Genomic DNA, 45333 nt, shown 5'->3' on the forward strand with positions numbered 1-45333 from the left:
TAGGGCTAAAGCCCTATTAAAATATATTTTGGACTTTAGTCCAACTACGAACCTGGGAAATTGGCGATCGCGAAAATATCCTCACTCGTAGTTTAATTTAATTTGGTGCGTTACGCGCAAAGCGAAGTTCGCACCCTACTTGTCTAATAAAAATCCGTTAAGAAAAAACAAGGGAAAAATAATAGCTAATCGTCACCACGGTGGTAACTCTTTAAATTCTCTATACATTCGTTAGTAGTAGGGCTTTAGCCCTATTAAAGTATATTTTGGACTTTAGTCCAACTACGAACCTGAAAAATTGGCGATCGCAGTTGGCAGTGAGAAAAAATATTTAGTTATTAATTTAATTTGGTGCGTTACGCGCAAAGCGCACTTCACACCCTACTGGTCTGCTTTTGAAAGTTTAATCGCTATACAAAAATTCAATTATAATCGTGGGTCAACAGGCTCACTTTCTAAGGCTAAAACCCCAAAAACACACTCATGTACTCTTCTTAGGGGTAAACCGGAGACAAAACGCTCTAAAGCTTCAATTCCTAGGGCAAATTCTCGTAAAGCGAGGGAGCGCTTTTTCGATATACCTCTATGCTTTAACCGTTCTAAATATTCTGGTAGAGAATATTCTAACCCATAAATAATTCTCAAATATTCTTTTCCACGACATTTAACGGCAGGTTGCACCAGTCTATTACTATGATAACTAATAAAGTTCATGGGTTTAACCACCATCCCTTCGCCTCCTGCTTCAGTCATTTCTAACCACCAATTAGTTGCCGCTTCTATTTCATCCCTATGATTAACATTGACGATTTTATAGTTAGTAGCTTGTAATAATTGAGAATCCTGCTGGGCAAAATTAGCAATTTGTTCTATGTGCCAACTATGGGGTTTATCTGTGTGAACTTGTCCTTCTGTCGCTAATACATGAAAAGGTGCTAATTTCAAATCATTGATACTATTTACAGACCAGCAATACTGACGATAGGCTTGAATATATTTATCTACTAATTCTTTTCTCTGTTGATAGGATAAGAGCAAATCATTAACCTCTATACCGCGATTAGCTGCTTGTTGTAAAACTTGTACCGCATTACTAACTCCTTTTTTCGCCGCAACACCCACGGGAGCATATTGCCTTCTGAGTAATTCTTGTGCCTTTGCTGACCAAGGCATCAATTCACAGTCAAGACATACCCAATCTGTATTGAGATTATCCCAAAAGCCACTACTATCTAAAGCTTTATTGAGACGTATTAGTAACTGAGTTTCTAATTCTTGGTTGTTAAAAAACTTTCTGCCTGTACGAGTATAACAAACGCCGATACCTTCATTTTTAATACCAAATCGCTTTGTAACTATATTTTCATCTCGACAGAGAATTACAATTAAACGAGAACCCATGTGCTTCTCTTCACAGATAACTTGACTAACTTCCTGTTGCTGATAGTATTCAAAAGCTTGTTGAGGATGTTCTAAAAACTCGGGCAAGTTTGATGTATAGACTGGAGACATAGTGGGAGGAAGATAAATAAGCCATTTAGGATTTACTGCAAAACGACTCATAATCTCTAATGCCGCAATACTTTGTTCTTCCCGCAGCATAATCGAAGGGTGTATTCTTGTAGATATTAACCGTTTGCCTGAGACATCAGCTATATCTAAGACATCATCTTGTTCTTGTTGAATGGTTAAACTTCTAGTTTCTGTCTCTAAGGGTTTAACTGGTTCACAATAGACTTTAGCTGCCTTGATACTGACTAATTCTTTTTCTGGATAGCGTAAGGCTGTGAGTTCACCGCCAAATACACAGCCTGTATCAATATCAATAGTGTTATTTAACCATTCTGCTTCGAGTACAGGTGTATGGCCATAAACTACCATGGCTTGACCCCGATACTCTGTAGCCCATTGATAGCGCACAGGTAGGCCAAATTCATCTATTTCTCCCGTAGTTTCTCCATAGAGGGCAAAACTACGAACATATCCAGAACCTCTACCCTGTAATTCTTCTCTTAACCCAGCGTGAGCAACTACTAGTTTACCATCGTCCAAAACATAGTGACTAATTAGAGATTCTAGAAAGTTTTGAATCTCTTTAGTAGCAGTTTCTCGTTTTTCTGTTTCAATCCCCTCAATCTCTGCTACGGTTTGTTCTAAACCGTGATTAATTTTTACCTTTTTACCCTTAAGCTGTTTCAATAATTTATGTTCATGATTGCCGAGAATACACATAGCAGAATTCACCTCTAGCATATTGTGTACTAGTTTCAGGGTATCTAAAATTCGTTCACCCCTATCTACTAAGTCTCCTAAAAATACTGCTTTACGTCCTTGGGGATGGGTATATGTGGGAAAATGCCAAAAAGAATCTGAACTAGTATTAGTTTCTGTGGCTACATAACCTAGTTCTTTGAGTAATTGTTCTAATTCATCGCAACAACCATGAATATCTCCAATAATATCAAAAGGTCCATGTTCTTGTTTACGATTATTCCATAGGGGTTGTCTGACTACTTCTACAGCTTCTATTTCTTCTATAGAGGAGAGTTTATATATGTAGCGAAACCCCTCTTGTTTTAAATTACCGAGGGAACGTTTTAAACTACGAGTATGGTTTCTAACTACGTGACTGCCAAACTGGCGATTAGGTCTATGTTGATTTCTTTGGTGACATATAGATTCAGGCAAGTTAAAAACAATGGCTACTGCAAAACAATGAAAATTTTTAGCTAAGTTTAGTAGAGGTTTGCGGCTTTCTGGTTGTACATTGGTAGCGTCAATAACTGTTAACTTTCCTGCTGCTAATCTTTTAGTTAGAATATAATGTAGGGCATCAAAAGCATCTTCAGTGGCTGCTTGGTCATTTTCATCATCGGATACTAAGCCACGAAAGTAATCAGAAGAGAGAATTTCTGTAGATTTAAAATGCTTAGCTGCAAAGCTTGATTTTCCTGAACCTGATGCACCGATTAACACGACTAAAGATAGTTCTGGAATAGTTAGTTTCATAGTTATCTAATTACTTTTAGTGATATTATTTTATAGGACTTAAAATAGTGAGAATGGTTTGCTGGTGTTGGGCGATCGCTCTTTAATGAATGTATTTTATCATAATGTTGGACAGAATACCTCATATATAATCATAATCTCCGGTTATATATTTATCATTTATAAAATAGTAATATTACGTAAACATACTGATTGTTACAAAAAAAATATGGGGCGCAAGCCTTGAATTATATTGAATGGAAGCAATAAAGTCCCCCCTAGATAATGGTTATTTTGATGAAAAATGATAATCTAAACTAAAGACAAACTACGATTAAAAATACTCAAATTGACTCGATTTATCTATGACCAATTCAGTAAAGACTATTTAGAAACACTCTTATTACCTTACGGAGAAGTAGTTGTGGCTAAACAAGTATCAGGAGAAATCAGAGAAATAGATCTTTATTTTGTACCAAATTCTCCTAATTTACCTAGTAATTTAGGAACATTTTGCAAAATAGCAAGTAATACTTGTTTATTAGAACCATATCGTAATCCAGTAACCAAAGAGGAAATTACTGACTGTTTATTAAAATTATTAATAGTCAGTAAACAAATCAATAGAGAAGCAAAAAGAAATCAGCAACAATCATTAAACTCACCTAACCTATGGATTCTTACTCCTACAGCATCTCCCCGAATTTTAGGAGAATTTCAGGCAGAAGAAAAAACTGATTGGGAAAAAGGGATTTATTTTTTGCCCTCAGGATTAAAAACCGCAATAGTGGTAATTCATCAACTGCCAGTAACGCCATCAACTTTGTGGATAAGACTATTGGGAAGAGGAAAAACTCAACAACAAGCCATAGAAGAATTAGCCAAGCTATCTGATAGTAATCCTTTAAAATCAGGTATATTAGAAGTACTGTTTACACTGCAAAAAAACCTAGAAATAAATACAGATAGTAAACAAACAGAGGAGAGAGAGTTAATCATGAGACTAGCGCCATTATATCAACAAGATAGAGCTAAAGCTAAAGAAGAAGGCAAAGCTGAAGGCAAAGCTGAAGGCAAAGCTGAAGGCATAATTGAAGGGGAAAGAAATCTTATTTTACGTCAGTTACAGCGTAAACTGGATAATCTTACCCCAGAGATAACAGATGCAATTCGCCAATTAACTCCAGAATCTCTAGAAAAACTAGCAGAAGAGTTGTTAGTTTTTAATACCTATGAAGAGTTAGAGAGTTGGTTAAGAAACCATTAATAATCGAACATAAGCACTCATTAGTACAAGAAATATTGAGCGATCGCCAAAAGAATAGTAAGATAATGTAAACGCACTCATTGGGACAAGAAAGATGGGGCGATCGCACATAAAATGGTAACATTATGTAGGGGCGCAAGGCTTGCGCCCTTATTGTTACTATTGTTTAACATATTTATACTACAAAGAATCTGGCGATCGCCAAAAGAATAGTAAGATTAGGTAAACTTACTGATTGGGAGAAAAAACATGGGGCGCAAGCCGATGAAATAGGCAAGCCTTCATGTGTGGGCGCAAGCCTTGCGCCCCTACACAATATCATTATTATCAATAAGAAAAAATACATTGAGTTTTTTCGTAATTGTTTTAATAATCCTGTTTATCTTTTAACAATTCATAGTACCGTAGGGTGCGTTAACCTGCGTGTAACGCACCATAACATTATTAAATCACATTGTTTAACTATAAACTTAAAATATGCCATCTAGATTTTTACGAATAGTTTGAGTAGTAGGATGATTTATTCCTAAAGTTCGTTCAGCTATCTCTAAAGCTTCGGTGTAGAGAGGTTCGGCTTCGCTGTATCTTCCTTGGCTTTTGTAGAGATTAGCTAAATTGTTCAAGCTTGTAGCCACATCGGGATGGTCCCCTTTAAATATTCGCCTATACATCTCTAAAGCTTCCGTATAGAGAGGTTCTGCTTTGGTGTATTTCCCTTGGCTATCGTAGAGATTAGCTAAATTGTTCAAGCTAACTGCCACATCAGGATGGTCTCCTTTAAACATTCGCCTATACATCTCTAAAGCTTCGGTGTAGAAAGGTTCTGCTTCGCTGTATCTCTCTTGGCTATCATAGAGTGCGACTAAATTGTTCAAGCTTTGTGCCATATCGGGATGGTCTCCTTTAAACATTCGTCTTCTCATCTCTAAAGCTTCGGTGAAGAGAGGTTCTGCTTCGCTGTATCTCCCTTGGCTATAGTAGAGATAAGCTAAATTGTTCAAGCTTTGTGCCATATCGGGATGGTCCCCTTTAAACATTCGCTTTCTCATCTCTAAAGCTTCCGTCAACAGAGGTTCTGCTTCTGTGTATCTACCTTGGTTACAGTATAGATAAGCTAAATTATTCAAGCTAGTAGCCACAGAGGGATGGTCTCCCTCAAACATTCGCCCATACATCTCTAAAGCTTCCATGAAAAGAGGTTCGGCTTCGGTGTATCTACCTTGAATATTGTAGAGTACGGCTAACTCGTTCAAGCTTGTAGCCACATCGGCATGATTATATCCTAATCTTTGTTGAGTGAGTTGAAGACATTTATAGTAATAGGGTTCTGCTGCTGAATACAATGCTTGACCTTGATAAAATCTCCCTAAACCAATAAATGGCCAAATCAAATCTTCATTCTCTAAATATAAATATAATTCATCGGTAACAACTTTGATATGCTCAGTTGATGGAGCAAACTTTTCAATATCTTTTTGTATGGGAACTTGAGGTATATCTTTACAAATTTCTACTATTAAAGCACAGTAAGCTTTTTTAGCCTCTTCTCTATATTCAGAAACTTCTAATTTATCCCGAAGATAACGATGAATAAGGGTATGCAATTCGTACCAATCATTACCCAAATCTTGCACTAAACCAAAGTTAACTAACTCCTCTATTAACCCTTTCTCAACTTCATCCTCATCAGGAAATAAACTGTTAACCCAAGACTTAGAAAAAGGAACAAGGGCAAATAAACTCAAATACATGGCTAATTTTTGAGCTAATGGTTCACTATTTAATTCATCCCAAGTAACCCCAAATGCTGCTTTAATTTTTCTTTCGACTTTTACTTCTCCATGAAAGTTATCATCTTGAGTTAAATTTGCTGCTAACTCTTCTCTAATTTTCTTAAAGGTCCAATTATACCGACGTACTAATAAACGAGCAACTAATTCTAACCCTAATGGTAAATACCCCAGATTTTGACAGAGTAATCTTACTTCTTCAATTTGTTTCTCGATTCTCTCATCATCTACATAGACCTTTAATAATGTAATAGCTTCTGCCTCGGTTAATACATCTAAGTTGATAGTAGTTGTATTTACACCTATATAATTAAAACGAATAGTAACAATTACTTTAAAGCGCTTTTCCCCTGCTGGTGGTAGATAAGGTTCAATTTTCCCATAATCTCTAACATCATCAAATATAATTAACACATCACCTGGTGGCCAATGATGCCAACAATAGCGCACTCTTTCACTTAGAGTTCCATCTTCTGGTATTTTAATTTGGAGATATTTTCCAGCAAAACTGAGAATTTGCAGACCAAGTTCTTGATTGAGGGCATTTAACCAGCAAATTCCACCTATATAAGTTTTTTTCTCCAATTGTTGCCAAGCATATTCTAAAGCTAATTTGGTTTTACCAACACCACCCATTCCTGTTAAGCAACAAATAGCAACTTCTTCGCTTTGGTGTAAATGTTTATGCAACTCTCTCAAAGTTGCTTCACGTCCGACAAATCTTGTCGATTCATGACTAGGTAAATTATGAGGTAAATTATTATCTTGAGATATTGGGGAGAAAGTATCATCACTAATATATCTTAGCGTGTTGGTAATATTTTCTCGTTCAGTATTTACCAAGGTTTCTGTTAAATACAACCGGAGAGAAAACCAAGAGTTTAAATCTGGCATCATGCCTATAACTTGACTATTAAAAGACCAAGACATCCACCAAATTTGTCGCAGGTTGAATTGAGCTAAATTCTCCCGATTATAGTTGAGAATTCGCAAAGCTTCAAGAGTCCTATCTTTATCACTAAAAGCTGTTTCAAAGCCACTAATAGAAACAACTCCAAATTCTAACTTATTTAATTCTTCTAAAAGAAAATTAAAAATAAAAGAAGGGTTTTTATCTAATGGTAAGTTAATTTCATAAAAAGCAATTTTATTTACTTGAAGTTGATAACGGAGTTCTTTAACTACTTTTTGACGAGAAAACTCAGAAGCAAACTCAACTTTAGCTAACCCCCTTGATGGTCTTTTACTCCACAATGATAAAAGGGCGATTGTATGAGCAATACTTCCTGAAACTAATTCCTGTTTATCTGCTGGATGTACCACCAGGGACACCTCCTTCTGGTGAAGAATTAACATAACCTTGATTATTTAAAATATCCACAACCAAGGGATGAACCATAAAGTATCTTTCACCTTTTTTAGCATCAAAAACTTCCTGAATCGCCCTATCTTTTAATAAAGAATATAAGACTTTATCAGGAACTTGTGCTTCTTTATTCCGTTCATATATCTTTATCAGTAGTTGACGCTTATTTTCATAGTTAACTTGGTCGGTATCAAAAGGACTCTGACCTAAGCGACGTTCATATTCTGTCCTTAAATTACCTATAGCCATATTAATATGATTAACTTCAATTTTACTTTTATTATTTAAAATAGCTTCATCAGAAGCATAGTTTACTAAATAAAACAAATCTCTTATATTTCCTCCAGAAGCAATAATGATCCTTTCTACTTCTCCATCGCTAAATAAATCTAAATTAACTCTTTTTTCTAACACCTTTTTGAGGGCATCGCGCCCATCCTTATTTGCTGAATAATTTTCATCTTGAATAAAAACAGCAGTATCAGGAATAATCAAACAATTCTCTGACGGAAAAGCAAGACCAATAGCTGAATATGAATTATATAAACTAATAGGTATCGTAAAAATTAGATGAATATTCAAATCTTTAATGAGATTATTATAATTAATAAATAGGTCCTTAAGGGCTTCAAGAGAAACCCCTGCTTTATCAAAGTTTTCTCCAATTACCAACCATTGAGGTTTACCTTCTAATTTCGTTTCTAATTTATGATGACAATCATTCAAAAGTTTATTACCAATAAGAATTAATTCATTTAACCGACGAAATCGATATTCTACTACTTTTTTTTCTCTAGTTGAAGCATAGCGAAATTCTCCTTTGATTGAAGCAAAAAGTGCTCCCATTTGTGCCCAAAAAGTTAGAGTACTGTCTATAAGTATTTTTCGAGTAATTTCTTCTGTACTAAACCAGTCCCATAACTCTTGTAAACTTTTTTTACTAGGTTTTTCTCCTATTTTCTCAGTTTCTTCCACAACTTTAATAATAATAAATAAGACAATATCAAGAGGATTAAAATTTATAGGATCTAAATCTGCTAAGATATTAAATTTAATAGCAAGAAAGTTACTAGTAAATTCTGAATCGTTAAGTAATCTATTTATTTCTGTAGATTTCCCTACTCCTGGATGTCCCATTAAACAAGCTTTATAGTATTCTCTTTTGGCTAAAGGTTGCCTTGCTTGTTTTGCCAAAGTCTTTTTTAATCCTAGTTTTAAATTTTTAATTTTATCACCCCCTCTGGTTTGATTCATTTCTTCTCGATAAAAAGCGGAGATTTCGTTTAGAGTTGTCAATGGTTCAGGAGATAAAGTTAAGGCAATTTCTTCAAGAGAAGTAGCTGCTGTTAAAAGAGTTAGGGGCGAATCTGTCATTTTAAAATCAACTTGTTTTAAGAAATTAATTCTATTTTTTATTTTATCATTTTGACCACAGGGAAGTCTTCAAGAGTCCCTGCAAAAATGAGCAATTCTACTCATCACTTAAAGAGGAGCGATCGCCCCCTTACAGGTTACAATTAAACTTCTATTTTATTTCAAATCCAAATTGTTTCTAAATCCAGAACAAAGCCAGGAAGTACATCTTCTCCACTAATAGTTTTTGGGCTTTGAAGAATAGAAACTGAATTGTAATGGCAGTCATAGTTGGTTCTTATCATCCCTATTTACTCAATAAAATAGTTATTTAGTTAAATAAATATAATGATTAAACCTTTATACAGTAAAGGTTTGAGGTGTTTGAAGTTCTAGGCGATCGCACCATAGACTAAAACACTTGTACTAAATAGGGCTTGCTGAATAAATGTAAAACTTTTGCTAGATAAAGGTTTGAGCCTATTTTTATTATAAAAAGTGCAAGGTTTTTTGATATATTATGGTAGAAAGAGTGCATTTTTTTCTTGGATTACTCGAAAATTCATAAATCATTATTACCTCCTGCCTTCTGCCTCCTGCCTCCTGCCTTTCTCCTCACCAAAACTTACTTTTTCAGCAGACCCTAAATAGGCTCAACAAAATTTTTTAAGTTTAAAATCTTCCTAAAAAGAAATATATTTACTTCTTAACTAAAAAATATTCAAGTCAATATATATAGGGCTACTTGATACGGGAACAGGAAATAGTTATGCTAGTATTGGGTTTAACACTTGAAAATATCCTAACCATTGTTTGTACAAATATAGTGTTTTTCAGTCTAATAAAGTACATAAATTTTTCCTATTTCCCTTTTAGCAAATGTAAATTCATTTGATATAGCCTTTTTAAAGAAGTATGAGGTACATTTTTTGCGCATTCTTCTTCCTATTTCCCTATTGCAGTTAATCTCTATACCTCAGTAAGTAAACTGAAAGATACTCATTTGTGTAGGTGGACCGACTTCAGAATCTTGGGGACCAATACCTTTAAATTTTACTTGATACTTATATTGTGAGGCAATTTGATTAGCCCAGTTGTGAAACTCTTCCCTTGTCCATTCAAAGCGATGGTCTGGATGACGGAGTTTACCATTAGTTAAAGTAGGGAAGTTTATATTGTATTCTACATTAGGAGTAGTAATAATTACTAATCGAGGTTGGGCAAATTCAAATAATACCCTTTCTAAAGCTTCAAGACGGTTAATATCTAAATGTTCGATTACTTCAATTAAAGTGGCAGCATCATAACCACAGAAGCGAGGGTCTCGATAGATTAATGAACCTTGAATTAGTTTAATTTTATCTTGATGATGAAAAGGTAAATTATCTAATTTGAGTCTGTCTTTAGCTATTTCTAAAGCGCTGTAAGAAACATCAACTCCAGTAATCTGTTCAATTGATTGATTTTTAAGTAAATATTTCAGTAATTTACCTTCCCCACAGCCTAAATCAATGACTCTAGTTACTTGATGATTCTGAAGAATTTCCCCGACTGATTGCAGTCTTTGTTGATTGAGAGTAAGAGGTTTTTCTATCGCTATTTCTTTTAAATCTGCATTAATATCCGTAGCTTCAATAGCCTCTGGGTCTTCTTCTTGTAATTGCTTAAGAGCGATTTTGGCTAGTTTACGGTATCTTTTGAAATATCTCTGGGTAATTTCTTCTTTATAAGGATGATTACTTAGCCAACCTTCACCGTGAGATAACAGTTTAGCTATTTCTTCCTTTCCTATCCAATAATGTTTATATTCATCTAGTACAGGAATCATCACATAAATATGACTAAGTAAATCAGATAGTCTAACTTTCTGATGTATGGTAGCGTTGATATAGACACTATCTCCCCAATCAGGAAATTGACTATCTAATTCCAGGGTTTGTGCCTCTACTTGATAGCCTAAAGGTTCAAATAAGTTACGAAAAAACTCTACACCACCACGACAGGGGATAGTAGGAAGATTAGCCGTGAGAGGAATTGATTCTTGGACAAGTTGTGGTAAATCCCGACAACGACCAGATAAAGCAGTGCGAAATACTTTGGCTATAGCCACACTCAAAAAAGAAGAAGCTACATAGGGGCGATCGTTGATATAATGTTCTATATCTCCTTTTCCTCGTACTAATTCCACTGGGTCTATATCTAATAGTAGAGTAGCGGTACACTTTTCTACAGTCGCTTCAGGATAAAAGACATAAGCATTTCCTCCAGTAACTGAGAAGGACTGACATTTGTCTGGATGTTTATGGAGTAAATAACCTAAATCTGTAGCTGGTTGATGAGTAGTAGTAATATGTAAGAGCATGGTCAAAGATTAAGAAATTGTCAAAAAAGAAAATTGAGGTAAATTTAACTTTTCTTTACACAAAATATGATTAAATTTTGGGTAGATCTAAAATAGATAGCCAAAAAAGTTATGATTATTAAACTAGTGCGTCATGGTGAGTCTCAAGCCAATATTACTGATTATAATCAAATATCAATAGCAGATCATTTAGTTCCACTTACTGAAAAAGGCTTTCAACAAGCAGAAGAAGTAGGAAAACAGTTAGGTAAATTATATTTAGAAAATTCCTTAATTTATACTTCACCTTTTTTACGAGCAAAACAAACCTTAAATGGTATTCTCAAAGGGGCACAAGTCAATCTAGAAGAGATGAAAATACGAGAAGATCCTCGTCTTAGGGAAGTTGAACATGGTTATTATGATGTATCCTCTCAAAAAGAAATGATTATGACCTATGGACATTTTTATTATCGTTACCAAGGGGGAGAAAGTGCGGCAGATTGTTATGATAGAGTCTCAGGATTTTTAGAAAGTTTTGTGCGCAGTGTTCAAAAAACTCACTCTCAACAAGCTCTAATTGTGACTCATGGTTTAGCATTACGAGTTTTTGTGATGAGATTTTTGCATTTAACAGTTGAACAGTTTGATCAAATTGCTAATCCCAAAAATGCAGATATTATAACTATAGCTGATTGGAAGACACTAGAATCTCCCATGTTTACTTCAGAGCGTTGGGGAGTAGAAGGACTACGAAAATTTGGTTAACAATTTATTATAGCGCTACTTGATAATGAGTTTTGAAGTAAGGAGTTTTGAAGTAAAAGAATTGATCCTAACCCCTTAAAAGGAGGCAGGAGGCACCGAGGCACGGAGGCAGGAGGTCGGCATAGATGGGGATTTTAAAAATTGATTCTCGCCTGTTGGCCAATTTCTGTAATTTTGCACTTGCGTGCAAGATATGAGGATAGGGAAGATGTGTAACGTAGATACCAACAAACCGTTATTTAAAACCTCCCCAGACCTCCCCACAACTGGACATATCTGGACAAGCGAACTCAAACGGTGAGAGTTACTTCAAGTCACCTTACAAGCGCATTTCTGCTTGGTTTGGCTCTGGTCGGAAAAGTTAGACTTCTCCTTCTTCGACCATTCCTTAACCTGTAAGTCCCAGGAACGAGATTCCGTAATAGTCATGACGACTCGAAATAGACTTCTTTAAGAGCTTATTCAGTTGATTCCAGCCACTCCAAACGTGCTTTCTTGACTTCACATCAAGATAGGCGGTTAAGGAGTGGGGTTTAATTCTTTCTGAGAGCTTCATCCCTCGTCGGGCTAATACATAAGCCGCGGCCACCGCATCACTAATACCATACATCCTTTGATATTTTACGCATCCGATGACGCTAGAATATGCTGGATTAACATGATGTAATTTAATCCCTCGATTAGTAAGGATAGAGGTTAATAATTCAAGGAATCGGGCATAAGCCCATCCACTCAACATTCGAGCATACTTTGACCCTCCTTTTTCTCTTAACTCAGTTTTTTTCTGACTAAAATCTAATTTCTCAACCACAACGGGACAAACGTGGTTAAGAGCCACTTGCGCTATTTTTAGACAAACCTCAACTAACTGAGCGTCCATTTTCTCTTTAGTAAGTCCCTGAATCAGCTTAAATTGTCCCTGTTCTTTTAAATTCCCTTGATAATCCACATAAGCATACGCTATCTCACTGGGATTAATATCAAGACCGATGCAACCATAGTGAATCGAACGAGAGACAGGGGGGACTTTACAGGGAGTAAATTGAACGCCTACGTTCCAATGGCCATGTTTATAGAAAAAGTGCCATGTTTTTGCGCCTTTTTCTGGCATTCGGTTAATATTACGCTCAAAGTTGCCTAAATTAACGGAAACTTTGCGGCCAAATTGATTCTCAAGACAGTAGGGAACTCGGAAGGTGAGAATTTGCCCATCCCATTGACAAACTTGATTTCCACAAGATTCATCACTACTGCCTACAACATAACATTGATTTCGTGGGATTTTTACCTGAATTGAAAATAGACTATGACTGAATTATTAGAAAAAGCCTTTGCTAAAGTTTCCGAATTACCTGAAGAAGAACAAAATGAAATTGCTAGTTTAATCTTAGAAGAAATAGCTGATGAGCAAAAATGGCAAAAAAGTTTTGCTAATTCAAAAGCACAATTAGAAACATTGGCGGAAGAAGCTTTAAAAGAATATAAACTAGGTAAAACTCGTTCTTTTCCATAAGAAAATGGAATCTCACTCCAACAGATGGTTTTTGGAAGGCTTACTATAAACTACCTTCTTCTGTACAAAAAATAGCCAAAAAAATACATCAATTATAAGATGCGATCGCCTGGTAGCTCCACACTCGCAGTACGCTTATTCTCTTACTCAGTAAGGATTTGAAAAGGTGGAACTGGAAAGGCACTCTAACTAATCTCCCCCTACAACGACATCGCGGATACGTAAACTTGGGCCACCACAACCAACGGCTAAACCACTTTGTCCGCCTTTGCCACAGCCACCAGATTCATCCCAGTAGAAATCATCGCCAATAGCTTCAATATTTGCAAGGGTTTTAAACACGTTACCAGAGAGAGTAACATCTTTAACTGGTTCTGATATTTTACCATTGCGAATCATCCAAGCTTCTCCAGCGGTAAAAGTAAACATCTCCCCATTAGTCATGCCTCCTAACCAGTTGCGGGCATAGATACCCGTTTTAATATCGCTAAATAAATCAGCTACAGGAGTTTTACCTCTTTCAATCCAAGTATTAGTCATGCGCACAATGGGAGTATAGTAATAGTTGAGGCACCGAGCGTTACCTGTGGCTTTTTCTCCCAATTTTCCCGCAGTCTCCCGAGAGTGTAAACGTCCTACTAAATGACCATCCGCAATTAATTGGGTAGTAGTAGCAGGGGTGCCTTCATCGTCGTAATAGTAGCTCCCGCGATGTCCTGGTGGTGCTGCTCCATCAAAAATCTGCAATTCTTCAGGACCAAATTTTCTCCCTATGGTCATTACTTCGAGTAAATCAGGATTTTCTGAAAGCATATCTGCTTCCGAGAGATGTCCAAAGGCTTCATGTACAAATAACCCGGTAAGAATGGGGTCAATAACTACTGTGTAGGTATCTCCTTTGACGGTGGGATAATCTAGGGCATCTACTGCTCTTTGGGCAGCGCTGGTTACTTGAGTATCTAAATTAGTTAAATCTTCGTAACCACGACGAGATCCAGTGGTTTCTCGTCCGGTTTGTAGTTTATCTCCTTTTCTAGCAGTGGCGGCAAAACGCATTTCTAAATCTGACCAAGTTTGTTCTATCAAAGTGCCTTCGGAGGTGGCAATTATTACTGATTGATTGATATCGCCGTAACGTACAGAGGTTGTTGTTATACTTGGAGAATAAGATCTCAGGATCTCGTTATAGTGTTTACAGAGTTCTTTTTTTTCTCCTAGGGGAACACGGCTGGGGTCTTTTCCAGTTAAAATATTTTCACAGGTAGTTATGACTGGTTCTACTGGCGCTAGGATAGTTTCTTCATCACCCACCATTTTGGCTGCGGCTATAGCATTTTCTATTTGTTGAGATAGATGGGAAAGTTGATTGAAACAAGCAAAGCCCCAACCACCACGATGACAGGCTCTTACTTGTCCCCCAATGGCGATCGCCTCACTAATTGTTTCTATTTGATCATTTCTCCACACTAAATTAGTGCTTTGTGAATTTTCAAGGCGAATACTTAAAAAGTCTACTTGATTGCGGTAGTTTTTTATTAGTTCGCTAACTCTATTTTTTATTTCTAATAATTGCCTATTCATTGTTTAACTATCAATTAAATTTATTCTTAATTATAGCAATTATTATTACTGAAATCGTATTAATGTTAATATTTTTGTATAATTACTTAAAATGCTGTAATGTCAATTAGGGTTTCAGTCACTAAAAATAGAAATAGATTAAAATCTAGATATCGTAGAATTTAAAGGAAATAATAGACGCCAAGAGAGCGTTACTTGGTTAGATGTGATAAAATGGTATAACAGGGAAAAAACATACACGAAGAAAATATAAATAAAATGTATCGGGAAATAAGGAATAATTTAGACAAAAAAATACAATATTATACAAAATTAGAATATACTAATAGAGCAAATATTAGAATAAATTAGAATTAGGGAAGAAAATAAAATGATTGAAAAGATAATATAAATGGCTAAAATTTTCAACTCAAACTTAATGTTATTTTGTTAATTTAAAAGGTTTATTATGTCACAAAAAACTATTGATTCAAAAAACTTAACCATTGAAAAAATTTTTGAGGATTTTTATATAATTCCTAACTATCAAAGAGAGTACGTCTGGACAGACAAACAAGTTTTAGAATTATTAAATGATGTTCATTATGAGTTTTATAGTTCTGATGAATATTTTCTTGGAAGTATAGTAGTATGTATGCCTGATGAAGATAGTGATAATATTTATGAAGTTATTGATGGACAACAAAGATTAACAACTTTATATATATATTTTTGCGTTATAAAAAATTATATATTAAAATTAGCAAATAATGAACAAGTTGCAGGTATTAATAAATTGATTCTATCTGTTTATACTAATGCACAAGGACAAGATGTTTCAAAACATCGAGTTATTCCTCAATATCCAGATAGTGGCGATCTATTAGAAAAGTTTGCAAGAGGCAATATAAATTTTGAAGACTTACAAAATGACGAGCAAAATAGAACCGAATCTTTTAATAATCTAATTTGTTGTTATTTAACTATTAAAAATTTTATTGAAGAGAAGTTTGACAAAAATGAAAGTGAAATAAGAAAATTTTACGCACATTTTATAAAAAAGGTAAAGATAGTAAGAGTCGAAACAAGTGATATAAATCATGCTTTAAGAGTATTTGAGACTATTAATAATAGAGGAATAGGGTTAGATTCAATGGATTTATTAAAGAATCTTTTGTTTAAACAAGTTAACAACAAAGAAGAATTTAAATATATAAGTGAAAGATGGAAAGATGTCAAAAATCAATTGGATAAAGTTAATGAAAAACCTATGACTTTTCTTCGATATTTTATTTTATCTCAATACGATGTAGAACGTGATGCGGTGCAAAGCAAGGAATATCAATGGCTATTAGAGAATAATAATATTTGTAAATATCAAGAACATCCGACTCAATTCATCGAAAAACTGCTTAAAGTTGCTAAACTATATAGTTCTTTACTTCAACAAAAAAATAGTGATGGTAGAGATAATCAGTATCTAGCAAATATTAAATATATTATCCCTAATGCTAAACAACATATATTAGTTTTATTAGCTGCTAATAATTATTCAAAAAAAGCATTTGACAGACTATGTTTTGAATTAGAAAATTTGTTTTTTATCTATAGCTTTTTGAATAAAAAAATAAATGAATTAGAAAGAGTTTTTATTACTTGGACTAATGATATTTTAAAGCTTTCCGAGAATTCTACGAATCAAGAGGAAAGTTTTGAAAAGTTTGTGAATGATAATATAGATTTTATTTTAGATGATTTAAAATCCGAATTTAAAGATAAATTTATGGAAATAAATCAGCTTAATTTTAACTCTAGAAGAAATGATAAAAAGCCAAAACAACCAGCCATAAAAAAAACTAAATATATACTAGCTAAATTGTATCAGTATATTCAGCTTTCAGCCTATCCTGAAAATCAAGAATATCTTAATTTTACTAATTTTACTCAATCATCGATTGAAATAGAACATATTCTACCTCAAGATATAAATTCTCAAGCTGTAAAAGATTTTCAAGTTCTACCAGACAAAAATATTACTGACTATATCTATCAGTTTGGAAATCTGTGTCTCTTAGAAAAATCTCATAATGCGTCTAATCAAAATAAAAGTTTTGAAGAAAAAAAACCTGCATACAAGCAATCTAAATTTTTACTAACAAAATCACTTGTTGAAAAACCTCAAGTTGGAGAAAATACAGCCATTAATAGAATTGTTAAAAACCTTAACGATTTTAATGAATGGACTGCTGAATCAATTCAAAATAGGCAAAAAAATTTAGCTGAGTTAGCATTAAAAATTTGGTATGAAAATAAAAAAGAATTTTTTAATTTACTAATTAGTAATTATTCTTCAAATCAATCATAAATATTTTGATAACATAACTAAGCATTTATACTATTAAATTATTGAGATAAAATGTGAGTAAAATGATAAACTGGCAAGATATATGCAACAATCAGCAGTTAAAAGATTTACCCTTTAAAATCGAAATGAATAAATGGGGACAAATTGTAATGAGTCCAGCCAAAATCAAGCATTCTTTTTTTCAGGGAATAATTATTAAGATACTGAATAATTTAATAACTACAGGGTTAGCTTTTCCTGAATGCGCTATTCAAACATCAGATAATATTAAAGTGGCTGATGTTGTTTGGATTTCTCCACAAAGACTAACAATTATTGAAAATGAGATTACTGCTTCAATAGCGCCAGAGATTTGTATAGAAATTATCTCAGCTAGTAATAGTCTTGAAGAAATGGAACAGAAAAAAAGACTATATTTAGAAGCCCAAGCAATAGAAGTCTGGTTTTGTGATGAAGAAGGCTATATGAATTTTTCTAATCAACAAGGAAAATTAGAGCAATCCTTATTATTGCCTAAATTTCCTCAGAAAATAATTACCTAAAAATTGGGTCTTAGCTTTGATTTATTTTCTCTATTAACTGGTTAACTCGTTCTTTGATTTCATCCCTTACTTGTTTAAAAGTGTCCAAGGATTTTCCGTCAGGGTCTTCTAATTCCCAATCCTCAAAAAATTCTCTTAATACCCAATCTTCTGGTAAATTAACACCACAACCACAAAGAGAAATAACGGCATCATAATCTTCTGCCTTAAACTCACTAATAGGGTTAGAAGTTTGTCCGGTAATATCTATCCCAATTTCCTGCATTACTTCAATAGCCGTTGGATGGACTCGTGAAGCTTCTAACCCACAACTAGTGACCTCAATTTGGTTTTTGCCTAAGGTTTTAGCAAAACCTTCAGCCATTTGAGAACGACAAGAATTTCTTTTACAGACAAACATGACCTTTTTCATAGTTTTTCTCCTAAAACTAATAATTATTTAGATAATTTGAATTCTCTTTCTTTTCTCTCACTGTAACGGTCAGTGAGATAATCAACTTTGTCCCTTAAAAGTAATGTAAACTTATAAAGTTCTTCCATCACATCAATTACCCTATCTCGATAGGGAGAATCTTTCATCGTGCCATCTTCATTAAATTCTTGATAGGCTTTAGGTACTGAAGATTGATTAGGAATAGTAAACATCCGCATCCAACGCCCTAAAATTCTTAAAGTATTTACAGCATTGAAAGACTGAGAACCTCCACTAACCTGCATTACAGCGAGAGTTTTTCCCTGGGTGGGACGAATTGAGCCGATATTTAAAGGAATCCAGTCAATCTGATTCTTGAGAATACCAGTAACATTACCGTGCATTTCTGGTGATGACCAGACTTGTCCTTCTGACCATTGACTGAGTTCCCTTAATTCCTGAACTTTTGGATGAGTTTCTTCTACTTGACCGCGCAAAGGTAAATCATGAGGATGGAAAAATTTAATTTCTGCGCCAAAACCTTCCATAATTCTCCCCGCCTCTTCAGCAAGTAAGCGACTATAAGAACGTTCCCTCAATGAACCATATAAAAATAAAATTCTGGGTGGATGCTCAAAATTACTCATTGATGTTATTTCCTCAGTATCCATTTAACGAAAAGGACTTACACAACGTGGGTCTAACAAAGTAGCTTTTTCTGGGTCTCGGGGAAACCAAAAAGCAGTTTTCTTACATACTTCCACTAACATTAACATTACCGGAACTTCAATCAATACTCCCACTACCGTGGCTAAAGCTGCTCCAGAATTCAGCCCAAAAAGAATCACAGCCGTAGCTATAGCAACCTCGAAATGATTACTAGCACCAATCAAGGCCGCAGGGGCTGCATCTTCGTAAGTCAATTTAAGTTTTAAAGCCGCTACATAGGCAATAAAAAAGATAAAGTTGGTTTGAATAAACAAAGGAACTGCGATTAAGAGAATATGTAAAGGATTATTAACGATTAATTCCCCTTTAAAGGCAAATAGCAATACTAAAGTTACCAACAAAGCAACTATAGCAATAGGTCCTAAATAGTGAAGAAATTTACTTTCAAACCATTCTCTACCTTTGTGCTTAAATATCCAATAGCGACTATAAATGCCCGCAGCTAAGGGCAAGCCTACATAAATTAACACCGATAAAACAATGGTTTGCCAAGGTACTGTAAGATTATTCGCTGAAAGTAACCATTTACCCAAAGGTGCATAAAGAAACAGCATCGCTAAAGAGTTCACTGCTACCATAACTAGGGTATGACCTTGGTTACTATAGGATAAATAACCCCACATCAAAACCATAGCTGTACAAGGAGCAATTCCTAAAAGAATACATCCTGCTATATAAGAATTGGCTAAAGTTATTTCTGTGCCTCGAATAATCTCTGTGGAACTTAATAAATCTCGAAATAGCCACCCCAAAAAAAACTGAGCAAACGCCACCATGGTAAATGGTTTAATTAGCCAGTTAACTACAAGAGTTAAAATGACGGGTAATGGTGCTTTTGCTGCTTGTACTGCTTGAGAAAAGTCAATTTTGACCATGATGGGATACATCATGAAGAATAAACAAACAGCAATGGGAATAGAAACGTTATAAACACTCATACTATCTAGGCTTTGGGCTATTCCTGGAAATAGGCGACCTAGAAAAATCCCGACTAAAATACAACTAATTACCCAAATAGTTAGATATTTTTCAAAAAAGCTGAGATTACCTCCTGCTTTTACCGCTTTGGGATTAATGCGAGATTTAGAATTACTCATAAAAATTTTCCCCATTCAATTTTTTATTACTTTTAGTGGTATACAAGAAACCAGGTTATTCATATCAATTCAAGTTGATGTTATTTTGCTTGGCTCTACTATAAGCACTAAAAGTAAGCTCCCTGCAATCAGGAAAAATTCCTTAACTTTAAAAGACTTTCCTAGTTGCAGAATATTTTTAACACTTTTGGATTTAATTTAAATGATATCAACTTTGATTGATAAAAGCAAGTAAATTTTCCGCGCCAATTGAGGGTACGTTTTGACTCTTAACTTGCATCTTTTCATAATACTTTAGGCTGATGTATTAACGAATGGAGAATTCAGGTGACCTCCACTAACTTTGGGTAAACTCAGATCTTTCACCAGAACTTATGTACTAAATTAACCTCAGAAAAAGTTCATTTCTCTTTCGCCTAAGAAAAGTAGCAAAGGTCATCTATCGCCTCGGATTTAAAATCCGGGGCGATAGATGACCGCCCATACGCGGTCAACCAATTTTTAAGCGCGATCGCATTAATTCTCTTACTCATTACTCATTACTCATTACTCATTACTCATTACTCATTACTTCAAGATTCATCCACCACTAACTTTGGGTAAAGATGCGAGGGTCTGAGTTGTCACGCCGTCAGCAAATTTAGTCATCACAAAAACGAGTGGGCAAAACAGGACTAAAACGTCGATATTCTGATAAATATTGCTCTAAAGCGACAATTTGAGACATATTTAGACTATAGTAAGTCCATCGCCCCTTTTGGTAAGAAGTTAATAACCCTGCTTGTTTAAGAGTTTTAAGATGAAAAGATAACTTAGATTGTTTGACATCTAATTTTTCACATAATTCACAAACGCATAACTCTTGAGTTTTTAGCAGTTCAACAATCTGAAGTCGGATTGGTTCTGAGAGAGCACGAAAACCTGCTAGAACAGTTAAAAATTTTGAATCACTGGTAACTTGCATCAAATCTCCTTAATTTGAGTAGCTAAATCTAGTTTATCTGAAAGACGATCAACTTAAATTTTGCATCTTAAGCTGTTATAGTATGATAAAAATATGTATAATATAAAACAAAGCTACAAGTAAATCTTTTTTGCTACCCTTCTAGAGGTTTTTATTATGCCCAACTTATTCGATTATTCCGAAGGTCAGGTATGGTCTTACAAAACACGTCCTGGCGAAGAAAACTCCAAAGTGCTAATCAATAAAATTGAAACATACAAGGAATTGGGCAAGATATTCCACATTAGTGTCGAAGGAGTAGAAATTACAAATAGTAATATGGGGGATGCTATAATCAGTGAATTGCCACACTTTCCAGTTTCAGAAGAAACCCTCAACAACAGCGTTACTCAGCTTGTAGAAAACAGAGCACCAAATATTAACTATATTGAAGGATATAATATGTGGAAGGAGGCATTTAATGCTGGCGAGGCTGGTGTATTCACAATTTCTGTGTCTGAGATTGTGAACTATATCGAAGAAATAATCAATAAACAATGAATTCTAAAAATATAGTCACAGATAGTTATTCAATATTCAGTTAGAACTTGTTTAATTATTTTAGTAACTTCTGTGGCCATACGAGCATCTAAAGTGACTGTCTCTTGATCTAAATTTCGAGGGTTAAAAGCGATCGCACCCCTTAGAGTCATAGCGAGAGTAAGCAACTCAGGGGGTTCAGCTTTAGTTTTAAACTGTACTAAGGCCACATAAACAGCCTCGGTGCGATCGCGTATTTCTGTAACCCCATCTCCTTCTTTAGAAATAATCACTACAGAATCTAACTGATTTTCCATTCCTAAGGCTTGAATAGCTAAATCCGTTAAACGGGCAATATCTTTGCCCATAATTTTTACCAAACTAGCGACACTATCACGATTAATTCCCGGTATTTGTGAATCCTTATCTAAATAATTGTGCCAACCCAATAAAGAAATCAATCTAGTTAAATCATAGGCAGAAATATCGTTACAAGCCCAATTAGGTGGTTGAGTATCAGGAGAGAGGATGACTTTTTTAGTCTTTGGGTTATATAATTCTGGTTGTTCTATAAATGGCTTATCTCCATACCGGCCTCGAAAAACTAAATCATGATTTCCTGTGATTGATTTCAACCATTTTTCTAAAGTTATTTGGGGGACAAATCTTTTTAAGGTAGCGCCTATAGAATTAGAAGTAGCGATTTTTCCTTGATAAGTTATTAAATCTTCTGCTAATTCTAACAAAGAGACTTCCCTATTTTTTACTTTAAGATAACAGTTAGTAATATTTAGATCAGGGTATTTTAAATTAATTTGAGAACCTAAATAGACTAAAGGAATAAATTTAGTGGCACTCCAAAACTCTTGATTACGTAGTGCGTTTCTCCCCAACCATTTAGTAACCAATTTTCCCTCTCTAAAACTCCCAAAACAAACACAAGCTTCAGTAATATCTGGATGAAGAAAATCTAAGCCTGAAGCTTCGATTTTAGGTAACTTGCCTTGAGATGGATAGGGATGAAAACTAGAATCCGCCTTAATTTTAGAGATTAAATTCAAATTATCTGGTTTTTCAGTTAACAGACGAGGATAATCAGCAAGGGCTAAACTCAGAGGAGAATTTACCTGACCTTGATGCAAAAGTACTGGTTTATCTTGAACTCCAGAAGCAGCCAATTGCTGAAATTGATGATAAATCTTATTCTCATCAAAGTTAAATTTTTCAGGCACTGGATAGGAGATAGTCAGGGGAGAAGATTGAGGGAGACGTTGAGATTTAGGTAACAGTAAATAAGTAAGAATAGTGAATAAGAAGTAAAAAAAACTCCGTCTCGCAAAATTGTTAGGCCAATTCATCGGGAAACTGTTGCTTGACTCATCTCTCTAAAACGAATTTCATCATGTTGGGGGTCAACTCTACTAACTTGTAAGCTGAGGCGATCGCCTAATTTGACACTGCGTTCAAATCGGTGAGGTAATTCAACCCCAATATCTTCCAACATAACTAAGGCAAGATTTTCATCTTCTCTTAACCATCGCAACACCAATACTTGCCAAATAGTCTCTGATTGACGACGTAAATATTCTAAACACCAGTAGCGGTTAGTCTGTCTTTCTACACTATTCGCTTCCTTAATAGAGTCTATCACTGTGTAGAGAATTTCTTGCATTTTTTCTACACTAAAGGGAAGTTCATCTCCTCTCAAAGATGCTTTTAGCTGGAAATGAGCTAATAAATCCGTATAACGGCGAATTGGGGAAGTTACTTGAATATAAGTATCTAATCCTAAACTTGAATGACGTGCTGGATTAAGTCCCATTTCGCTTCGAGGCATACAACGGCGTAAAGCTGAATACCTTACTGGTCCTGCGGGTAGCACAATTAATTCTTCTTCAGGAGGAAGATCTGGTTGAGGTTGACTCCGAAAAGGTACAGGTAGGTTATGTTCTTTGCAGTAACGTCCTCCTACTTCTCCTGCGAGAATCATCATCTCTGCTACTAGCTGACGAGAGTCAGAGTTATCCAGTAAATCTATAGTCACTTCTTCATCTGCCGTTACTTTAATAGAAGATTCTGGCATCTGAATACTAATTGAACCTTGACTTGTGCGCCATTTTTGTCGTTTTTTTGCCTCTTGGTTGAGAATCATGATTTCTGGTTCTGCTTGAATATTGAGACCCAACATTTCTTCTACATCCTCGTAAGTAAGGCGATAGGTGGGCTTAATCAAGCTTGCGTGGATAGAATAGTCTACAACGGCACCATTTTCATCTAGAATTACTCCAAAACTCAGGGCAGGACATATTCTTCCTTGAATCAAACTCATAGGTCCCGTAGCCAACTCTGTGGGAAACATAGGAATCATCCCGGTGGGGAGATAGATTGTTGTGCTGCGGCGGCGTGCTTCTAAATCTAATTCATCTCCTGGAGAAATTAGGCGTGTAGGATCTGCTATATGAATCCAGAGACGATATTTTTCTCCACCATATTTTTCCTTGTCTATGTATTCTACACTCAGTCCATCATCTATTTCTTTAGTACTTTCATCATCTATTGTGTACACTTTCAGATGGGTCAAGTCTAAGCGATTTTGGTCTGGATCGGGGGGAGGAGAATCCATATATAATTGCGCCACTTCTAAAACCCTTTTTGGAAAACTAGTAGGACAAGAACTACGGCGCAAAAATAAATTTTCGTGTTTACTCCACCAACCGAGTTCTACTAATAGCTTAACAGCATTTTCTGAATTTGTCGGTTGTGAGAGTTCCGTGAGAATTTCTTGGGCATGGCGTGAGGGTAAGTCTGGATAGAGTGCATATTTTTCTAAGGTTTCTAGACGAGTGCGATCGCTTTGTGTCCACTCTACTGTTTTTCCTTGTAATGCTGCATTTATTTGGTTAATAAAGGTTGTTTTTGCTTCTTCTCTCTGCTTTTCTACTTCTAGTTGATGTTTTATTTCTTCTACTTGACTAACTGGACGAGGTTCGTATACATCGCCTTTTTTCTTAAAATAAATTTTATCTTCCGATAGTAGGCTATGGGCTGCGTAGCATAGATAGGGTGATTCTTCTGAAAATAGTAGTGAAGCCATTTCTTTTGGGGTTATGCTTTTCCCTTCTTCTACTAGTAATTCCCAGGCTAATTCTAAATTAGAAGCGTCTAAATATGGTTCTACTGTTTTTAAAAATTCGCTAATTTCCTCTGGTTTGTAGGGGCCTTCTGTGATTGTATATTCAATTCTTTGGGGACGTAGTTTGTGTCCGTGCCCATTTTGGTCGATTACTATCCAGTCTTTTTTTCCTTCTGGGCGATCTGCTACTGCTAAACAACGTTGTCCTTGCAGTCTAAATTCTATTAGAGTTCCCTTTTCCACCAGTTTTGCCTTTTTTTTGCTTAGTTTACTTCTTTATTTATTTTATCAAAGGAGTCTCTTAGTAGTAAACACAGGAAAAAATCACCGGGTAACTCCCGCTTTTTACTAGCGGGCGGGAGTTTTTTTAGCCTTCTGCATTAATAAATGGTAGTAATGCTAATAGTCTTGCTCTTTTTATCGCTCTAGTGAGGTCTCTTTGTTGTTTTGCTGTTAGACCTGTGATTCTTCTCGGTAATATTTTACCTCTTTCAGTAATAAATTTCCGTAGCAAATCAGTGTCTTTGTAGTCTATTGGGTCACTCGGTTTGATTGGGGATAGACGTTTACGAAAGTATGCCATATTTGTTTCTTGTTTTCAGTTTAACTAAAGGTTCTTTTATTTAATTTCTTTGTGTACTGTATGTTTGTTGCAGTGAGTACAAAATTTTTTCAGTTCTAATCTTCCGGTTGTGTTCCGTCGATTTTTCATAGTAGTATAACGAGACACACCTGGCGATCGCTTATTATTGTTACTCCGACACTCAGTGCATTCTAGAGTTATGATTAATCTTGCACCTTTTTTACTTGCCATCTTTTTTTACTTTAATTTTCTTTTACAGACAAACAATCATTATATCATACATATATTGATATTTTAATTAATAAAATAAAATGAAGCAATGGTTAAATAGAGCGATCGCTAATCCTTGGGTGAGAAGATATATTCTCATTGGATACGCATCAAAGGGCACTTTATACCTATTTATGGGTATCTTAGCTATTCAAGCCGCGATTGTTCCTCATCGTCAAGCCTCGGGCTCTTATCTTACACTCATGTTTCTAGAAGAGCAGCCTTTAGGAAATGTATTAGTTTTTTTATTAGCAGTTACCCTCACAGGATACGTATTCAGAAGATTAGTTCAGGCAATCTTAACCCCTACAGATGATTCTGGTTTCAAGAAGCTAAAAAGCATTTTTCAACGTCTTGGTTATATCATGAGTGCCCTCAGTTATGCAGGTATTGCCTATTCGGCAATGAATATTGTCTTTAAACTAGGAGAATATGATGACAGTATTGAAGATTTGGTTACTCAATTATTTGAACAACCTATAGGATCATGGCTGACTTTGCTGGGTGGAATCGTAGTTATTACTATCGGTATTGGTTATATTTATGGAGCTTATACTAGTTCTTATATTAGTGAGTTTGAATCTAGAGATATTGACCATCGCTTAGAAAAATGGGCGATCGCCGCCGGGAAAATCGGTATAGCGGCTAGAGGTATTGCTTTTGTTTTAACTGGTTTTTTTATTATTCAAGCTGCTATTTTACGCAATTCAGATTTAGCTGGTGGCTTACAAAATGCTTTGCGGATCTTAGCGACTAAACCCCTCGGTTGGCTATGGTTACAATTAATCGGTTTGGGTTTAATTTGTTATGGGTTATATATGTTCGTTGCCTCTATATATAGACGTTATGCAATTATTTAGTATACTTTACAAAAACACCAACTTGTGATTATGTGCTTTTTCAGATTTTGTTTAAGAAAATAATGTATAGTAATATACATTTTATCCACAACTTAAGTAATTTTACTTAAAACCCCTCTCCCTGCTCCCTGCTCCGGTGCTCCCTGCTATACAAGGGTTTGGTGAGTTCCTTATCAAGCATAGCCTTGATAAGGGGGGAAGGGGGGATCTGACTTTGGGGAGGTTTTTAACATTTCGGTGAAAAGGAGACTCCGGGAGGAACGAAGACAGGTCAACAATGTATTGTCATGAATTAAACGGACTTGATATTATCAGGAAATCCTGACATAATTTGGTGCGTTACGGGCTTCGCAGGCTTCACACCCTACTCTCTTCAAAACTTCAAAACTCAACCACTACAACTACTAATATAATGTTGGGTTTCGTGCCTCAACCCAACCTACAGGTTACTGGCTTCTTACTCATTACTCATTACTTATTACTCATTACTCATCTAGGTGCGTTACGGGCTTCGCACGCTTCACACCCTACTACTAAATTAACCTCAGAAAAAGTTCATTTCTCTTTAGTCTAAGAAAAGTAGCAAAGGTCAACCAATTTTTAAGCGCGATCGCATTAATTCTTTAACTCATTACTCATTACTCATTACTTCAAAACTCATTACTCATTACTCATGTTTGGTGCGTTACGGGCTTCGCCCTAACACACCCTACTACTAAATTAACCTCAGAAAAAGTTCATTTCTCTTTAGTCTAAGAAAAGTAGCAAAGGTCAACCAATTTTTAAGCGCGATCGCATTAATTCTTTAACTCATTACTCATTACTCATTACTTCAAAACTCATCCACCAGTAACATTATGTAAAGATGCAAGATCTGAGAAGGGCCCAACCTACAGGCTCGGGTCACTTAATATATTGTTTATACGCTTTCTATTCCAAATATTTTCCAGAGATTTTTTGATAAACTTAGGATGAAATTCTGGATAAAATTTAACTTGTGTTTGGTGAGGAGCGATAGTAGCAATTTCACAAAGTTTATTAAGCAGAAATTTTCTAGCTTGATTAATTGTCTTTCCTTGAGAAATTTGTTCGTTTAAAATATTTTTTACAAAAGTAACTTCTTCAACATTACCAGTATCGAGAATTACTTTTAATGATTTTAATTCTTGTAATCGTTTTTTCTTGGCTTCATATTCTAATATAATTGTCTTAATTTTTTCTGTTCTTATTTCGTTAATTTTTTTTAAATCAAATAATTGGACAGCACAAGCAAAAGATTGTTGAATTTGATCGCACCCTATCGCGATCATTTCTTCCTCAGAAAGAGGGCGACCAAAACGAAATTTACCCCTTGATTCCTGTTGACTGTGATCCTCAGCTTGTAAAACATCAGCAGGGGGAAAAATATTTTGCCCTAAGGTAAAAGGGGTATGAAATTGAAAAATATCGGGAATTTTTGGATGACAAATAACAGTAGAAAATAAACTATAATAATCTTTGTCTCTTTGAACTACTCTCTCAAATTCATCTTCATCTAGAAAATCTTCCCAATCCCCCCAATAAGAGTGATTATAATGAACACGATCTGCATTGTATGGTCTGTAAAATGTCAGTTTCACCAAAGGATAGGTATTGAGAATGGCGATTCCTTGGTTTTTCAATCGGTAAAATTCCTGGGATTTTTGTTGATTCCCTCTTTCTTGAAAAGTTTTAGCAGCTTGATTTATTAATTTTGTCCAATAAGCCAGCTCAAAATAATTAGCAATTTCTTTTCCTAAAGAGTGCCAACGAGTTCTCGCTTTTTCCAAATCCTCTTCAAAATTTCTAGTAATTGTTAATATATTTTCTTTTAATTGAATCTCAATATCCCTCTGTTGCTCTTCAGCTTCAGAAAGAGCCTCTTGAAAATTTTTTACAGATTGTTTTTCAATTTCTACAGTATCAAATTTTTCTATAAGTTTGGGAATTGTCGTGCATATTGCTTTAGGCGTGGGAAGTTTATAAGTAAAAGGTTCACCTTCTAAATAATAAAATTCTCCTTCTTTTACAAAGATTTTTGAAAGTTTTTGAAACTTCAAACAATGACGAGGCGGAAATATTTCTTTAGCTTGGTTAGGAGAAACCACAAAATAGAATAAATCTGACTGACTAGTATTTTCAATTTTTACCACAAAATAGCCTGGCAAATTTTGGGGATATTTATCTGTTGGTTTCCAAGTTTCTTTTGACCAAGTTATTAAAGGAATATTTTTACTGGTAGCAAAAAATATTTCTATCTGGGGTGCTGCTAGTAAAATTTTTAAAGTTTGCTGAAATAAATCATTTAAATCTTTTTGAATTTTTTTATATTCTTCTGTTTTTGAAATTGCTCTTTCAGCTTTCTCTCTAAAAACAATAGCTTGGCGACGAGCGGCAAATCCCCAATAAGCAAGCTCAAAAAAATCAGCCAAATTCTCTTGTTGTAATTGCCATAAATTTTTTCTTTCTTTAACCTGAAAACGAGAAACTGTGGTAGATTTTTCTCGTTTGTTTTTTGCTGCTTTTTGAGCTGCTCGGGAGCGATTAATCGCTTTTTGTTCTTCGTATTCCCTACGCCAATTTTCTAGTTTTTCGCTTTGGCTTAATCTAATAGTTTCTAACCAGTCAAAAACAGGGTAATCACCATATTTAAAAGATTCATATCCTAAAACTGATAGCTTTCCTTCTTTTGTCCATCGGAGTCTTTCTGTTTTCGTACAGTTTAAAATTTCTTGCAACTCAATAGGATGTAACGCAAATATTTTTCTTAATGCTTGTGATTCTTTAAAGAGTTTTCTCAAACACCCTTTATCTACTTCCTCTATAATTTTTTGAACTATATCGTTTTTTTTAAATTTCTTGATATTTATTTTTTCACTATTGTTTGTTAATTTAGAATAAATTTCTAAAAGTTCTTCTTTATTTATGAGAAATAGTTGAGAGAAAAGAGCAGATTTTCCTATTTCTTCTTGTTCTTCGCCTAAAAGTTGTAAAAGATATTTACCGGCTATTTTCTTATCTTCTATATTTTTACCAACCATAATAAATGCCTAAAATATTGATAACAAGCTTTCTTTTTATTGATATTTCGCCAAAAATTGAGTTGTTAATACTGGGTAGAAAAAGTTAAACCAGTTTGCACTCGCCAGAGATTAGCATAAACTCCCTCTATTTCTAATAAATCTTCATGCTTTCCCTGTTCTATAATTTTACCCTTTTCTAAAACATAAATACAGTCAGCGTGACGAATAGTAGAGAGGCGATGAGCAATGGCAATAGTAGTGCGATTTTGAGTGATTTTAGCTAAAGATTTGGCTATGGCTGCTTCAGTCTCATTATCTACAGCAGAAGTAGCTTCATCAAGAATGAGAATGGGGGGATTTTTTAAAATAGCGCGGGCGATCGCCAATCGCTGTCTTTGTCCACCCGATAGTTTTTGCCCTCTCTCACCAACAATAGTTTCATAACTATGTGGTAATTCAAGAATAAAATCATGGGCTTCAGCTATAGTTGCCGCTTCAATAATTGCCTCTGTAGAAGCTAATGGTGTACCGTAGGCAATATTTTCTCTAACTGTACCGTGAAATAGATAAACATCTTGACTAACTAAACCAATTGCCTGGCGCAAATCGTATAGATGTATATTTTGTATGGGAATTCCGTCTAGAGTGATTTTTCCCTCTTGGATCTCATAGAATCGTAGTAGTAGTTTAGTTATAGTACTTTTTCCTGAGCCAGTTGAACCGACAATAGCGATGGTTTTTCCCTGGGGTATTTCTAGATCAAGATTTTTTAAGATAGGAAAACCTGGTTGATAGGCAAAAGTTACATTACTAATTTGGATTTCGCCGCGAACTTTGTCAAGAGTTTCGTTGCCGGGATGAATAGTTATCGGGGTATCGAGTAGATTCATGACTCGATTAGTAGAAGCCATTGCTCGTTGGTACAAATCTAGAGTTTGTCCTAAACGAGTTAAGGGCCACAATAGTCTTTGTGTTAAGAATACTAACACGCTATAGGTACCCACGGCTATTGTCCCCTCAATTACCTGTTTACCACCGTAGAAGAGAATAGCGATAAATCCCAGTAAGATAACAATACGAATTAAGGGGACAAAAGCTGCACTCAGGGCGATCGCTTTTTGATTACTCTTACTATAAGCTTCACTTTCTTTTTTTAATCTTTCAATTTCAAAAGCTTCTGTAGTAAAACTCTTAATTGTAGTCATTCCACTCAAATTATTATTTAAACGACTACTGAGAGAACCTACTTTTTCCCTTACATCTGCATAGCGAGGGGCGAGTAACTTTTGAAAGGCGATAGAACCCCATAGTATTACGGGAATTGGTAACATTGCCATCCAAGCTATAGTGGGAGTGGCCACAAAAAAAGCAATTGATATAATTACTGAAGTTGTCGCTACTTGTAAAATTTCATTGGCACCAACATCTAAAAATCTTTCTAACTGATTAATATCATCATTGAGAATAGCTAGTAGAGACCCGGTATTTCGTTTTTCAAAATATTCTAAATCTAACTTTTGCAGATGACTATAGGCATCAATCCGCAAATCATTCTGAACTTTTTGAGCTATAGTTCGCCATAATCTTTCGTAGGCATATTCAAACAGAGATTCTAAACCCCAAACCCCTACAGAAAGTAAGCACACTGCTAGAAGTTGATTAGTTATATCACTAATTCCTATTTGCGCTAACAGAGAATTTTCTTGTTTAACGACTATATCTACTGCTATGCCAATTAAAGCAGGAGGTGCGAGATCAAATATTTTGTTAACAATAGAACAAATAACAGCGCGATAGATTAGAGCATTATATCTTTGAGAATAACGGAGTAAGCGCAAAAAAGGGGGTTTTGGTGCTGAAGACATCAAAAAATTGATTGTTAGAGTTTAGTTTTAGTATAGTTCTTTAGATCACCTTTTTCATCTCTCCTATGCTTATGACAATTATTAAACTGGTACCTAATGCCACACTATTTGTGAAAATCTTTGTTATAACTATAAGAGTGTGAGGTGTGTAAGGAGTAAAGAAGAGCTTCTGGGGTCGAAACATGGAAAGACTCCCGGAGGCTCTTTTTTTTTCTTAAGCTAAAAATTAATTTCTCATTGTTCATCTATTTATTTTAAAATACCTTCATCAAGTCGTTTTCGGGCTTGACTTAACAGTCCCTTGAGCAGCTATCAACTTATTATATATTTATTATATTTTAAGTAGATACAGATGATTAGAGGAGATAAAACGGAGAATAATTACTACTCATCTCCACAAAATCAAGCTTCTAAGACAAGTGATGGGGGTTATTTGTGACCCCAAACCATTAACTGGTAAAGGCTGGCAATTTTGAGCAGGTTTTCTCTCGCGGAATGCAGAAGCCTTAGAATTATGGACAGAGAAGTTAGCCGCCTATCAACGTGAGGAGGCGATCGCCTCTGATCCTGAGAAGAAATTTCAACTCAAGCAATTAATCAAAGAAGTCAGCAGAAGATTAGAGAATATCATGTTGAATAATTGCCTCTTGGATTTTGTCATCAAAGGCTCAAGCCAAAATCTAGTCAACTTTGAATAGTTCACAGTGTACTTGAATCAAGGCTTTGGGCTTGTTCAGGAGTTAAAGGTAAGTGTAGACCACATTCTTGTTTAAGACCATGGAAACGGGTATCACGTTCATTTTCATCATTTGCTACCATTGGGCGACTTGAGTGCCAATCGCCCACAGAAACATATCCTAAATCAAAGTAGGGGTGATAGGGCAGTTCATGTTCTGTTAAGTAGTGATAAATATCTTTTGAACTCCAATTGATAATTGGATGGATTTTATAGTGTATACCTTGTATAGCTACAAAATTAAGATTTTGGCGATGTTCAGTTTGTTGTCTTCGTAAACCTGCTAACCATGCTGTGGCACCTAATTCTTTTAAAGCTCGCTGCATCGGTTCTACTTTACGAATTTTATCATAGAGATTTAGAGAGGCTAAATCTTCTTTTTCCCATAGTTTCCCATAGAGAGCTTCCATACGTGCTGGACTTAGATGAGATTGATAAACATGGAGATTTAACTGGAGTCTGTTGGTTAATTCTTCAGCAAATTGATAGGTTTCTGCGGGTAAATAACCTGTATCTACCCAAATAATGGGAATATCTGGAATGATTTGAGTGACTAAATGCAACATTACTGCTGACTGAATACCAAAGCTTGTACTCATCACCAGTCCTTTGTTAAAAGTGCTAAAAGACCAAGCAACAATTTCCCTAGCATCAGCCATAGCTAGTTCTTGATTGATTGAGGAGAGTTCTAGTTTTGTTGAGGGGTCTTTAATATTAGCTATTTTAGTTTGATGATTCATAAAATAAAGAAATTAGCTAGATTTTGTTTTAGTTTATAGTAAGCTTTGCAATTTGTTGATTAGTTCTTGGGGTTGCATCACTCCTTCAATTCTATCGATAGGTTGTCCATTTTTAAATAGTACTAAAGTGGGCAGGGCGTGTACTTGATGGCGTGAAGCTATTTGAGGATATTTGTCTGTGTCTATCTTAACAATTCGTAAGCGATCGCTCAATACTTGATTTACTTGTTCTAAAATTGGCGCCATCATTTTACAAGGACCACACCAAGTAGCGTAAAAATCTACTAGTATCGGTAAGTCAGAACTAGTTAATAATTCCTCAAAGCTAGAAAAGTTCTTTTTGACTGTCATGTTTTATGATTGTTTTTGTCGTTCAAGTTTTATCTTAGCTGATTTTTTATGACTCAGACGTTAGAAAATTCACAAAATTTAAGCAATCAAGTGGCTATTGTCACTGGTGCCTCTCGCGGAATTGGTAGTGCTGTTGCTGTAGCCTTAGCTAGTTGTGGAATTAAGGTAGTAGTTAATTATTCTCGCTCAGAAACTCCTGCTTTGGCAATAGTTGAGCAAATTACTCAAAGCGGTGGAGAAGCGATCGCCCTCCAAGCTGATGTTTCTGATGCCGCTCAAGTTGATGATTTAATCAAAACTACCCAGAAAAAATGGGGAAGTATCGATATTTTAGTTAATAATGCCGGAATTACCCGGGATACTCTCTTATTACGTATGAAGCCAGAAGATTGGCAGGCAGTTATTGACCTGAATCTTACTGGGGTTTTCTTATGTACTCGTGCCGTAAGTAAAATTATGTTAAAACAGCGCAGTGGTAGAATTATCAATATTGCCTCTGTAGCTGGACAAATGGGTAATCCTGGTCAAGCTAATTACAGTGCTGCTAAAGCTGGGGTAATTGGTTTTACTAAAACTGTGGCCAAAGAATTAGCTACTCGTGGCGTTACTGTTAATGCTGTTGCCCCAGGTTTTATTGCAACTGATATGACTAAAGACTTACCAGAGGCGGAGGAGATTACTAAATTTATCCCTCTAGGGCGTTTTGGTCAACCCGAAGAAGTAGCCGGAATGGTGCGTTTTCTAGCGGTAGATCCCGCCTCTGCCTATATTACTGGTCAAGTTTTTAATGTTGATGGTGGTATGGTTATGGCTTAATTATTCTTGGAAAAAGATTAGCACTCTAGCCCTAAGAGTGCTAAAATTAACCATGAATGAGTTTATTTTAGTAAAACACAAAGTATGGCTAAAATTATTTCTTTTAAAGAAGATTCCCGTAAAGCATTAGAAGCAGGGATTAATGCCCTAGCAAATGCTGTACGCATTACCCTTGGACCAAAAGGACGTAATGTTTTATTAGAGAAAAAATTCGGTGCTCCTCAAATTGTTAATGATGGGATCACCGTAGCGAAAGAAATTGAGTTAGAAGATCCTTTGCAGAATACTGGGGCACGACTAATCCAGGAAGTAGCCTCTAAAACCAAGGATGTAGCTGGTGATGGTACAACAACTGCTACAGTAATCGCTCAAGCCTTAATCCGTGAAGGGTTAAAAAATATTACCGCAGGAACTAATCCAGTGGCAATTAGAAGAGGGATTGAGAAAACTATAAACTATTTGGTAGCAGAAATAGGCAGGGTAGCTCAACCAGTAGCAGGAGATGCGATTACCCAAGTAGCGACAGTTTCTGCGGGGAATGACACAGAAATCGGAAAAATGATCGCAGAAGCGATGGAAAAAGTAACTAATGATGGAGTAATTACTGTAGAAGAATCTAAATCATTAAGTACTGAACTCGAAGTAGTAGAAGGGATGCAAATAGACCGGGGTTATATATCACCCTATTTCATCACTGATATTGAAAGACAAACCATCGAGTATGAAGATGCTTTCATTTTAATCACTGATAAGAAAATTAGCAATATTCAAGAATTAGTGGGAATCTTAGAACAAGTAGCTCGTCAAGGAAGTCCTCTACTAATTATCTCTGAAGATGTCGAAGGAGAAGCTTTAGCTACTCTAGTAGTGAATAAGAGTAGAGGTGTACTAAATGTGGCAGCAATTAAAGCTCCAGGATTTGGCGATCGCCGGAAACAAATGCTCCAAGATATTGCTATTCTCACTGATGGACGTTTAATTTCTGAAGAAATTGGTTTTAGCCTAGAAAGCGTCAGCCTAGATATGTTGGGTAAAGCCCGCAAAATTAGTATCGACAAAGAAAGCACCACCATTGTTGCTAGTGGAGACAATAGCAAAGAAGTACAAAAACGTATTGCTCAACTCCGTAAACAGCAAGAAGATACAGATTCTGAATACGATTTAGAAAAAATACAAGAAAGAATTGCTAAGTTAGCTGGTGGAGTTGCGGTTATCAAAGTAGGTGCCGCCACAGAAACAGAGTTAAAAGACCGCAAATTACGTATTGAAGATGCTCTCAATGCCACTAAAGCCGCGGTAGAAGAAGGTATAGTTCCCGGGGGCGGTACTACATTGATTCATTTAGCTACTAAAGTAGCTGAATTCAAGAAAACTTTGAGCGATCCCGAAGAACAAGTTGCGGCTGATATTGTTATGGGTGCCTTAGAATCTCCCTTGTATCAACTAGCCACCAATTCCGGTGTAGAAGGCTCAGTAATTGTAGAAAAAGTACGCTCCACAGAATTTAATGTGGGTTACAATGCCATAACCGGTGAATTAGAAGATATGATTAAAGCTGGTATTATTGATCCCGCTAAAGTAGTTCGCTCAGCATTACAAAATGCCGGATCAATTGCCGCAATGGTACTCACCACAGAAGCTTTAGTAGTAGAAAAACCAGAACCACAATCAGCAGCTATGCCTAATATGGACGCCATGGGCGGCATGGGCGGCATGGGCGGCATGGGCGGCATGGGCGGCATGGGCATGATGTAGTAATCGGTCCTATCTGCCAATGCTTAGGAAATGGAGGAAAAAGTAAAGAACACCACTTTTTCCCCATTTTTCAAGGTTTTATTTAAAGATTTGGTAAAGTTGACTATTTGAGTTGATATTAAGTATATAATTGATGCAAATAGACAAAAATAGTTTTTTTTGTTATCTTAATCGTTAAACATAAGTTAGTAACGATTTTGTAACTAAAATTACTTACACTAACTTGCTATACTGAGACAAAGCTTTCTCAATTTGTAAATAGATGAAAATGAAAGAAAACAAAAGTTATTTAGTAACAAACCTACTTTTGGGAGTTATAGCTGGTACTGGCTTAGTAGCTCTTCCCGATATGGCTAACGCTCAAAACCTAAGTGACCAGATTCTCCTAGACTGTGCTAACAGACCGGTTAACTTACCTTTTGGTGGTCCTTTTCCTCTGCCAAATAATCCTTGTGATCCTATGGCAGATATTTCCGTTGAAGCTACTAGTCAACCAGGATTTGGCGGAACACCTAATGGTCAGCCTGGGATAGATGGACCTATCAGTATATTTCCCCAACGACCCAATAGTGTAGGTTCAGCCGCGGGGATAGTAGTAGAAAATACTAATGCAGGGCTCCCTTATGAGCTTAACCTTGACTTTATACCACCTGGAGAAAACAGTGATACAGATCCTACAAATCAAGGCTCCTTTTTCACTGCTGTAGTTCAAAGTGCTGCTGAAGACTTCAGCTTGCTCGGTAACCTCAACTTAGTTATAAAAGACTTACAAGCAGATGCTTGTCCCACTTGTAGCATAGATGGTACTCCCTACCCACCACCAGTAGTAGAAGACTTTTTGGTGATTAATCCTATCCCTCCAGCTCCACCTGGAGCTCCAGCATCTGATCCTTTTGTAATTATTGATGGGGTTAGATATAATAGTGTTGCTTTTGATGCCTATGATGTTGAAGACTTTGTATTAACTCCAACTGACCAGGGTAGAGGTTCTGCTTTAACCACAACTATAACAGCGTTAGTTTACAAGATAGATCAAAGTGGTCAGAGAATAGAAGAATATACACAAACCCGTGGACCAGATGATGAGGTAGTATCAACAGGAGTGGTCATTAACGAAGCAGAGATAGCTATATCAGTCGCTATCCCATCACCTCCATCTACAGTAGCTTCAATACTAGCAACTCCTGGAGACTCTCTTACTGCTACTAGTGTGTCAATCAACATCGATGTAAACTCTAATCTGGCAGTTTTTCCTACTTCTCCCGATGTTCCTGAACCATCTACAATAATCAGTCTAGCTCTACTAGGCGGTGGTGTGTTTGGTTTTACTAAGCGCAAAACTAAGTAAAATGTGGTGTAGTTCGTAATAAACTTAATAAGCAGATATCCAAAAGCTTAATAATGGATAAAAAGCTGTTGTGTTCCAAAGAACCACAGCTATTTTTTTTATTTGTTAACTTAAACCAAATTCTACCAAGGCAGGATAAAAGTTTTTATTTTCATGACTAGGACGACTTAGCTTCAATAAAGCAAAGCGTTGTAATGGTGAGAGTTTAGCCCATTGATTTATACTAAGATTGAGATTCAATTCCCTTAACTTTTCTTGAACCTGATGAGGTATTTCTCCTTGATTTAACCAGGGGGGATTATTATCTACAGGAATTTCTTGAGGATAAGTATCAGTTTTTCCTTTAATTAACTCTTGCAAAAACTGTTTATAGTTAGCTATTTCCTTAGGTGTATAACAAGATTTAGTAACTAGTTTTTCACGTTCTTCAACGTTAAAATTGTGCCAATCAGCAAGTTTTAATTTAATCCCACAGGTATCTAATTTAAAACGTACTTGCATAGGGATACAACGCAGATTTTCCACAAAATCTGCCTCGAATTGAAAAAAGTTTTGATTCATTGGTATTTTATTTGTATTTTATATATTTACTTCTACTTGCTGAGGAACAGATGACCGCGCATTGCTTGAATTCTCTGCCAGGTTACTTACAGCAACTAAATGTACTGCACAAGCTTTTAACTCCGGTTCTTTAGAAAGAGGACAAGCCGCAGGATGAGTGAGAGAGTTAGCTTCCGCATTGTCAGCCCAAAGATTACCCCAGTGCATAGGAACGAATACAGTTCCCGGAGTAATCGCCTTAGTAATTTGAGCAGAAAAACGGGCCAAGCCGCGACGCGATCGCACCTCTACCAATTCTCCATCATTAATTTGGAACTTAGCCGCATCACGAGGATGAATTTCTAAATTTGGTTGAGGGTGCATCTTCTTAATCTTATCAATTCTTCCTGTACGAGTTTGAGTGTGCCAATGACCATAAAGTCTCCCTACAGTAAGTATAAGGGGGTATTCCCTATCGATAGGTTCTGCTAAACCTTGGCAATGGTAGGCGGCAAATTGAGCACGGCCATCGAGGGTGGGAAAATGGAAGTTAGTATAGAGTCGCTTATTATGACTATTGTCAGTCTCATCCTGGGGGTGAGGCCATTGAATTGGACCGATTTTTTGTAGTTTTTGATGAGAGATTCCCGTTAAATCACAGGGGCGATCGCGCGTTATCTGCACAAATTCATCATAAACTGCTGCTGAATCTGCAAAATCAAACTCCCGTTGAAATCCCAATCTTTTGCCAACTTCAGCAAAGATTTCCCAATCAGCTTTAGTTTCTCCTGGACGAATACGAAATTGAGGACACAGAGTTACAACCCTTTCAGAATTAGTCATCGTGCCTGTTTTCTCACTCCACTGGGCCGCAGGTAGTAGAATATGAGCATAAGCTGCGGTTTCTGTGGGATAGTAAGCATCTTGATACACAGTAAAGGGTGATTTCAACAAAGCGGCTTTAGTCCGTTCTAAATCAGGCATACTCACAGCCGGATTAGTAGCAGCGATCCATAATAATCCTACATCACCTGTTTCTAAGCCTGTGATCATTTGCCAAGCATCGCGTCCGGGATCAGGAGAAATGCTACCTGGTTTTAATCCCCAAAATGCTTCTACTTCCTGACGATGTTGAGAATTAGCTACTAAGCGATAACCTGGTAAAAGATTAGCTAAGCCTCCCGCTTCTCTTCCTCCCATCGCGTTAGGTTGACCCGTCAGAGAAAAAGGACCAGTACCTGGTTTGCCGATATTACCAGTCATTAGATGCAAGTTAATCAGAGTTCTCGCTTTAGCTGTTCCTTCGGAGGATTGATTGATCCCCATAGACCAGAGAGAGAGAACCCGAGAAGATTTTCCCCACAGACTAGCGGCTTTTTCTAAATCCTGAATAGTGATGCCGCATTGATCAGCGACTATTTCTGGGGGATAATGTTTAACGACCTCGGCGTATTCACTAAAGCCTTTGGTACACTCATCGATAAAAAAGGAGTCAATATTTCTTTCTTTTAACAATAAGTAGGCAATACCATTGAGGAGATAAATATCAGTACCTGGTTTAATTGCTAAATGTAAATCTGCTGCCTCCGCGGTTTTGGTTTTGCGTGGGTCAACTACTATTAATTTAGCTTTGTGATTTTTCTTCAAGTGTTTGTGTAGTCTGTTAAAGACTATCGGGTGACACTCCGCCGTATTAGTACCAATTAAAAAGGCACAATCCGTTAACTCCAAATCATCATAACAACAGGGAGGACCATCGGACCCGAAGCTTTTTACATAAGCTACCACCGCCGAAGACATACATAGACGAGAATTAGCATCAAAGTTATTAGTACCTAAACAACCTTTGAGAAGTTTTTGGGCTGTATAATAATCTTCTGTTTGAAATTGTCCTGATCCATACATACAAATTGAATCAGGACCTTTGGTTGATTGTAAATATTTGATACGTTCAACTATTTTATGGAAAGCCTCATCCCAACTGCAACGGCGAAAAGGTTCTTGGAGAGAGTCTCTAACTAAGGGATATTCTAAACGGTTTTCATATAAAGATTCAGTAATAGTGGCGCCTTTGACACAAACCATTCCCTTACTAGAGGGGTGGAGGCGATCGCCTGTTACTTTCCACAAGAGGTTTCCTGCCTCGTCGGTAGTTTTGCCGCGATTTGAGGCAGGAGAGACTTCTAAACCACAACCTACCCCACAATAGGGACATAGAGTTTTGATTGAGTTAGCCATATTTTTCTCTTCTCATATAAATAAGTGTTTTCATTTAATTAATTTGTAGAAATACTTGTGAGGGTGAGGAATTGGGGAACTCTAAACTTCTCCATCTCCCCACATTCCCTCCATCTCTTACTCTGTCGTGGATTTAAAAATGTGCAAATCGAGAGTCTTAGGATTGAATTTCCTGTTCTACGCCAAAATCATTAACTAGATTTTCCTCTTCTCCTTCGTGATGTTCAGAGAATGAACCCTTCGGTTCTTTCAGGACAAACCAGCAGAGAAAGGCAACTATTAAAGCAGCGATTCCCATAATTTGGAAAAATAGAGAATTAGCCTGAGAAACTATAGCAGGAGAAGGATCTGTTCCACCCCCTAACCATTCTGGTAGTAAACTGAAAATAGTTAAATAAGCTACAGCGCCCACATTACCGTAAGCCCCTACATTTCCTGCTATCTGTCCAGTTACACGGCGTTTAACTAGAGGTACAATGGCGAAGGTAGATCCTTCTCCTGCCTGTACAAAGAAAGAACAAAGCATAGTCAAAATAATCGCCAAAGGTAGAAACCAATTACTAGTCACTGTACTCATCATTAAGTAACCAATACCCATACAGGCAGTCAAAACCGCCATAGTATTTTTACGGCTACCCAATTTATCGGAAATTAGACCACCACCAGGACGTGACATGAGGTTCATAAAAGCATAACTAGCGGCAATCATCCCTGCTTGTTCTTTGCTGAGGGGAAATGTGCCTTCAAAAAAGGCAGGCAACATAGAAACTACTGCTAATTCTGAACCAAAGTTCACTATATAAGTTAATTCTAGAATTGCTACTTGAGAAAAGTTGTAGCGGTCTTGGGGAGGATAATGCTTTCTCCCACTTAGTAAGTCTTTATTTACTGTCCAACAGTTATAAGCTTGAAATAAATATAAACCAATTAATGCTAACCAAACAATGTACATTACACTAGGCTTATAGAAGCCGATTCTTTGAAGACGCCAAGCTAACACCATCAAAATTCCTGATAAAGGCACATTCATCAGCATTAAAAACCAGAAATCGCGCTTGGTAGTTACTTCTAATCCCCTGGCACTTTTGGGCTTTCTATAAACTTTTCCAGGAGGATGATCTTCTACGTTAAAGTAGTAAAATGCTCCATATATAGCCGCAATAATTCCTGTTCCTGCAATACATACCCGCCAGTTTAATCCCCCTCCACCAAAAGCCAAAAAGGCACCAATCGTAGGGAGAGTAAAAGCCGCGGCCGCAGAACCAAAGTTTCCCCAACCTCCATATATACCTTCTGCTAAGCCTATTTCTTTGGGTGGAAACCACTCTGCTACCATCCGAATCCCAATCACAAAACCCGCACCCACGATACTCAAAGCTAAACGACTAATTACTAGTTGAGTAAAGTTTTGTGCTAAGGCAAAAGCTATACATGGTATAGCTGCATACATTAACAGTAAAGAGTAGGTAATTTTAGGACCATATTTATCTAGTAGCATACCGATAATTATTCGTGCTGGTACCGTTAAGGCCACATTACAAATAGCGATAGTACGTATTTGGCCTAAATCTAAACCCATATCCTCTTTTACTTGGGTTGCTAAAGGCGCTAAGTTAAACCAAACTACGAATGATAAAAAGAACGCAAACCATGTCAAGTGTAAAATTTTATACCTGCCGCGTAACGACCACATTTGTCCTAACATTTATTAATCTTCCTTAGTTTCATATTTTTTATCTTTACGATTAGCATTGTTATATTTATTTTTATTAATTTTTGTATCTTTAACCACAATATTTCCTGATAAATGACTTTTTCGCATAGAGATTATGCGTTATTTTCCTAACTTAAGTGACCGCAAAATTTTTGTTACTTGAGTTAAGATACACATATCAACCATGAATTTTACTAGCAAAAATGACAACTATAGGACAATATATCGCACAAAGATTAAATAACCTAGGTGTCAGAGATGATTAGACATATATTCGGGGTGCGAGCAGATAATTATATTTTAAAAACAGGATCTAGTGTAATCTTAAAAAAAAGTTAAAAATTTTTACCAGTTACAATTTATATTGTATTATGATTTTCGTCTGAAAAAACATAACTAAAGTAACTGCACTATGTATTTTTTTTATAACACATCAACTCTTTTTATTGATTCAAATATTTCTAACTATACTGATTTAATCAATGGCACTAATCAAACCGTTTCAACTTATATAATTCCAGCTAATCAAGATGGAATTGTATATATAACTAATAATCTAGATAAATCTGTTAAAACTTTGCATCTGGTTTCCCATGGGAGTCCAGGATGTTTATATATAGGAAATACTCAACTTAATTTAAATAATATCAATGAATATGCCAACTATCTACAACAATGGCAACTAGATACTATTCTTATATATGGTTGTAAAGTAGCTGCTGGAGATGCCGGAAGTGAGTTAATTGAAAAATTACACAACATCACTGGTGCCACTATTCTTGCTTCTGAATCTCTCACAGGAAATAAGGAATATGGGGGAAACTGGGAATTAGAAGTAACTAAAGGTAATGCCAAGGGAGAGATTATCTTCACACCAGAGGCGATTGAATCATATCCAGGAGTTTTACAAGAAACAATCGTGGTTAATACCGCAGAAGATGAGAATGACGGTATTAGTGTTGGTGGTGTATCTCTCAGAGAAGCGATTGAAAGGGCTAATTCAGTACCAGGTAGGGATAGAATTGAGTTTGACCCCAGTTTAGCTAATAGTACCATAACTCTAAGTGTAGGTGAAACTTTACAGATTGTTGAAGATGTCACTATAACTGGTGAAAATGCTGAAAATCTCACTATTAATGGAGATATCAGTGACCCTCTTGATGACACTGAAACTAGAATAGTTATTTTTACTCTTGATGATGGTTTAGCAGATATCCAAAGTGAAGTTACTATTGATAATTTAATAATTAGTAATGGTGAAACAGGTATTACCAGTGTAGAAAATCTGATACTAGAAGATAGTATTGTTTCTGATAGTAATAACAGTAATGTCATATTAAATGGTAGTACTAGTAGCAGAATTGAGAATTCTGTAATTTCAAACAATACTGGAACCAGATCTGGTGGTGGTCTATCAGTTAACAATACTATCTTAACTATAGAAAACTCCATAATAGAAAATAACTATGGTTATAATGGTAGTGGAATAAATGCAGGTAGCAGTAGTTTAACTATTACCAACTCAACTATATCTGGAAACTCTTCTAGTCGTCGCAGTGGTGGATTAAATGTAAGCGGTGGTAGTTTAATAATTACAAATTCCAATATATCTCAAAACTCTGGCCCTGGATTGAGTGCAAACAGTAGTTTAAGCATTAACAATTCCACCATATCTCAGAACTCTGGCCGTGGATTGTCTGCAAGGGGTAGTTTAACCATTAGCAATTCCACTATATCTCAAAACTCTGGGGGTGGATTAGGTATAAGTTATAACAATGTAATAATTAATAATTCTACTATATCTGAGAACTCTGCTAATGGTGATGGAGCTGGTTTATCTGCCAGTAGAAGCACTTTAGCAATTAGCAACTCCACTATATCTGAGAACTATTCTACTAATAACGGTGGTGGTTTATCAGTTGGCACAGGCAGCCTAACAATAAGCAACTCCACAATATCAGGAAACTCTGCTAATGGTAACGGTGGTGGTTTAAACACTTCTGGTGTTAATTCAGCTATCAACAACACAACTATATCTGGTAACTCTGCTGCTAGTTTAGGAGGAGGAATAAATTCTAGTGGCGGAACAAGTTATATAACTAATAGTACTATTACTAATAACGAGGCTGTAGACACTCAGGGTAGTGGTATAGCTGCTGGTGGAACTGGTTTATCTCTAATCGCTAATACCATCATCGCTGGTAATGTTAACTCGGATTTAGACTTCAATGGAGATGTTAACAGCTTCCGTAGTTCGGGAGGTAACCTAATTGGTCTGGGTAATGCGGCACGTGTATTCACCGGAACCAATGATATCACTGCTGTAGAAAATCCCTTACTAGGAGACTTGGGAAACAATGGTGGTCCAACTCAAACCCATTTACCACTATCTGACAGTCCGGCAATTGATGGAGGAGTTAACTCCTCCATACCCGAAAATGTAACTACAGACCAAAGAGGAAATATACGCATATCTAACAATATCGTTGATATTGGTGCTGTAGAAATTACTGGACCAATTAATGGTACTAATCAGAGTGAAAGACTCTTGGGAAGTGATGGTAATGACACTATCAATGGCTTGGGTGGAGACGATACTATCTTCGGTAATGGAGGCGCAGACCGATTGGATGGTGGATTTAATGATGATTCACTCTTTGGTGTTGCTGATAATGACCTTTTGATTGGTGGTGCTGGAGATGACTTCCTCGATGGAGGCACTGGTAATGATACGATGCGGGGTAGTGATGGAGATGATACCTATATTGTTGATTCTATTAACGATGTGGTAGAGAATGAAAAACCCGATAGAGATGGTGGCATTGATACCATTATCTCTTCTGTAAGTTGGGCTTTAGGTCCCCAAGGTCGCAATGTAGAAAACTTAACTGTAGATAACGATCGCTTTGTGGCAGGTATTGGTAATGTATTAGATAACCGAATCACCGGAACTAATTCTAAAAACCGTCTCAGTGGTGGTAGTGGAGATGATACCATCGACGGGGGTCGTCAAGATGATCGCCTATTGGGTAATGGTGGTAATGATATCTTAATTGGTAACTTCGCTAATGATTTACTTGAAGGAGGCGAAGGAAGAGACCGTTTTCAGTATGATAGTCTTCGCCATGGAGGAGATACCATTGTAGATTTTAATCCTGCTGCTGATTTCATTACCCTTTCTAGTTCAGGTTTCCGTGGTTTAGATACTGGTACCCTTGATGAAGAACAATTTTTAGTTGTAGAAGATATAGAGGATATAGACTCTGATTTTGATTTAGGGGTAGTTTATGCCAGTGGCGATGGTACCTTAGGTTATTTAAATGGGGGCGATTTCACTAATCTTGCTACTCTAGAAGGTAGACCTAGTATAGAATTTACTAACATCCAAGTATTTTAGTGTATCTCGTTCTCAATTTCAAAGGCGATCGCTACTTCTAGGAAATTTTGCCTGATCACAAATCAGGGCTGTTTCGTTCTTGACAAAGAAAATGGTGAGGAGGAGCAGGGAGCAGGGGGCAGGGAGCAGGGAGAGGGGATTTTTTACTAATAATAAATCTCGGATTTATTTTTCTTTTAAAAAACATAGTAAAAAGCCTACTGTTTAAACGTTACATTTTGAAATAAAAAAATGAATGAAACAGCCCTGGGGCTCACAAGTGGCTATAGAGGATTTTTCGGACTCATGAGGTTGTACCTAACTCGGTGCCTCTCTTGCCTCATATCTTCCACCAGAACTTATGTACTAATTTTTTAGGAAAAATGTTCTTTA

The 45333-nt window shown here is 36.2% G+C and carries 32 protein-coding genes and 1 pseudogene; 11 read left to right on the forward strand and 22 right to left on the reverse strand.

Annotated features, from left to right (window positions below):
* Positions 1–426: 426 nt before the first annotated feature.
* Complete coding sequence (locus tag MW688_RS22375) at positions 427–3009, reverse strand: polynucleotide kinase-phosphatase (protein WP_486738230.1); 2583 nt, start codon at positions 3007–3009, stop codon at positions 427–429.
* Between the two features lie 328 nt (positions 3010–3337).
* On the opposite strand from MW688_RS22375, the gene MW688_RS22380 reads away from it, so the two are divergent.
* Positions 3338–4255, forward strand: coding sequence for a DUF4351 domain-containing protein (locus MW688_RS22380; protein WP_486738231.1), 918 nt, complete (start codon positions 3338–3340; stop codon positions 4253–4255).
* 470 nt (positions 4256–4725) lie between these two features.
* Here MW688_RS22380 and MW688_RS22385 read toward each other — a convergent pair whose 3' ends face one another.
* The 4 genes and pseudogenes from MW688_RS22385 to MW688_RS22400 form a co-directional block, all read right to left on the reverse strand.
* Entirely contained in the window at positions 4726–7401 is a 2676-nt protein-coding gene (locus MW688_RS22385) for a tetratricopeptide repeat protein (protein ID WP_486738232.1), read from the reverse strand.
* A complete protein-coding gene (locus MW688_RS22390) occupies positions 7349–8785 on the reverse strand; it encodes a hypothetical protein (protein ID WP_486738233.1) in 1437 nt (478 codons plus the stop codon). Before MW688_RS22390 ends, MW688_RS22385 begins: the two co-directional genes overlap by 53 nt.
* Before the next feature lie 161 nt (positions 8786–8946).
* Positions 8947–9033: pseudogene (locus MW688_RS22395) on the reverse strand (Uma2 family endonuclease); the annotation flags it as partial.
* Positions 9034–9740: 707 nt separating this feature from the next.
* On the reverse strand, positions 9741–11126 hold the full coding sequence (locus tag MW688_RS22400) for a 3' terminal RNA ribose 2'-O-methyltransferase Hen1 (RefSeq protein ID WP_486738234.1): 1386 nt from the start codon (positions 11124–11126) through the stop codon (positions 9741–9743).
* A 111-nt stretch (positions 11127–11237) separates the two neighbouring features.
* Between MW688_RS22400 and MW688_RS22405 the strand changes: the two genes are divergently transcribed.
* Positions 11238–11873 carry a histidine phosphatase family protein gene (locus tag MW688_RS22405; RefSeq protein ID WP_486738235.1) on the forward strand — a complete coding sequence of 212 codons (636 nt, stop codon included), beginning with the start codon at positions 11238–11240 and terminating at the stop codon, positions 11871–11873.
* A 388-nt stretch (positions 11874–12261) separates the two neighbouring features.
* Here MW688_RS22405 and MW688_RS22410 read toward each other — a convergent pair whose 3' ends face one another.
* Positions 12262–12984: a hypothetical protein gene (locus MW688_RS22410; protein WP_486738236.1), complete on the reverse strand. Its 723-nt coding sequence runs from the start codon at positions 12982–12984 to the stop codon at positions 12262–12264.
* A gap of 195 nt (positions 12985–13179) precedes the next feature.
* Between MW688_RS22410 and MW688_RS22415 the strand changes: the two genes are divergently transcribed.
* A complete protein-coding gene (locus tag MW688_RS22415; protein ID WP_486738237.1) occupies positions 13180–13386 on the forward strand; it encodes a hypothetical protein in 207 nt (68 codons plus the stop codon).
* A gap of 189 nt (positions 13387–13575) precedes the next feature.
* Here the strand turns inward: MW688_RS22415 and MW688_RS22420 are convergent, their stop codons facing one another.
* Complete coding sequence (locus MW688_RS22420) at positions 13576–14967, reverse strand: TldD/PmbA family protein (protein WP_486738238.1); 1392 nt, start codon at positions 14965–14967, stop codon at positions 13576–13578.
* A gap of 448 nt (positions 14968–15415) precedes the next feature.
* Between MW688_RS22420 and MW688_RS22425 the strand changes: the two genes are divergently transcribed.
* Positions 15416–17311, forward strand: coding sequence for a DUF262 domain-containing protein (locus MW688_RS22425; protein WP_486738239.1), 1896 nt, complete (start codon positions 15416–15418; stop codon positions 17309–17311).
* 62 nt (positions 17312–17373) lie between these two features.
* Positions 17374–17853: a Uma2 family endonuclease gene (locus tag MW688_RS22430; protein ID WP_486738240.1), complete on the forward strand. Its 480-nt coding sequence runs from the start codon at positions 17374–17376 to the stop codon at positions 17851–17853.
* 10 nt (positions 17854–17863) lie between these two features.
* On the opposite strand, the gene arsC is transcribed toward MW688_RS22430, so the two are convergent.
* From arsC to MW688_RS22450, 4 genes are all read right to left on the reverse strand, one after another.
* A complete protein-coding gene (gene arsC / locus MW688_RS22435; RefSeq protein WP_486738241.1) occupies positions 17864–18265 on the reverse strand; it encodes an arsenate reductase, glutathione/glutaredoxin type in 402 nt (133 codons plus the stop codon).
* Positions 18266–18288: 23 nt separating this feature from the next.
* Positions 18289–18936, reverse strand: a complete 648-nt coding sequence (gene arsH, locus MW688_RS22440; RefSeq protein WP_486738242.1) for an arsenical resistance protein ArsH — start codon at positions 18934–18936, stop codon at positions 18289–18291.
* Entirely contained in the window at positions 18937–20091 is a 1155-nt protein-coding gene (arsB, locus tag MW688_RS22445) for an ACR3 family arsenite efflux transporter (RefSeq protein WP_486738243.1), read from the reverse strand.
* A 640-nt stretch (positions 20092–20731) separates the two neighbouring features.
* Positions 20732–21055: an ArsR/SmtB family transcription factor gene (locus MW688_RS22450; protein WP_486738244.1), complete on the reverse strand. Its 324-nt coding sequence runs from the start codon at positions 21053–21055 to the stop codon at positions 20732–20734.
* Positions 21056–21211: 156 nt separating this feature from the next.
* Between MW688_RS22450 and MW688_RS22455 the strand changes: the two genes are divergently transcribed.
* Positions 21212–21595, forward strand: coding sequence for a hypothetical protein (locus MW688_RS22455; RefSeq protein ID WP_486738245.1), 384 nt, complete (start codon positions 21212–21214; stop codon positions 21593–21595).
* A 29-nt stretch (positions 21596–21624) separates the two neighbouring features.
* On the opposite strand, the gene MW688_RS22460 is transcribed toward MW688_RS22455, so the two are convergent.
* From MW688_RS22460 to rpmG, 4 genes are all read right to left on the reverse strand, one after another.
* Positions 21625–22932 (reverse strand): hypothetical protein, encoded by a 1308-nt coding sequence (locus MW688_RS22460; RefSeq protein WP_486738246.1) that lies wholly within the window; start codon positions 22930–22932, stop codon positions 21625–21627.
* Complete coding sequence (locus tag MW688_RS22465; RefSeq protein WP_486738247.1) at positions 22929–24950, reverse strand: ribonuclease catalytic domain-containing protein; 2022 nt, start codon at positions 24948–24950, stop codon at positions 22929–22931. Before MW688_RS22465 ends, MW688_RS22460 begins: the two co-directional genes overlap by 4 nt.
* Positions 24951–25074: 124 nt before the next feature.
* Positions 25075–25290, reverse strand: a complete 216-nt coding sequence (gene rpsR, locus MW688_RS22470; RefSeq protein WP_486738248.1) for a 30S ribosomal protein S18 — start codon at positions 25288–25290, stop codon at positions 25075–25077.
* Positions 25291–25326: 36 nt separating this feature from the next.
* The gene (gene rpmG / locus MW688_RS22475) at positions 25327–25521 is read right to left on the reverse strand and encodes a 50S ribosomal protein L33 (protein ID WP_486738249.1); all 195 of its coding nucleotides are present in this window, start codon (positions 25519–25521) and stop codon (positions 25327–25329) included.
* An 80-nt stretch (positions 25522–25601) separates the two neighbouring features.
* Between rpmG and MW688_RS22480 the strand changes: the two genes are divergently transcribed.
* Complete coding sequence (locus MW688_RS22480) at positions 25602–26420, forward strand: DUF1206 domain-containing protein (RefSeq protein WP_486738250.1); 819 nt, start codon at positions 25602–25604, stop codon at positions 26418–26420.
* Between the two features lie 890 nt (positions 26421–27310).
* On the opposite strand, the gene MW688_RS22485 is transcribed toward MW688_RS22480, so the two are convergent.
* The 4 genes from MW688_RS22485 to trxA form a co-directional block, all read right to left on the reverse strand.
* Entirely contained in the window at positions 27311–29479 is a 2169-nt protein-coding gene (locus tag MW688_RS22485) for a hypothetical protein (RefSeq protein ID WP_486738251.1), read from the reverse strand.
* A gap of 65 nt (positions 29480–29544) precedes the next feature.
* Positions 29545–31326, reverse strand: coding sequence for an ABC transporter ATP-binding protein (locus MW688_RS22490; protein ID WP_486738252.1), 1782 nt, complete (start codon positions 31324–31326; stop codon positions 29545–29547).
* Positions 31327–32025: 699 nt separating this feature from the next.
* On the reverse strand, positions 32026–32802 hold the full coding sequence (gene cysH / locus MW688_RS22495) for a phosphoadenosine phosphosulfate reductase (RefSeq protein ID WP_486738253.1): 777 nt from the start codon (positions 32800–32802) through the stop codon (positions 32026–32028).
* Positions 32803–32835: 33 nt separating this feature from the next.
* Positions 32836–33153, reverse strand: coding sequence for a thioredoxin (trxA, locus tag MW688_RS22500; protein ID WP_486738254.1), 318 nt, complete (start codon positions 33151–33153; stop codon positions 32836–32838).
* 48 nt (positions 33154–33201) lie between these two features.
* Between trxA and fabG the strand changes: the two genes are divergently transcribed.
* From fabG to MW688_RS22515, 3 genes are all read left to right on the forward strand, one after another.
* Positions 33202–33969, forward strand: coding sequence for a 3-oxoacyl-[acyl-carrier-protein] reductase (gene fabG, locus MW688_RS22505; RefSeq protein WP_486738255.1), 768 nt, complete (start codon positions 33202–33204; stop codon positions 33967–33969).
* Positions 33970–34053: 84 nt separating this feature from the next.
* On the forward strand, positions 34054–35724 hold the full coding sequence (gene groL / locus MW688_RS22510; RefSeq protein ID WP_486738256.1) for a chaperonin GroEL: 1671 nt from the start codon (positions 34054–34056) through the stop codon (positions 35722–35724).
* A gap of 268 nt (positions 35725–35992) precedes the next feature.
* A complete protein-coding gene (locus tag MW688_RS22515; RefSeq protein WP_486738258.1) occupies positions 35993–37072 on the forward strand; it encodes a PEP-CTERM sorting domain-containing protein in 1080 nt (359 codons plus the stop codon).
* Between the two features lie 105 nt (positions 37073–37177).
* On the opposite strand, the gene MW688_RS22520 is transcribed toward MW688_RS22515, so the two are convergent.
* From MW688_RS22520 to MW688_RS22530, 3 genes are all read right to left on the reverse strand, one after another.
* Positions 37178–37633, reverse strand: coding sequence for a nitrate reductase associated protein (locus MW688_RS22520; protein WP_486738259.1), 456 nt, complete (start codon positions 37631–37633; stop codon positions 37178–37180).
* 18 nt (positions 37634–37651) lie between these two features.
* On the reverse strand, positions 37652–39850 hold the full coding sequence (locus MW688_RS22525; RefSeq protein WP_486738261.1) for a molybdopterin oxidoreductase family protein: 2199 nt from the start codon (positions 39848–39850) through the stop codon (positions 37652–37654).
* A gap of 157 nt (positions 39851–40007) precedes the next feature.
* Entirely contained in the window at positions 40008–41555 is a 1548-nt protein-coding gene (locus MW688_RS22530; protein WP_486738262.1) for an MFS transporter, read from the reverse strand.
* Positions 41556–41976: 421 nt separating this feature from the next.
* On the opposite strand from MW688_RS22530, the gene MW688_RS22535 reads away from it, so the two are divergent.
* Positions 41977–44961 carry a DUF4347 domain-containing protein gene (locus MW688_RS22535; protein ID WP_486738264.1) on the forward strand — a complete coding sequence of 995 codons (2985 nt, stop codon included), beginning with the start codon at positions 41977–41979 and terminating at the stop codon, positions 44959–44961.
* The last annotated feature ends 372 nt before the right edge of the window (positions 44962–45333 follow it).

The sequence above is a fragment of the Johannesbaptistia floridana genome, from assembly GCF_057440575.1.

Coding starts and splice junctions, on each gene's coding strand:
- MW688_RS22390 (WP_486738233.1), bottom strand. CDS start 8,785: ATGACAGATTCGCCCCTAACTCTTTTAACAGCAGCTACTTCTCTTGAA.
- MW688_RS22405 (WP_486738235.1), top strand. CDS start 11,238: ATGATTATTAAACTAGTGCGTCATGGTGAGTCTCAAGCCAATATTACT.
- arsH (WP_486738242.1), bottom strand. CDS start 18,936: ATGGATACTGAGGAAATAACATCAATGAGTAATTTTGAGCATCCACCC.
- MW688_RS22535 (WP_486738264.1), top strand. CDS start 41,977: ATGTATTTTTTTTATAACACATCAACTCTTTTTATTGATTCAAATATT.
- MW688_RS22490 (WP_486738252.1), bottom strand. CDS start 31,326: ATGTCTTCAGCACCAAAACCCCCTTTTTTGCGCTTACTCCGTTATTCT.
- MW688_RS22430 (WP_486738240.1), top strand. CDS start 17,374: ATGATAAACTGGCAAGATATATGCAACAATCAGCAGTTAAAAGATTTA.
- MW688_RS22455 (WP_486738245.1), top strand. CDS start 21,212: ATGCCCAACTTATTCGATTATTCCGAAGGTCAGGTATGGTCTTACAAA.
- MW688_RS22530 (WP_486738262.1), bottom strand. CDS start 41,555: ATGTTAGGACAAATGTGGTCGTTACGCGGCAGGTATAAAATTTTACAC.
- arsC (WP_486738241.1), bottom strand. CDS start 18,265: ATGAAAAAGGTCATGTTTGTCTGTAAAAGAAATTCTTGTCGTTCTCAA.
- groL (WP_486738256.1), top strand. CDS start 34,054: ATGGCTAAAATTATTTCTTTTAAAGAAGATTCCCGTAAAGCATTAGAA.
- MW688_RS22420 (WP_486738238.1), bottom strand. CDS start 14,967: ATGAATAGGCAATTATTAGAAATAAAAAATAGAGTTAGCGAACTAATA.
- MW688_RS22520 (WP_486738259.1), bottom strand. CDS start 37,633: ATGAATCAAAACTTTTTTCAATTCGAGGCAGATTTTGTGGAAAATCTG.
- MW688_RS22525 (WP_486738261.1), bottom strand. CDS start 39,850: ATGGCTAACTCAATCAAAACTCTATGTCCCTATTGTGGGGTAGGTTGT.
- MW688_RS22485 (WP_486738251.1), bottom strand. CDS start 29,479: ATGGTTGGTAAAAATATAGAAGATAAGAAAATAGCCGGTAAATATCTT.
- MW688_RS22400 (WP_486738234.1), bottom strand. CDS start 11,126: ATGCTCTTACATATTACTACTACTCATCAACCAGCTACAGATTTAGGT.
- MW688_RS22410 (WP_486738236.1), bottom strand. CDS start 12,984: ATGCCAGAAAAAGGCGCAAAAACATGGCACTTTTTCTATAAACATGGC.
- MW688_RS22385 (WP_486738232.1), bottom strand. CDS start 7,401: ATGTTAATTCTTCACCAGAAGGAGGTGTCCCTGGTGGTACATCCAGCA.
- MW688_RS22450 (WP_486738244.1), bottom strand. CDS start 21,055: ATGCAAGTTACCAGTGATTCAAAATTTTTAACTGTTCTAGCAGGTTTT.
- rpsR (WP_486738248.1), bottom strand. CDS start 25,290: ATGGCATACTTTCGTAAACGTCTATCCCCAATCAAACCGAGTGACCCA.
- MW688_RS22460 (WP_486738246.1), bottom strand. CDS start 22,932: ATGAATTGGCCTAACAATTTTGCGAGACGGAGTTTTTTTTACTTCTTA.
- MW688_RS22515 (WP_486738258.1), top strand. CDS start 35,993: ATGAAAGAAAACAAAAGTTATTTAGTAACAAACCTACTTTTGGGAGTT.
- MW688_RS22415 (WP_486738237.1), top strand. CDS start 13,180: ATGACTGAATTATTAGAAAAAGCCTTTGCTAAAGTTTCCGAATTACCT.
- arsB (WP_486738243.1), bottom strand. CDS start 20,091: ATGAGTAATTCTAAATCTCGCATTAATCCCAAAGCGGTAAAAGCAGGA.
- rpmG (WP_486738249.1), bottom strand. CDS start 25,521: ATGGCAAGTAAAAAAGGTGCAAGATTAATCATAACTCTAGAATGCACT.
- trxA (WP_486738254.1), bottom strand. CDS start 33,153: ATGACAGTCAAAAAGAACTTTTCTAGCTTTGAGGAATTATTAACTAGT.
- MW688_RS22375 (WP_486738230.1), bottom strand. CDS start 3,009: ATGAAACTAACTATTCCAGAACTATCTTTAGTCGTGTTAATCGGTGCA.
- cysH (WP_486738253.1), bottom strand. CDS start 32,802: ATGAATCATCAAACTAAAATAGCTAATATTAAAGACCCCTCAACAAAA.
- fabG (WP_486738255.1), top strand. CDS start 33,202: ATGACTCAGACGTTAGAAAATTCACAAAATTTAAGCAATCAAGTGGCT.
- MW688_RS22480 (WP_486738250.1), top strand. CDS start 25,602: ATGAAGCAATGGTTAAATAGAGCGATCGCTAATCCTTGGGTGAGAAGA.
- MW688_RS22425 (WP_486738239.1), top strand. CDS start 15,416: ATGTCACAAAAAACTATTGATTCAAAAAACTTAACCATTGAAAAAATT.